Consider the following 51,229-nt stretch of genomic DNA (forward strand, 5'->3'; position numbering starts at 1 on the left):
TGCACCGTCGAAGACCCGATTGAAATGGTCGAAGGCAGCTTCAACCAGATGCAGGTCCAGCACGGCATCGACCTCTCCTTCGCCGACGGCGTGCGCGCACTGATGCGGCAGGATCCGGACATCATCATGGTCGGCGAGATCCGTGACCTCGAAACCGCCGAGATGGCCATCCAGGCCGCGCTGACCGGACATCTCGTGCTGTCGACGCTGCACACCAATGATGCCCCGTCGGCCGTGATGCGCCTGCTGGAACTCGGCGTGCCTTACTATCTGCTGGAAGCGACCCTGATCGGCATCATGGCCCAGCGGCTGGTGCGCACGCTGTGCCCGGAATGCAAGAAGCCGGACGGGGAATTGAACGATGATGTCTGGGCCAGCCTGGTCGAAGGATGGGCATTGCCGAAACCGGCAACCGTATATCGCCCGGTGGGCTGCCCGGAATGCCGGCAGACCGGATACCGCGGACGCACCGGCCTGTATGAACTCCTCGGGATTACTCAGCCCTTCTCCAGGCTGATCAAGCAGGAGACCGACATCCATGCGCTGCGCCGACAAAGCATCAGTGACGGCATGAAACCGCTGCGCATCGCCGGTGCAATGAAGATAGCCGAAGGTGTCACCACTGCGGACGAAGTGCTGAAGGTTACCTCCGCGTTGACCTGATCAGCTGCATTCCGCTTGCCTCCCGTGGTCGGTGTTGTCGTGAAGTGGCGGGTTCATACCATGCGTCGTGTTCGCCGGCTGCTCCGACTGCCCACGCAAGCCTATCTGCCCGCCGCTGCGCAAGCGCGCACTCGGTTCATACATTGTGAGTCCATTTCGATCGGGGTCTATGTCAATACGAAAGACCAAATTCACGTAACAACAAAATTAATACCCGTAACAACGAAGTACATACTCCCTGGGCGAGAGTAATACCGTTTTTACAGCCAGCACCCGGTTTATAACTATTCAATGCGAAGGCCCATCCAGTATTCACAGGCCCAAGCTGAAGATCTGTTGAGAGCAAATATGAGGTAACCGCACCGGACCAGGCTGTGTTTGCCAAGCGACGAGAGCTGTTCGGAGTTGCATTGAAGTGCGGGAGCCCATGCGCTCGGACAGTGCGACAAGGCTGGCGTCATACAGGCACCTTGGACTTGGAATGGGCTCGATTCCTGTCTTTACTGGACCAACAAGTCTAGCAAGTCCAACAAGGTTTCAGCTCGCCTTATAAGAGCTGTATGAAGGGATGTACCGCAATATGCCATCGAGAAAGATCACACTGCGCGGCTATTGCGATGCGTGTCCTGTGCCCTCAGCCGATGGGCATTTTCCATGGCAGAGGGGCTTGATACCAGACCAGGCAACATTCAGTGTGAATGCTCGCGAAATGGAATGTGCCCGTTCAGAAAGAGATTTTTTCTACGTACGGCTACCATTTCCGGAGATTGTTGCTATAATGCGGGCCTCGTTGGGTCGTTAGCTCAGTTGGTAGAGCAGCGGACTTTTAATCCGTTGGTCGCAGGTTCGAGTCCCGCACGGCCTACCAGAATACGAAGGGTCTAAGTGAAAGCTTAGACCCTTTTCTGTTTTCAAAGCCTGCGCTTCGTGCCTCTCTTCTCGGCATGCCACTTTCCCTTCGAGAAAGGCCACCATCTTCCGCTGGTCGTCACTCTCATTCCAGTCTCATGCCGTGAGGCCGCATCTTTTCCATCTGGCCTCGTTGCGCTAGGCTGTGTTTGATACGCGTTGCGAGCGGTTCGGAGTGGTGCCGAGGAGCGCACGCGTACGCAGGGTACGCCGAGCACCGCAGGTGCCAATCCGGATTGCGCAGCAGCTTATCAAACACAGCCTAGAGCGTCTTCGCCCTGACCGGCCTGGTCGAGGCCAAGGCAGATTGCTGCTGGAACAAGGCGTGACGACGCGACATGGCCAGCCATGGCAAGGAGTCACAACGCAGTGCCAGTAGCTATCTGTCCGGGATCAACAGGCAGGTCAGGGTGAAAACGCTCTAGCCATCCGCCGACTCGAAATCTTCTCGGCCTTGCCTTGCCTAGTCCATCAAGCCGAAGCGCTTTAGAAGTACCAAGTGTACGCCGCCACTGCGGCAGTGCCGACCGCCGCATGAAGCACATACCAAAGGATCTGGCGCGCGCGCGCAGAAGAAGATGGCTTGGGGTCTTTTGCGGTGATGCCGGTATCGGCATCCTTTTCAGGAAGATCCGCCTCGGTGTCGGCTATGGCTGCTTGAGATGACTGAGGTGGCTGCGGTGGCTGCGGTGGCTGCGGCGCCATGACGCGCGGCGAAACAGGAGCGGACTTTCTAGGCGATGCCTCCGGGGCTCGAGCCTCGGGCATGAATGCCGGACGCGGCGTGCCGGATATCGGCGCGGAGTCCTGGCGCTGATCGACGCTGATGCGCCCTCTTGTAAGCATCAGGTGCAGTTCCTGAATGGTGGGCTTGCGCTGATGCACGCGTTCCCATGCGCGAATCAGATTGACGTGCCCGTCTCCCATCAGCGCGTCGTGAAGTGCATCACCCATCTCCCGCCCTTTGACGACAGCCTGTTCCAGCTGCCTGTCGTGCATGTTTTCCGCCATCTCGATCAAGCCGCGCATGCGCGCATAGTCACGGCATGCGCGCAGGTCTTCTTCAAGATCATGAAATTCGATCTGCGCATCGATCTGTACCGGCGGATCGAAGATGATGCCGGTATTGAGCCCCCGCAGTTCAAACAGTGCCCGCACCGGGAAATCGAGTTGCAGCACTTCACTGCTGTCGATCTGGCCGGCACGCAGGCTTACCTGCTCAAGGAACAGGCGCGACTGGCAATAACCGCGGAAGAATGAAGCAAACGGCTCGATATCCGCCTTCTTCAAGGAAAGCGGCTTGCTCCAGCCATCGCCTTCGGTGGCTTCATCGAGCGGAATCAGGGCTGAACGTATGCGCGGGATGCGCAGGACCTTGTCGATCCAATAGTAGCGAAGGCGTTCGACATCGCCGATGAAGGTCTTCTGCGCCGACTCGGTCGAGGCCGCAACGTCCGTCTTTTCGGACATGCCGTCATTTCGTGATTGACCGCGCGCTGCAAGCCCGCCGCCAGCACCACCGCCGGCGAGCTTCTTCCGCTGCTCGACCGCCTCCTGATGGATGCGATTCTGGCGCTCGGTTTCCCATTGCAGCGGATTGTCGACGACGTCCAAGGCATGCATCTCAGCCTCCGTAAAGAGCGGGACCGAAACGCAAATCCGGGAGAGACCATGCACAAGCACGCGGGTGCAATACTGCACGCTTCCCATGGCACATGGAAAGAGGCAGCAAGGACATTCGGCCGCGGCGCTTGCAGATGGTCACGCCAGTTGCCTCGTCAAACCAAGGTTTCCGGCGCCTGCGAAGCCATGATGATCGAGGCATGCACAGGAGCGCTCGTTGCACCCGCCTTGTCGCGCAACAGGGTGGAGAGAATGGCGGTATCGTTGAAGCGGAAACGCGAAAGCATGACATTGCAGCTTGCCATCTTCAGCACCTGGGCATTGCTCATGCCGGCAATCAGGTCGGCGATTTCGCCGCTGATGCCAAGCCTGAAGATTGCTTCGGCACGATCGTCGCGGATCATCTGCTGAGCAATCATCAGATAGCTGAGATTGACATCGCGAATCTCCGACAGGTAATCATTGGCCATGTGAGTCGTCCTTATCTTAATAAGCGAAAACTTCTTGTAATACTTCGAGAGTCTTAGCCATGGTGTCGTCGCCGATTGCACCAAGCTTCCTTATCAACCGCACTTTTTCCAGCGTGCAGATCTGATCAAGCAGGATGAGCCCCTGCTTTCCCATGAACATCACGGGAATCCTGAACGGAGCCGGCAGATCATGGGTGCTCATCGGCGCCACGATCAGCGTGCTCAGGTACTCATCCATTTCTTCAGGTGAGACGATGACGCAGGGCCAGCGCTGCTGCGTCACGCTACCGACCGGTTTTTCGAAATCAACCAGCCATACATCGGCGCGCTTTACCATGAAAATCCAGCATCTGCTTCATTTGTGATGAGCGGCCATCCAATTGCCTGTTCCGCCGCGCTCGCCGCGATTTTCTGGCATGCCTCTGCCCATCCTTCGCGCGATTTTTTCTTCGGCTTGCGGATCACGATGGTGTCGTTTTCCACGTCGATTTCCACCTCGCCGATATCAAGACCGGTCTGCAACAAGAACGGCTTGGGAATCAATATCCCTTGCGAATTACCCATCTTGCGGATTGCAGTCTTCATAGAAATTCCTTTAACAGAATGTACGAACATAGTACAACAAACTTCCCATACGGCAAATGTTTATTTAAACAATGTTCGAACTTTTCCCGTGGAAATGCTACTTAGTATTTACCGATGTACATACCATGTACGAACGGCGCAACAACTCTTAACAGAGTGCTTAAGGTTTCCTGAAGAATGCAACAACAGACTCTTGCAAATGCATTCTCTCGCCCGGGAAAGCGACCGGCGTGACATGGAACGAGGGCACGAAGAGAGGTGGTGGGACCAGAGTGCGAAGGTTTGAGTATCGACTGCAGGGATTACTACGACGTCATTACTTTGTTCCAACTCTTGGAGCGTCAATCAACATGAGGATGGCAAGGAAGGACGACAAAGACAGCACAGACCTGCGGCATTAAGGTGCAACGCAGCAAGCGGCATGTTGATAGACGCTCTTAATTCTTAATAATTGTAGAGATTGTTCGGCTTGGCATATGACGGACAGCCGTTCTTGCCCCACATGCCGTTGCACAGTTTCCATTTGCATTGTTCGCGCCGGAAGATATTCGGCGCCGCCTCGCATTGCGCGAGCATGACCTTGTGGCTGTTGGATGAGGAGGATGACGAGTTGGCTGGCTGCGTGTTAGCCTGGCTTTTCTGTGCGACCCGCGATGCATTGCGTCCATCATCGTCGGCACGGCGGGACGCACTATTCTTCTTTTTCAATTCCTCGTCCGCCTGGCGGCGCATACGCTCGATTTCCTGATCTTTCGCATTCTTCGCCACCGTAGTGCGCTTGGACGTAGCCGGGGCGGGCGCTGCCGCCTTGTTTTCGGATTCCTTCGAACGCATCTCTCCCAAACCAGGCGCACGGTTGGCCGACGCAGCGGCTTCCTTTGGCGTAGCCGGTGATGGAGAAGACTTCCTTGCCTGCTCCGGCACCGAAACGGAGGCCGGGGGAATTGCAGGCTGCGCAGAGGCGACGCCCTCCTCTTCTCCACTGCCGCCGGAAGATATCGCCGCCGATGACAGCGGGGCCACCAGTGGCGCCGATGCGGTCTGCTCGCTCTCACCGGGCGGCTTGCCGTCATAGGGCAGCTCGCTGGAACGGATGCCGCGTGCTCCTTGGCCGTTATCGCGCCGGATCAGTTCTTCATATGGGGGCAAGGCAGGCTTGGAGGAAACGATGCCAGGCACCGGCGACGCCGCCGTTGGATGCTGGCCGGAGGAATCAGCCCACCATGCGCCACCCAGTCCCGCAGCCGCGCCAAGCGTGAAAATCAGGGCCATATGAATGGCGCGGAAACCTTTGCGCCGCCGGCTGACCACCGGTTCGCTGTAAGGGGCATACCGCGCCGCATACTCGCGCTGGAACTCTTCATAAGCGGGATTGGGAGGAAGATTGCCATAGCGATACGCCGATGTGTCGGGGCCTTCGCCATTCTGCTGCTGCGCAGGTTGCGGCGGCTGTCCTTCCTTCGGAGGGATCGCAGCACCGGCATCCCGCGGCTCCATCCGGGGCCTGTCGCCTCCGGATGCCGCGGGATCGGGTGTCGGAATCGATGAAGAAAAGCCAGTCAAGTAACGTGTCCTCCGTAGCAGCACAGCAGTGACCGTTCCTGGCAGCGAAGCCGCAGGAATTCGCCTCCTGCCCGCCAGGTCCTCATGGCAGTTCAGGCTCTTAAAGCGCGTGGTGGCTGCAGGGGGTATGTATGTCGACGCATTGCAGACGACCTGCGATTGATCGCACCGCGCGCAACCCCGGGCGGTCTTTTCCAACCCGCAATATGAGCACCGCATGTTGAACCAGCCTGAATAAACGGTAACTTATGTCAGGAAAGACAACGCGGCACTTCAGTGGTTCAACAGGATAGATGAGAGATATGCGATTGGCCATGCGCCAGCAGCAAAATCCGCCGTGTGCTTGAGCTCGCTCATGCCAGGAGGTATGTGATCAGCGTGCGGGTTCGGAGCCGTGTCGAGGAGCGCACGCGCAAGAGACAGTACACTGAGCACTTCAGGCGCGGACCCGGGTCGAACAGCAGCTTATCTGCAGAGCCTAATCCAGGCAGCCGGAAAGGCAGCGGTATCCGGCATTCGATATGCGGCTCTTGCGTTCAGAGATTGACCTCGTACAGCACCTTCCATGACGCACCTTCCTTGGTCCAGTACTGGCGCTTGCGCAAGGTGCTTTTGTTTTTCCCGACCATGGTTTCCTGAGTGAATGTACTCACGATCATGTCATCGCGCCCGGGATAGAAGAAATGCGTCATGTCCCGCAAGGTCAGCTTCAATGCCTTTACGTTGCCTAGCGACTGCTGATGCTTGCCGAGCCAGACATCGATATCCTCGCCGCGGTCGGACTTGAACTGGCGGGAATAATTCCGGGCGACCCGCAATGGGTTCAGGCTTTCGATGTCCTGGCGCCATTCCTCGAGAATGCGGGTGGCAACCGCACGGTCATTGTCCCATTTGGTCTGGTTGACGAAGTCGATGGTCTCGCTGATCACGACAGGCGTCTTGCCGATCTCGACCGAACTGGACAGCCTGTGCAGGTCCGGATTGGTCAGCACGACACAGCCATCCGAGGACAGGGGCGGCCTGCTGAAGCTGTCCGACGGCGTTCCGTGCAGCCAGATGCCCGAACCGCTGCGGCCGTTGAGCTTGTCCCATTCGTTCGGATAATTGATGGGCAGCGCCCCCGATCCGTAGAAGTCGGGCAAGCGCGTGCCGGAGAGGCGGCTGGTGATGTAATAGATCCCGATCGGGGTTTTCTGATCACCTTCCTTGAGTTTGTTGACGCCGTACTTGCCCTGGCTGATGTAGTAGTCGGTGACCAGTTTCAGCTTTCCGGCCCGATGCGCATACACATAGAGCCGCGAGCGCTTGGCATCCACCAGCAGCACATGCTTCTGGTCTTCGCGCAGCTGAAGCACCTGCCGCGGAATCAGATCCGGATCGGGCCGTTCGCGCAGCGACTTCATGCGCACCATGGCTTCCTCGCGCAGATTCTTCAGCTTGTCTTCCGGTCCGACCACGGCGCCCAGCGTCGCGACGGGCCGGTTGTGCATCAGCAGCAGGTCGCCGCGAATCAGGTGGCCGAGCCGAAAATTCGGATAGGCCTCGACCAGGCGGTCCGCCTTCTCGAGGGCGCTGCGAAGATGATTGGCGCCGAGCTCCTTGTAGACATCGATCAGCAAGGCCTCCGGATCGGGCTTGGATGCGACAGCCTGCATCGCTTCGCGGATGGCGGGGCTCGTCGCGGCAGCCGGGGCCGATACGCTCCAGGCAGCCGCAAGCGCACCGGAGAGGCTGAAGAAGAGTCCGCGCCGCAGGAGCGGCTTGATGGGTTGAACACGAAACATCAGCCGCCCGTGTTTTCCTGCTTGATCTTCCATTTCCCGCCCTGCTTGGTCAGCACCAGGGTCTTGCGGGTGTTGGCAGTCAGCTGATCAGACAGATAGACCTGCCTGAACTTGACGGTGGCCGTATTGCCGTTGACGCTCACCTGAGGCGATTCGATCTTGACACTGATGCGGCCCTTGCCGACGATGCGGCTGCGACGCTCTTCTTCCCACGCCTTGCGCGCCAGTCCGTTCGGCGCCTGGAAATCGCTGCCATAGGCGTTCAGATATCCCTTGACGTCCTGCGCGCTCCAGGCCTTTGCCCAGTCGCGCACGGCTTCGATCACGTCGTCGCGCTCGCCATTGTTTTCCGGCGCGGGTTTGGCGGCGGGCTTGGCTTCCTGCTTGGCGGATTCCTGCTTCGGAGTTTCCTGCTTGGCGGATTCCTGTTTGGGAGGGGCAGGCTTGGTGGCGGGGACCTGGTCCGCGGGCTTGGCTGCCGGCACGGGCGCGGGGGACGGCGCGGGCGCCGGCGCCGGTGATGGCGCAGGTGCCGGTGCCGGCTTCGGCGCCGACGCGATGATCTGCTCCTGCGGTTTCGGCGGAATGGAAGATGGCTTGACGTTCCCGGCCACCCCGTTGACGCTGACGAGCGAGCGCATCAGCGTCAGCTTGGACTTCGCCCCGGAATTACCGGAATCGAGCTGCAAGGCCTTGTCATATGCCTGGCTGGCGAGCTTCGCATGCACGTCGCCCAGGTTTTCGTAGGCGGTGGCATAAGTCGGGTTGGTTCGAATCGCCGCATCCAGCGCGGAGCGCGCCTTGTCATACTGGCCAGATGCCGCATAAAGCACGGCCAGGTTGTTATAGGGTTCGGGCAGGGTCGGATGATCGTCGGTCAGCTTGGCGAAGATGGCGATGGCTTCGGCGGACTTGTTCTGCTCGGCCAGGATCACGCCTTTCAGGAAACGCAGTTGCGCATCCCGGGGCGTCCGGGACAGCGAGGCGTCGACCTTGCTCAGGGCTTCGCCGTATTGACCGGCACGCATGAGCTTGTTGATATCGGCTGCGTCATCCGCGAGCGCAGGCGCGGCAGACAGCGCGGCCAGCAGTCCCGACAAAAGGATGCTTTTATTGATGGCGGGACGCAAACGGATTTTGGACATGCGGCGGGTCGAGAAAGTCATGAATCGATGGGCGTTATTTTGCAGCAAAAACCGGATGCGCGATACAGGAGTTCGCTTATCCGGCGGTCATGCGTTTGCCGCTACAACAGCCAGAATGCCAACACCCGGGAATGCTTTGCCAGAGAGGCAATCCGATTGCCCTCTCCGCAGCCCGGAACATTCCAGAGCGTTTTCGCCCGTAAAGCGCCATTGTGCAGGACAATGCCGCATCCGTGCAGCATGCCGCGGGACCCTTGAGGTATTTTGAGGGATTCAACGCTCCGCGCTTGCATCCTCGGCAAGCTGAAAAGTCATGCGCATGCCCGCTGGCATGAGCATGCCGCCGTGTTCGTCGACTGCGGGGCCTGGAGTGACGGATGAGACCTCGGTACGTTCGCCGGCGGCACCGGCGGCACCGGCGGCACCGGCGGTACCTGCATCATGGATGAACCATGCGGAAGCTGCCACGCCCACGACAAAGGCGACGCCGCTCATCAGCGCAACCACGGGGCGGCGAACAAGCAGTCCCCCTCGGGCCGGGACCGGCGAATCGGCGAGCACCGCTTCGGCACGGCGTCTCCAGTCGCCCAGCTGGCTGGCGTCGGCCGAAAGGCGATCGAGCAAGGCCTTGGCGGCCGCCTGTGCAGCGTCGCGTTCCTGATCGCAGCTGCGGCGGCGGTCGTCGGCTGCGCTTGCGGCGCTCTCGGCGCACGCCTTGCGGCTGCGGGCCGCTTCCAGCGCACGCTGTTCGGCCGCCGCCTGCAGTTCTTCGGCGGTACGCGCCTCGGCTTCCGCCTTCATGCGCTGCATGGCCAGTTCGGCGGCTTCACGTTCCGCGACGGCGCGCTGTTCCGCGTGTTCGCAGGCAATGCTGTCGGACTGCATCCGCTCCTGGATGGCAGCCAGCGCCTCCTGCTCCGCCTTGGCACGCGCACTGTCGGACCGTGCCAGTTCGATCATCCCGCGCGCTTTGGCTTCGGCGGCGTCGGCGGCCTCCTTGTTGAGGCGTACCTGTTCGACCGAAGCTTCCAGGAACCGCTTTTCCGCGGCAAGACGGGCTTCGGCGGCCAGGCGCGCCTGGCGCGCAGTTTCTTCACGGGCACGCGTGATGCTCGCCTGCTCGGCGGCAAAGCGCGCGCAATCCTGCGCATCGGCATGCGTCCGGCTTTCCGATTCCAGCCTGGCGTCGATGTCCGCGAGCGCCTGCTGTTCGGCCGCGGTGCGCTCCTGTTCCAGCTTGAGCTTCTGCCTTAGCGCAGCGAGTGTCTTTTCCTCCGCCGCTACGCGCCGGCGCGCTGCCGCTGCCAGCGTGACTGCTTCGCGCGCACGGGCAATCGCAAGCGAGGCGGCCTGGCGATGGAGTTCCGCCTGTTCCGCCGTCTTGTCGAACAATGCCTTTTCAGCCATGCATCTGGCTTCGTCGGCGGTACGCATGTCGCGCTCCGCAGCGGCCCGCTGCTGCTGCATGAGGGTCATGCCGCGTTCAGCGTCGGCGCGCTGCCGGGCCTCGCGGCTTGCCGCTTGTTCCGACGCGACTTTTTCCTGCAGCGCTTCCAGTGACTGGCGTTCTGCCTCGGCATGCTGCTGCTCGGCCATGGCGAGAGCTACCGCCTGTTCGGCCCTGGCGCGCGACAACTCCGCAGCCCTGCGCTGCGCCTCGGCGTGCTGCGCCGAATTCTCCAGGGCGATCTTTTCCGCTGCAGCCTGATCCTGCTTCGCCAGACGGGCCGAACGCTCCGCGGCTTCCCGCTCCGCCAGCAGAGTCGCCAGCTCGCGCTCCGAACGGATACGCGCCTCGCTTTCATCGCGCAGCGTCTTTTCCGCCGCCAGCTTTTCCTGGATGGCTGCAAGCGCTGCCTGTTCCGCGGCGACCCGCTCCTTTTCGACCCTGGCCAGTTCCATGGCCTCGCGCACTTTTGCCAGCGCCGCATGCGCCGCCTTGCGCTCCAGTTCGGCCCGTTCGGCAGCCTGTTGCGCCAGCTGCCTTTCGGCGGCGAGCCGGGCTTCGGCCGCCTGGCGCGCCGAGCGTTCGGATTGCTCGCGCATGCGAATGGCGTCGGCCCGCTCTTCTTCGGCGCGGGCGCGCATGTCGGCTTCGGCATGCGCCGTCCGCTCGGCGTCCAGGGTATTGCGCACCGCCTCCAGCGCCTGCTGCTCCGCTGCGGCGCGAGCCTGTTCGACGCGCGCGAGTTCGACGGCTTCGCGAGCACGGGCCTCGGCAGCATCGGCGGCTGCACGTTCGGCGGCGGCATGCAGCGCAGCCTGTTCAAGCGCCAGCTTTTCGGCTTCGCACCTGACTTCCCATGCCTCGCGCGAGATCTGTTCCCGCGCCTGCCTTTCCTGAAGCAGCTGCGTCTGCTCCTGTTCGGCATGGAGACGGGCATCCATTTCGGCGCGAAGACGATCTTCCGCCTCGCGCTTTTCCTGCGCGGCATGCAGCGCCTGCTGCTCCGCTTCGACGCGTTCGCGTTCGGCACGGGCCGCCTCGGTGGCTTCCCTGGCCTTAAGCAGCGCGGCAAGCGCCGCCTTGCGCCTGAGTTCCACGGCTGCCCTGGACTGCTGATTGGCATGATGCAGCGCCGTCGCTTGCGCAGTTGCCGCGGCCTCGGCCGCACGGTCGAGTTCTTCCTGTACCTTCAGCGCCGCGGCCTGCTGGCGATCGGCTTCGGCGCGCTGCCGGGCCTGGGCGAACGCGGCCTGCTCTGCCGCCAGCTTTTCCCGTGCCGCTTCCAGCGCCTCGCGGGCAGCAAGCGCCTTGTTCCTTTCCACTTCCGCCTTCTGGCGGAGAGCGGCAAGCGCCTGCTCTTCATCACTTGCACGCTGACGCTCCAGTTTGGCAAGCTCGACCGCTTCGCGAGCCTGCTGAACCGCCGCGGCGGCAGCCTGGCGCTGGGCATCGGCGCTTTCAATTGCCTTGGCCAGGGCCAGCTTGCCGGCGGCAATCTCCTCTTCCTTTGCGGCACGCCGGGCCTGCTCGGTCTGTTCCTGCATGCGCAGCAGGCTGGCGTGCTGCTGCTCCGCCTCAGCGCGCGCATGTGCTGCGGCGGCCGCTTCTTCCTCGGCGCGCATCCTTGCCTGCAGGGCGTCAACCGCCTGCTGCTCGGCTTCCGCGCGCTCGCGTTCGGCACGCGCATGCTGCATCGCTTCATGGGCTTTGCGGGCCGCCGTTTCAGCGGCCTGGCGCTGCAGCTCGGCATGCTCCGCCGCGCGTTCATAGGCCTGCTGCTCGGAGACCGCCTTTTCTCCTGCCATCCTGGCTGCAACGCGCTCGAGTTCCAGCCGGCGTTCGGCCAAGGCACGGGCACGCTGCTCTTCGTCGCCGCGCCGCCTGGCGGCGTCTTCCATCGCCTGTTCCAGCTGCGCCCGCTCGCCCGCCTCCTCGGCGGCGCGGCTTTCGGCCTCGGCCCGCCGCCGCGCCTGCAGGTCGGCCCGGTGTTCGGCTTCGGCGCGGCTCATTGCCAGCTGCTGCAGCTCCCGTTCCGCACGGATGCGCGATTCGGTGGCAGCCAGGATACGCTCCTCCGCCTCGCGCCTTGCCTGCGCCGCGGCCGCGGCACTGGCTTCGGCGTGCTCGCGGCGGGCCGCGGTATCGCGCATCTCGGATTCCGCCAGCAGGCGGGCCTGCATGGCTTCGGCCGCCTTGCGCTCGAATTCGATGCGGGCCTGGGCGGCGGCTTCGCTTTCCTGCTCCACCAGCGCGCGGGCGCGGGCTTCTTCGCGGGCGCGCACTTCCGCCGGCCCGCGGCTGAGCGCGGCCTGCAATGCCATGGATTCGGCCAGTTCGCGCTGGCGTGTCGCGTCCAGCGCCTCGCTGCGCGCCTGGGCCAGCGATTCGGCCGCCTGGCGGGCTTCCTTCTCGCGGCGTTCCTGCTCGCGCGCCAGCGCGACGATGCGAGCATCGGCGCGCGCACGGGCCTCGGCTTCCTGGCGCGCCGCTTCGGTGGCGGCGATGCGCTGCGCGGCCTGCCAGCGAGCGAGTTCGGTTTCCTGGGCAAGCTCTTCCGCCACCGCCGCGGTGCGGGCGGCAATCTCGGTCTGGGTAGCGACATGTTCGGCCGCGCGCTCGCGGGCGGCCTGCTCGGCGCGGGCCCGTTCATCGGCAACGCGGGCGGCTTGCGCTTCGGTTTCAGCGCGGGCGCGCAACTCTTCGGTCTCGCGCTGGATGGCTGCGACGCGTGCCTCTCCGGCTTCACGTGCCTGCTGTTCGGCTTCAAGACGGGCGCGGCTGGCTTGAATCGCTTCTTCCGCCGCCCGGGCATTGCGGTAGGCTTCGGCGGCGGCGGCGGCATCGAGGCGCGCCTTTTCTTCGGCCAGGGCGCGCACGCGGGCTTCCGCATTGGCGCGGTTTTCGGCGGCGACGGTGGCGCGGGCCTCGGCCTCGACACGGGCAATCGCCTCGCGGATGGCTTTCAGGTCGACGCCGGCATTGCGTCCGAGGCCTTCTTCCTCGGCTGCCGTGCCTGCCGCGGCTGTTTCGACTGCGCTCCCGCGGTCGGCCTCCTCCAGCCCCGCTTCCGCGGAGTGAAGTCTGTTGCGCCATGCCTGATTGTTATCCATTGGTTTGCTCCCGCACGATGGCCGATTCCGGCGCATTATTGTTCGGTTTGCCGGCCGGAATTTCATACCATGCATTATCCTTGCGCGGGAAAGAAAACAGCCGCCGAACAGGTGAAGGAAGCCGGGCCACTTCCCCAATATGTGGGACGGACAGGGACTGGAAATCGTATTACATTAGACCGCTTGCCTCGCACGGCATTTACATTCATGCAACATTTGTCCAGCATTCAACCCGAAGAAGACGCAGGAAAGGCCAGCACCCATGCAAACCGATAACAGGACATCGCCCTCCACTGCCGCAGGCGGCGATCTCACCACAATGGCGATGGGCAGCCTGCTGGCCGACATGAACCACGATATCCGCACCTCGATGAACGGCATCGTCGGCATGCTGGAACTGCTGCTGGAGACCGACCTTACCGATGCCCAGCACGAGTATGCCCGCGTTGCGCAGAACAGCGTCGACACCCTGCTGGAAGTCATCGAGCGGATCGTCGATCTGTCGCTGCTGGAGTCGAACCAGTTCAGCCTGACGCGCACTCCTTTCGATCTGCTGCCGGTATTGCACGCCGCCTGCGAGGACAAGCGGGCGGCAGCGGCCGAGCGAGGCTTGCGCCTGAGCGTGCGCTATCCGGAGACGGCTTTGCTGGTTGGCGACCCGGTTCGCCTGCGGCAGGTGGTCGGCATCCTGGTCAACACCGCCATTCGCGTCGCCGACCACGGCGATATCGCGGTCAGCCATGAAATGCGCGTGGACGGCGGTCTCGGCAAACTGCGCATGGCGGTTCATGCAAGCGGCCCTTCCGAAGCCGGCGAACAGCTGGCGACCGCGCTCAACCTGCCATTGAGCACCGGCATGGCGGCACTCAAGGTGCATGGCAAGAATGCGGTTGAACTTGCCTTGTGCGTGCGTCTCGCGCGCCTGATGGGCGGCAGCGTCAGCGTCGACAGCGCTCCCCGGCTGGGCGCGAACTTCCGCCTGCTGCTCGATCTTCCGCATGCCGCCAGCACCGTTGCCGGCCTGCGCGTCCTCGTCATGGAGGAACAGGCCGGCAGCTGGGACGCCACCCTGGCGCCTCTCGCACAGGCCGGCGTGCGCATCGATCATGCGGACGGCATCGCATCGGCGATGCATGCACTGCGCCAGGCCGCATCGGAAGGCGCACCATATGCATTCCTGCTGCTCGCTTCGTCCGTGCAAGGCATTGATGCCGATACCCTGTGCAGCGCCGTACGCAGCGAGCCGCACTACGCCCGAGCCGGTATCGGCCTGCTCTCGAACGGCGCCGGCGGCACCGACCGGCTCCGCCATGCGGGAGTCGACGCCGTCATCACGCCGGCCATGACCGCTACGATGCTGATGCAGGCGGCGCTCAAGCTTGCCGGCCTTGTACCGGCGCACGGCCCGATATCGCGCTTGAACGAATCCGGCATGCCCGCAGCGCATCCCGGCCACACTTTCGAAGGACAGCGGGTGCTGTTGGCGGACGACAACCCGGTCAACCAGCAGGTGGCAATCCGCATGCTGGAAAAGCTGGGTTGCCGCCCTGATGTCGCATGCGATGGCCAGCAAGCGGTCGGCATGCAGCGCGACAAGGCCTACGATCTGATCCTGATGGATTGCGACATGCCGCTGCTCGACGGTTTCCAGGCTACCGCCCTTATCCGCCGGCTCGACGGCTCCGCCAAGCATGTGCCTGTCATTGCGCTCACCGCATGCACGACGCAGGAAGAGCGCGACAAGTGCGCGGCGGCCGGCATGAATGATTTCCTGTCGAAGCCGATACGGCCGCAGACACTGAAGGACATGCTGGCGCGCTGGATGCCGCGCCCCCTGGCTGCGGAAGCTCCCGAGGCCGTGACAGCCGACGAACTGGAAACGGTGCGGGACATGTTCGGCGCCGACTTCGCCGAGCTTGCGGCACTCTATCGCCATGACAGTCCGCCGCGCATCGCCGCAATGCGCGATGCCCATGCGGCAGGCGACCATGCGCAACTGGCCAGGGTGGCGCATGCGCTCGGCGGCAGCAGCGCCTCGATCGGCGCGACCGCGCTGTCGGCCCTGTGCCGGGATTTGGAGAATGCGGTTAAGGGCGGCGCACCCGGCGGCTTCGGCGAGCGCATTATCGGGATAGAAGCGGAATACCAGCGTGTCGACGCAAAAATCCAGCTCTTGAAGGGATGAATGCCATGGCGCCGGTGAACGACGTGAAGATCGTCATTGCCGATGACGACAACATGACCTGCAGCGTCTTGCGGCTGCTCCTGCGCGAACAGGGCTTCAGCGTGCTCGGCGAAGCCCGCGACGGCGAAAAGGCGGTCGAACTCTGCCTGCTGCACCGGCCGGATATCGCCTTTCTCGACATCGACATGCCCAGGCTGTCGGGGCACGAGGCGGCGCGCAAGCTCAGCGAACAGGCGCCGGATACCGGCATCATCATGGTCAGCGCACTTCCGACGCTGGAGAATGTCCAAAAGTCGGTGGAAGCCGGCGCGGCGGGTTTTGTCGTCAAGCCTTTCAATGCGATGAAGGTAATGGATGCAGTCGGTCAGTGCCTGCAGCGCGGGAAGGATATGAAACGCTAAGAATGCCGGCTTCCTTGATCCTGTCATGATCTTCGGAATGGAGGCCGGCGCCATGGAGAAAAAACCCTTTGACATCAGCGTGGCTGTCACGCGTCTCCGGACTGCCGTCCGACCCTGGCCGAAAGCGGCGCTGTTTCAACTGGCCGAAGAGGGATTCACCTCCGCTTTCGAGCAGCTGTTGGCCTGCATCATTTCCATCCGGACCTTCGATGAAGTGACCCTGCCCGTCTCGCGCAAGCTGTTCGAGCGTGCCCGCACCCCTGCCGGGCTGTGCGAACTGACTTATGAAGAACTCGATGCGCTGATCAGTCCGAGCACCTTCCATGAACGCAAGGCCGCGCAAATGCTGGCCATCGCGCAGCGCGTGCGGGATGAGTTCGGCGGCAACCTGCCCTGCGAACGGGAAGTGCTGCTGTCGTTCGCCGGCGTCGGACCCAAGTGCGCCAATCTCGTCCTCGGCATCGCCTGCGGCGAACCCTTCATCAGCGTGGATGTGCATGTGCATCGCGTGACCGGGCGCTGGGGTTATGTGAAGGCCTCCACGCCGGAGAAAGCCCTGCTGGCGCTCGAAGCGCAGCTTCCACGCGAATACTGGATAGAAATCAACCGCCTGCTGGTGCCCTTCGGCAAGCATGTCTGCACCGGCAACCGGCCGCATTGCTCGACCTGTCCGGTGCTGGACATGTGTGAACAGGTCGGTGTGAAGGCGCATCGCTAGAGCGTGCTCCTGACGACCATCAGCCCCGCGCGCAAGCCGGGCCGCACATCGGGATTGGGGAACACCACATACTCCGCTTCGCTGCCGACGCGATAGATCACGTCGCCATCGTCGGCAATCAGGTCGCCGGGCTGCATCTCGGTGAAATTCCAGGTGGTCCTGTCGAAGGCCATGCGAAATGCGGGACTGTGCTTGACCAGTTGCTGCGTGACGCGGAACACAGCCGGCAGAGGGCCGGAAGGCGGCATGCCCGACATGAGGAAATGCGCAATCGCATCGGACGCCGCAGTGAAGCGGCCAAGATCGTTGCGGCCGATGGCGCCGACCTGTCCCAGTTCCACCGTCGCCGCCGCCGCGCCGAAGCGCTCGGCGGTATAGGCGCTGTAGGTGCCGGCCGATGCCGGATTGAGTATCGCGGCCTCGATCCCGGCGGCGCCGAGGCAACCGAGCAGGGAGCGCTTGGCGTCTGCAGCGATGCTGTCGGGAACGACCGCGAAGGCGGGATAATGCGATGGCCGGATCGCGGTATGCAGGTCGAGATGCCACTTTCCTTCGCTGCCTGCGCTGTCTTCTTCACCGAGAAATGCCGCCGTCGCGTGCATGATGGCGTCGGCGCGAAGCGCTTCCGCAGTGCCTTCCAGATCACCGCGCTCCGCCCTGAACATGCGGTTGAGGTCGGCATCGATGAAACGCTTGCCGGCGGCAATCGCCGCCATGTTGCCGACCACCAGCATCAAGTCCAGCGCAAGCCGGTGCGGCGCCTGTACAAGCTCCTGCAACAACCGCCCGACAATTTCTATCGGCGCCGTTTCATCGCCATGCATGCCAACCGACAGCAGCAGCCGCATGCGTGCCGGTGCCGCTGCAGGTTGAGATAGCTGCAGCATGCCGGGCCCGGGCAGCCGTACCGCGAATCCTGCGTTGACGAAGGGTCCCGCCAACGCGGACACATCGCCGGCCGCCAGCGCTTCCACCATCGCAGAGGCGCTGCACTCGTCGGGGCGGTCTGCGTAATTGTCCGTCATGGATCCGGTTCCGCCTTCAGAAAGCATACAAGCCGGGCAAACCGAGAATGCCGCTCAGTTCATCCAGCGCCGTCTGCACCTCGACGGCCAGCGCCGGATCGGCGAGATCGGCCGGGCTCAGGCGGTCGCGGTAATGCTTTTCCACCCAGTTCACCAGGCGGGCATGCAGTGCTTCCGTCATCACCACGCCCTGATGCATGGCGCCCGCCTCCTGCTCCGTCAGCGCCACCCGCAGGCGCAGGCAGGCCGGGCCGCCGCCGTTGCGCATGCTCTGGCGCAGGTCGAAGCTGATCAGTTCATCGATCGGCCCGCCGCTGTTGACCAGCGATTGAAGATAGCGCGACACGGCGGGATGCTCATGGCATTCCTGCGGCACGACCAGCGCCATGCGGCCATCGGGCTTGTCCAGCAGCTGGCTGTTGAACAGGTAGCTCGATACCGCATCCGGGACCGAGACTTCCGCCGCGTCGACACGCACCGCGCGCAGCTCGGCATGCACGCCTTCCAGCGCGCGGCGCAGCCGGTGCAGCGTTCCCTGCTCATCGAGGAAAGCGCGCTGGTGGTAGAACAGCACATCGCCGGTGCCGACCGCGATCACGTCGTTATGGAATACGCCCTGGTCGATGGTGTCCGGCGCCTGTTGCGCGAAAATCGTGCGCCGCATTTCCAGACCGTGCAGGCGGGCGACCGCCTGGCTCGCCTCCAGCGTCTGCCGGGCCGGGTAATGCCGAGGCGCGGGCGCATCGGCATCGAATTCGACGCGTCCGTAGACGAACATTTCAACGCCGCGGCTGCCATGACTTGCGCACAGCCGGGTATGGTTGGCTGCGCCTTCATCGCCGAAGGCCGGCGTCGACGGCAGCGCATCATGCACCGAGAAATGCCGCTCGTCGCCGAATATCGCGCGCAGGGTGCGCGCGGTCTGCAGATGCTCGTAGGAGCGATGCAGCTTGTTGTTCAGGTTGGCCACGGTGAAATGCGTGCGGCCGTCGGCGGTGTCGGCGGAAGGGCTGACCGTGGCGGCATTGGCGGTCCACATCGGCGATGCCGAGTAGGCACTGGCCAGGATGACGGGCGCGTCCTTGTAGGCGCGGCTGATCACGTCGGCATCGCTGCCGCCGAAGCCTATGCTGCGCAGCAGGCGGAAGTTGGGCCGCATCTGCGGCGGCAGCAAGGCTTGCGCGAAGCCGCGCGCGGCCAGCGCACGCATCTTGGCCAGCCCCTGCAGCGCCGCTTCCCTCGGGTTGGATGCGCTCTTGACATTGCTGAAGGAGGCAACGTTGCCGAAGGACAGCCCGGCATAATTGTGCGATGGACCGACCAGCCCATCGAAATTGAATTCGCGTGCATTGTTCATGTTGATCCTTGCATGGTCATGGCATGGCCCCGGTATGGTCCTGGTCAGAACAGCAGGCCGGGAGACAGCTGCTTCGGCAATTCCAGGCGGCTGTTCTCGATGGATGCCACCGGATAGGCGCAATAGTCGGCGGCGTAATAGGCGCTCGGCCGGTGATTGCCGGAATGACCGACGCCGCCGAACGGCGCCGTGCTGGCGGCGCCGGTGGTGGGCCGGTTCCAGTTGACAATGCCGGCGCGCATTCGTGCCTGGAAGCGCGGCCACAATGATGCGTTTTCGCTGAGCAGTCCGGCGGCAAGGCCGTACTGCGTCGCATTGGCGGCGCGTATCGCCTCGTCGAAGTCCTGCACGCGGATGACTTGCAGCAAGGGACCGAACCATTCCTCGTCCGGCACCTCCGCCGCTTGCGTCACATCGATGATGCCGGGGCTGAGAAATCCGGTTCCCTGCTGCAATGAACGCATCCCGAGCAGGCTCCTGCCGCCGCGAGCGGCCAGATCGGCCTGTGCCTGCAACAGGCGTTCGGCGGTGCGTGCGGATACGACCGGCCCCATGAAGGGTGCCGGCGTCGCGTCATAGCGGCCTACCGCGATCTTTCCGGCCACGTCCACCAGCCGCTCAAGCATGGCCTGGCCGCGCGCCGAGTCCTCGATGACCAGGCGGCGCGCGCAGGTGCAGCGCTGGCCGGCGCTGACGAATGCGGAAAAGATCGCATGATGGACGGCGGCATCGATCTGTTCGACATCCCACGCAACGAGAGGATTGTTGCCTCCCATCTCCAGCGCCAGCATCTTGCCCGGCCGGCCGGCGAACTGGCGATGCAGCAGCGCGCCGGTCTGGTAGCTGCCGGTAAAGAGGATGCCGTCGAGTTCCTCGTTGCGCGAGAGCGCCGCGCCGGTGTCGCGGCCGCCGTTGACCAGGTTCAGCCCCCCCGGCGGCAGACCGGCCTCGTTCCATAGCCGCACGGTCAGCATTGCGGTCTGCGGCGCATATTCGCTCGGCTTGAAGACCACCGTGTTGCCGGCGATCAGCGCCGGCACGATATGGCCGTTGGGCAAATGGCAGGGAAAGTTGTAGGGCCCGAACACGCCGAATACACCGTGCGGCCGATGCCGCAATACCGCCGTGCCGTCAGCCACCGCGTTCATGCTTTCGCCGGTGCGCTCGCCGTGGGCCTGCACCGAGATATCGATCTTGCCGGCCATGCTCGCGACTTCCGTGCGCGCCTCCCACAACGGCTTGCCGACTTCCCGCGAAATCAGGACTGCCAGCGCTTCCGCCTGCTCCTTCAGCAGGTCGCGGAAACGCCGGCAGACGGCAATACGCTCATCCAGCGGAGTCGATGCCCAGTGTTCGAAGGCGGCGCGCGCCGCGCGGCAGGCGGCATCGACCTCTTCGGCCGCGGCTTCGGCGCCGGTCCAGATCACTTCGCCGGTGGCGGGGTCGGTCACCTTCAGCGGCGGCCCTCCTCCGGCCATCCATTGGCCGTTCAGATAATGACTATGCATGAGACACCTTCTTCGGGTTGAGCGCCATCGTGCGCACGGCATCGCCTTCGCCAATGGCAAGCAGATGCCGATGCTCCCCGGACAGGCCGATGCGGCCCTGTTCCGGTTCGACGTTCGCAACAATTACGCGGAAATTCGCCATCGACGTGCCCGCCAGCAGGAAGGGCTGGTCGCTTGCGCCCGCATTGCCGGCGCCGGCATCGCCAATCGCATCGACGCTTGCCAGCTCGCTTTCGCGCAAGGCGCGAAGTTCGATCACGCGCGCCTGCAGCACCGGGCCGGCATCGAAGATATCGACATAGCCTTCGTAGTGCATGCCCTCCTGTTCCAGCAGGCGCCGCGCCGGCGCGGTATCGACATGGGTCTTGCCGATCACTTCCTGCGCTTCCGGCGGCAGGTAGGCCACATACAGCGGATGCTTGGGCATGAGCTCGGCGATGAAGGATTTCTGGCCGAGGCTGGTGAGGTCGTCGGCGCGGTTGAAATCCATTTTGAAGAAATGCCGGCCGAGACTGTCCCAGAAGGGCGAGGTGCCGTCGGCGCGCTGGAAGCCGCGCATTTCGGCGATCAGCTTTTCCGTGAAGAGATGCGGGAACTGGGCGATGAACAGGAAACGCGATTTCGACAGCAGCTTGCCGTTGCTGCCGCTGCGGTAATCCGGATGCAGGAACAGCGAGCACAGTTCGGCGCAGCCGGTCAGGTCGTTCGACAGGTACAGCGTCTGCATGCGCGAAAAGACCTTGAGTTCATTGCTGGAGTGGACCAGCGTGCCGAGCCGGTAGTTGTAGAACGGTTCATCCAGGCCGACCGCGCCCTTGATGGCGCAGACGCCGACCAGGCGGTTCGATCCGGCCTCCTCCATCACGAACACATAATCGCGCTGCGGCGGCGGGATCTGTTCGGCGAAGGAGGCGCAGGCGATCTCGACCCGCCGGCCCAGCGACTTGCGGTCCGGCTTGAGCGTCGTCATGCCGGGGCCGACCTGCATGGCCAATGCCAGCAAGCCGTCCAGATCCTGTTCCCTGATGGCGCGTACGACTAGCATGGGCGGCCTCATAAAGTCACGCACAGGATGGGATCGCCGTCGATGATGTCGAGGCGGCGCATGGCGTCGGCGGGCAGCGCGACGGGACCGGGCGCGGCCGGCAGGCTGCAGCGGGCGAGAACGGCGCGGAACCGCTCGTCGCGCCGCGTCGCCACCAGGCAGATCCCGGCATCCGCACCGGCATTGCCGGCGGCGGCGGTGCATTCGACGGACTCGGAGAAGGAGCGCAGCGCAAGCTTGTGCGCACGCAGCACCGGCGCGCCGTCGAAGATGTCGATATATTCATCCTGCGCGAAGCCCTCCTTCGACAGGATGCGGAACGGCAGCGCACCCTCCGGATGCACCTCTCCCATCGCCGCCTGCGCCTCGGCCGGCAGCAAAGGCACATAGACCGGGTAATGCGGCATCAGTTCGACGATCAGGGTGCGGTTGCGCGCGCCTTCGATCAGGCGCTCGGCTTCCAGGAAATCCATCTGGAAGAACTTGCGCCCCAGCGCTTCCCAGAACGGCGACCGGCCCTCGGCATCGGTGATGCCGGACATGGACGCAAAGAACTTGTCGCTGAAGCGCTGCGGCGCGGCGGCCGCAAACAGCAGGCGCGAGCGCGACAGCAAGGCGGCTTCGTCGCCGGCATTGCCTCGGTTGCGCAGATAGAAGCTGGAGAGCTGCGAATGGCTGGTGAGGTCCGAACAGAGGGTAAGCGCATGCACGCTGTGGCTGATGTTGAGGTCTCGCGAGACCTGGTTCAGCACGTCGTTGCGGAAGGCGAAGAAGTTGCCGCTGGCGCCGGCCGTGGCCGAGATCGATGCGGTGCCGGCGAGCGATCCGTCGTCGGCTTCGAGCACGAAATAATAGGATTCATCGGTCGGCATCTCGGGCTGGCGGGCGAATGACGCAAGCGAGCGCTCAACCGCCTTTTCGATGGACTTGCGCGTGCGCGGCAGGGTGTGCACGCCGGGGGTGGTTGCCGTGGCGAGGGTTTCCAGTGCCGGGATGTCCGATGTCTGTACGGGCCTGACGATGAACATGAGGGTCTCCGGGAGGGGCCGTTGGAGATAGTGTACTTGTTCGGCGGTGATGTGTCGTCGGCGCATTTCCGGGTGTTGACCGGGAACATGTTTGTGAACGTTCCCGAGCTTCCCGAGCGTTCCCCATCGTGATAGTGCAGGCCTCCGTGCTTGCACAAAGGACAGTTGTCCAGAGATATCCCGGATCTTGCTTTCTCCGTGGCGGCTTGCCGGGTCTGGCTCCGGCAAGCCGCCTGCTTTTGCTTCGCCGGAAACGAAGTAAAAATGCCGTCGGCAGAAAGGATTTTCAACAGCCTCCTTGCGATGCCTCGGGAAGTTTTCAACAAGCTTGCCGGTGCGGATGGCTTGCTCCTTCAAATATCAAAGCTGATTCCCTGCGCCAGCGGCAAGGCGTGGCTGTAGTTCACCGTATTGGTCGCGCGCCGCATGTAGGCCCTCCATGCATCCGACCCCGATTCGCGCCCGCCGCCGGTTTCCTTTTCGCCACCGAAAGCGCCGCCGATCTCGGCGCCGCTGGGGCCGATGTTGACATTGGCGATGCCGCAGTCGCTGCCGGAGGCGGACATGAAGATTTCGGCTTCGCGGATGTCGGTGGTGAAGATGCTCGACGACAGGCCCTGCGGCACCGCATTGTTCCAGGCGATGGCCTGTTCCAGCGACTGGTAGCGGGCGACGTAGAGAATCGGCGCGAAGGTTTCATGATGCATCACGCTGGTCTGTTCCGGCATTTCCACCAGTGCCGGCATCACGTAATGGCCGCCCTCGCAGCCGGCCACCTGCACCCGGTTCCCGCCATGCACCTTTCCGCCTTCGGCGCGCGCCGCGTCCAGCGCCTGACGCATTGCCTCATGCGCCGCCGCGTCGATCAGCGGGCCGACCAGCGTGCCCTTTTCCAGCGGATTGCCGATGGCCAGGGTTTCATACACTTTCTTCAGGCGCGGCACCAGGGTGTCGTAGGCGCTGTCGTGCACGAACAGCCGGCGCAGCGTGGTGCAGCGTTGCCCCGCCGTGCCCACCGCCGAAAACACGATGGCGCGCGTCGCCAGTTCCAGGTCGGCGCTGGGAGCGACGATCATGGCATTGTTGCCGCCGAGTTCGAGCAGCGAGCGGGCCATGCGGCGCGCGCAGCGCTCGGCCACCGCGCGCCCCATGCGGGTGCTGCCGGTGGCGCTGACGAGCGGCACGCGGCTGTCGTCCGCCAGCATCTCTCCGGCGTCCCGCCCGCCGATGATCAGCGCCGACAGGCCGGCCGGCGCGTCGCTACCGAAACGCGCCGCCGCTCTTTCAAACAGGGCCTGCACCGCGATGGCGGTGAGCGGCGTTTTTTCTGATGGCTTCCACACCACGCTGTTGCCGCAGACGAAGGCCAGCGCCGCATTCCACGACCATACCGCCACCGGAAAGTTGAATGCCGAGATCACGCCCACCACGCCGAGCGGATGCCAGGTTTCCATCATCCTGTGGCCCGGACGCTCGGATGCGATGGTGAGGCCGTACAGCTGCCGCGACAGCCCGACGGCGAAGTCGCAGATGTCGATCATTTCCTGCACCTCGCCCAGGCCTTCCTGCAGGATCTTGCCGGCTTCCATCGTCACCAGCCGGCCCAGCGCTTCCTTGTTCGCGCGCAGTTCCTCGCCAAGCAGGCGCACCAGTTCGCCGCGGCGCGGCGCCGGAACGTTGCGCCATTGCAGAAAGGCGGCATGCGCACGCGCGATCTTGTCTTCGGTTTCCCGCGGCATGTCGGCACGCAGGCTGGCCATCATGGCGCCGTCGATCGGCGACCTGCCGTGCAGATCCTCGCCCTGGTAGCTTTCCAGTCCGACGCCCAGGCTGGCGAGCACATCCTTGATTGTCTCCATCGCTGTTCTCCTCATGCCGCGTAAAAGCGGCCGAAACGGTTGTCCACGAAGTCTTGCAGTCTAGCCTGTTCCTGCCGCACCAGGCCGCGCTTCGGCAGCCGGCCCTGCAGCATCAGGTCGACCATGGTGCAGATGCCGGCCGCGGTGGTGATCTGGATGGCCGACAGCAGATGGCGGTTGACTTCCTGGCTGTAGATTTTCCTTGCATAGGTTTCCTGCTCCAGCCGGCCCTCGCGCATGCCGCAGACGCTGGCAAACACCAGCACCACATCCTGCCTGGTGATGGGAATGGCGGTTTCCAGCACTTCCTTGAGGATGGGCCGGCGCTCCAGCAGCCCGAGCTGCAGATCGCGCACCAGCATTTTGACGATGTCGCGATGCCCCGGATAGCGCACCGTCTTGTAGTTCAGGTTCCGCACCCGGCCGGCCAGGCTCTCGCACAGCGTGCCGAGTCCGCCGGAGGTGTTGAAGGCTTCATAGTCGATGCCGTCGAGCGAGAAATGCTCGACTTCCTCCAGCGGCGAGACTTCGCGCAGATGGCCGTCGACAATGGCTTCGCAGGGATTGCAGTATTCATTGATGAGGCCGTCGGTGCTCCATGTCAGGTTGTATTTCAGCGCATTGCTGGGAAAGGTCGGCAAGGCGCCGACGCGCATGTTGACATCGCGCAGGGTGTCGAAGCGGCTGGCGACGTCGTTGGCGACGATGGAAATGAAGCCCGGCGCCAGGCCGCACTGCGGCACGAAGGCAGTGGCCGCATCTTCCGCCAGCTGCTTGACGACGCGGGTGCTTTCCACGTCTTCGGTCAGGTCGAAATAATGGGCGCCCGCCTTCTTCGCCGCGCCGGCGATCACCGGCGTCAGGAAATAGGGGCAGGCGGAGAGCGCCACCTCATGGCCGTCGATCAGCTTCGCCACCGCGCCGCCGTCCGCGATGTCGGCCTGCACCGTCGTCACGTCGGGAAACTGCATCGCCTGCACATGGGCCAGGCGCTCCGGGTCGCGGTCGGCCACGGTGAGGCGGTAATCGCCGCTATGGGACAGGAGGTTGAGGATGGCGTCGCCGATCTTGCCGGCGCCGAGGAGAATGACTTTGGTTTTCATGTTGCCCTCTTTTCTTTCTGGTCTTGTCGATGCCTCTTGTCCGTCCATCGCAGCATGGCTGCCGCGATGACGATGCAAAAAGTGTAAGTCCCTTGACTGTCAGAAAATAGAGAGCAAAGCGTCGTCACATTGTATGATTGCGCGACAGAATGACGAAACGGCGAGACAAAACGACATGAAGCCCGTGCTGGACGACATCGACAACAGGATTCTTGCGCTGCTGATGGATGATGCGCGCATGCCGGTGGCAACCATTGCGAAGAAGGTCGATATCGCGCGCACCACCGCGATCGCCCGCATCGCCGGCCTGGAAAAACGCGGCGTGATCGCCGGCTACGGCGTGCGCCTGAATCAGGAGCTGTACCAGCCGGCGGTGCGCGCCTATGTCGGCATCGCGGTCGATCCGGGCAAGGCGGCCAACCTAGTCAAACTGCTGCAGAAGATGCCGGAGGTGGAAACCCTGTGCGCCGTCAGCGGCCCGGTCGATTACATGCTTACCCTGCGCTGCCAGTCCACCGGCGAACTCGACCGCCTGCTCGACCAGGTGGGCGCGATCGACGGCGTGCGGCAGACATCGACCTCCATCATCCTGACCAAGAGAATTGACAGAAGTCCGGTCTGAACCGGCTGAAAACCATTAAGCTTCGCTACGCAGTTACGCGCGTGTTCGCGGGATGACGCGCCAGAAGCGGCTGAAGGGAGAAACCCATGCACACCATTCCGGAATCAAAGAAAAATCATTTGTGGCGCAAGGTGGTCTGGCACACCGATCCGGACGAGCACCCGCTCGGCCCCTATCATTCCGCCGAGGTTTATTGCAGCGAAGAGTCCAACGGCTATGCGGTGTGGTACGTGCGCAAGCTGGCCAGGGATGACACGCGCGGCGTGCCGGGCGTGGAAAATGCCGATTACCTGCTGAACTACTTCGCCAAAAGCGCGCGCGACGATGCGATCGAGCGCGCGGTGCTGATCGCCAACAGCGATCCGTCCATGGACAGGATCATCGAGAACCTCGACCGGCTGGCGGCCGCCGGCCAGAAGGTCTGATCCGGCGCCTGCAGCCTGCAGCCTACAGCGGCCAGAGCGGCGGTTCCTGCATCAGCGCAACCTGTTCGCGCAATTCCAGCACGCGGTCCTGCCAGTAGCGCTGGGTATTGAACCAGGGGAAGGCGGCCGGAAATGCCGGATCATGCCAGCGGCTGGCCAGCCACGCGGAATAATGGATCAGCCGCAGGGTGCGCAGGGCTTCGATCAGATGCAGTTCGCGCTCGTTGAATTCGCAGAAGTCTTCATAGCCGGCAAGCAGATCCGACAATTGCCGCACCATGTCCTGGCGCTCGCCCGAAAGCAGCATCCACAGATCCTGGATCGCCGGTCCGGTGCGGCTGTCGTCGAAGTCGACGAAATGCGGACCGGCATCGGTCCAGAGCACATTGCCCACGTGGCAGTCCCCGTGCAGGCGCAGCATGCCGACCTCCCCGGCACGCTCATAGCAGCGCTGCACGCCTTCCAGCGCCTGGCGGACGACGCTTCGATACGCTTCCACGAGATCGTTCGGAATGAAGCCCTGCTCCAGCAGATACCGGTACGGCGTTTCGCCGAAGGAAGCCGGATCGAGCACAGGCCGGTGGGCGTAGGCCTGCGCGGCGCCGACCGCATGGATGCGGCCGATGAAACGGCCCAGCCATTCCAGGGTCCGGCTGTCGTCCAGTTCCGGCGCCCGGCCGCCGTGCCGGGGAAATACCGCGTAGCGAAAGCCCGCATGTTCGCGCAGCGTGCCCTGCGTCCCCAGACTGAGTGCCGGCACCACCGGAATCTCCTGCCCGGCCAGCGCATCGACGAAGCCATGCTCCTCGAGGATCGCCTCATCGCTCCAGCGGCGCGGGCGATAGAACTTCACGACCAGCGGCGGCCCCTCTTCCATGCCGACCTGGTAGACCCGGTTCTCATAGCTGTTGAGCGCCAGCAGGCGGCCATCGGAATAAAAGCCGCATTCTTCCAGCGCGGCAATGACGATGTCGGGAGTCAAGCCGGCAAAGGACTCGGGTTGGAAGGAATGCATGATGGGCCGCGAAGAAGGGTCGATAAAAGATGGATGGCATGCAGCAAGACTGCAGCTTCCGGTACCGGCGTACCGTGCACCAGGGTCCTGCAGCCGCCAGTATAGTGGCCCGGCCTGCATTGTGCCCGCGCCGGCGCGCTGCCTCGGGTTACACTGTCGGCTTTCCAAGCCTTTACCAATCATTCCGATGCATCTCGACGAACCGCTTTCCGACAAGGAATTCCAGGAACTGGACCAGTTCCTCCTCTCCGACCGCTGTGCCGAAGACGGCATGACCATGGATTCCCTCCATGGCTACCTTACCGCATTGGCCATCGGCCCGGAAGAAGTGCCGATGGCGGAATGGCTGCCCAAGGTATGGGGCTCGCATGGCGTCAAGGGACCGGAATTCAAGAACCAGAAGGAGGCCGACCGCATTACCGGCCTGATCGCCCGCTTCATGAATGAAGTGGCAATCACCTTCGAAGTCGCGCCCAAGGAATTCGAGCCGCTGTACTGCGAACATGAAGTCGACGGCCGCACGCTCATTGACGGCGAAGCCTGGGCCTGGGGTTTCTGGGAAGGCATGGAACTGCGCGCCGAAGCCTGGGAGCCGATCTGGTCATCCGAGGTGGCCGACTTCGTGGAAAAAATCTATCTGCTCGGCGCGGAAGAAATCGAGGAAGAGGAAATGACGCTGGTCGACGACCCGGTCAAGCGCCACAAGATGGCCATCGAAGTCGAGGCCGCGATTCCGCATATCCATCGCTACTGGAAGCCGCACCGCAAATCCGGGGTGCAGCAGGTGCAGCGCGATGCGCCCAAGGTAGGCCGCAATGATCCCTGCCCCTGCGGCAGCGGCAAGAAATACAAGAAGTGCTGCGGCGCCGAGCAGGATGATTAACCTGGCGGCCTGAATGATCGTTCGCGGAGCGGCTGCGCCTCGCCTCCGCTCTCTTGCTGTTCACCGCAGTCCCGGCGCCCCGTCATGCCCCGCGCGCCGGGACTGCGGTTCATATCGCCCCTGAAGTCCGGTTGCCAATGACTCTCACATGTGGCTCCGCAACCACCGCCGCCGAACGGTTCTACCCCAGTACGGAGTGGGCAATCGCCGTGTAAGCAGGAATCCCTATCACGATATTCAGCGGAAAGGTCACCCCGAGCGACATGCCGAAATACACCGATGGATTGGCCTCGGGAATGGAGTAACGCACGACCGCCGGCACTGCTATGTAGGAGGCGCTCGCAGCGAGCACCATCAGCAGCGCCGCATTGCCGGCAGCGATACCGCACACGATGGAAAGGCCCAGTGCGAAGGCGGCATGCGCGACCGGCGCCAGCACTGCATAGAGAATCAGCCATGGTGACCGGCCGCGAAGCTGGCCGAGGTTGCGTGCGGTAAGCAGTCCCATGTCCAGGAGGAAGAAGGCCAGCATGCCCTTGAACAGGTCAATCGTGAATGGTGCCATGGCAGCCTTGCCGGCGTCGCCCGTGAGCAGGCCAACCAGCATGGCGCCGATCAGTAGCAGCTGAGTGCCGTCGGTGAATGATTCATGGAGAATCTTGCCGATCCGGGTGGGCTCGACCGGCCCGCCCGTCCCTCCCAATACGGCCGTGCCGCCGGCCGACAGCACCGGCTGCGCTCGGGCGGACTGGCGCAGGGAATTGGCGAGCAGCACGGCAATAATGATGGCCGGCGATTCCATCAGCGCCATGGCGGCCGCCATATGGCCGCCATAGGCCAGTTGCTGTCCGTCCAGGTACTGGGTTGCGGTAATGAAGGTGACGGCGCTGACGGAGCCGTAGGTGGCTGCCACCGCCGCCGCGTCGAAGGACGGCAGGATGCGTTTCAGGAACTGATACCCGGCCAGCGGGATGACGACCGCCAGCAGGATGGCGCAACCGAGACTGACTGCGATTTCCGAAGTCAAGCCGGATTTCGCGAGGGCGAATCCGCCCTTCAGGCCAAGCGCCATCAGGAGATACAGGGAAAGAAAGCGTGAAATCGGCTGCGGGATTTCGAGGTTCGATTTCAGGCAACCGGCTAAAACACCAACCGCAAAGAAGAGGATGGCGGGATCGAGGAAATTTTGCATGTTTTGTTTGCTGTCAATAAAGGCAGTGCATGCTACCCCGCGCCAGCAATAATTGAAAATCGATTATCATGATGGCTAGAATAGATAAATCTCTATGAATGCCACTTTTCGCCAGCTCCGCCTGTTTCTCTCGTTCACTGAACACCTGAGCATTACCGCTGCGGCGCAGGCCTGCCATGTCACTCAGCCGACCGTTTCCATGCAGTTGAAGGAATTGGCCGAGGCCGTCGGCATGCCGCTTTATGAACAGATCGGCAAGCGGCTTTACCTCACGCCGGCGGGCGAAGCCCTCGCAAGGACCGCTCGCGCCATGGAAGATGAATGGAGCGCCTTCGAACAACACATCGATGCGATGAAAGGCATGACGCGCGGCCGGTTGCGCGTGGCGGTGGTCAGTACCGCAAAGTATTTCGTGCCGCGTCTGCTTGGCGCGTTCTGCGCCAGCCATCCGGATATCGATATCGCGCTCGAAGTCCTGAACCGGGACGGCGTCGTCGCCCGCCTGCGCGAGAACCGCGATGACCTGTACATCATGTCGATGCCGCCGGAAGACATGGAGCTGGAACGCCATGCCTTCCTGTCGAATCCGCTGGAAGTCATTGCTCCGCAGGCGCACCCCCTTGCACACGGCAAGTCGATCACGCTTTCCGAGCTGGCGCAACTGCGATTCATTCTTCGCGAAAAGGGCTCCGGGACCCGGCTGGCGTGCGACAACCATTTCCGGAAACTGCAGTTCCAGCCGGACGTGCGACTGGAACTGGGCAGCAATGAAGCGATCAAGCAGGCTGTGGCCGCGGGCATGGGGCTGGCCGTGGTGTCGCGCCATGCGCTTGCCGACCACCCTTCGGATGAACAGCTTGCGATCCTGGACGTGCAGGGTTTCCCGGTATTGTCCAACTGGTGGACGCTCTACCCGAAGGGCAAGCGGCTGTCGCCGATCGCCGCCGTGTTTCTGGAACATCTCGAGCGCAATGCCCGGGAATGGCAGAAAGCGAAATAGGTCTTCCGCGATTGATTCCGGCATCAGTGATGACGCAGGACGCAGCGCTGCAGCGGACCGCCCCCGCCAACACTTTCCTGACGAGGGTCGTGCACCTTCACTGCGGGCCCGGTCTCAAACCCCGTATTGCGCCTTGGCATTCGGCTTGACATTGCGCGTTGCCGCGTAGATGTCGGCCAGCGGCAGTTTCGGCGAGCGGTCGGCGCGCAGCAAACCGTTGGCTTCCTGGAAGGTGTCGGCGAACTGCGTGTAGCAGAAGCCGCTGAACATTGGGGTTTCATTGACGACTTCCAGCAGGCGACGATAGCTGTTGAAGAATTCCTGGTCGCTGTCGGCCATGGAATAACCCCACACATTCTTGACGCCGGGCTCCGGCTCCTTCGCATAGGTGATGCCGCCGAACTCGGTCAGGATGATGGGCTGGCCGCGATGCGGATAGCCGTCCAGGGTCAGGATGCGGCCGCCGGGACGCCGCCGGTCGAACAGTTCCTGCGACGCGGCCGACGAATAACGCGCCGCCAGACGCTCCGGGTCGCCGTCGTAATCATGGATGCCGAGCAGATCGGTCGCCGACGCCTCCCAGCCGTCATTGCCGATCACCGGGCGGGTTGAATCGAGCGTCCGGGTCAGGTGATACAGCGCCTCGACCGCATTGCGATGGGCCTGCATCGATGTCAGGTTGGGCACCCCCCACGACTCGTTGAAGGCCACCCAGACGATGATGCAGGGATGGCTGTAATCGCGGTCGATCACCTCGCTCCACTCCTTCACCATGCGCTGGATCGCCTGCGGCGTGAAGCGGTAGGACGACGGCATCTCTTCCCATACCAGCAGGCCGAGGCGGTCGGCCCAGTACAGGTAGCGCGGGTCTTCGATCTTCTGATGCTTGCGCACGCCGTTGAAGCCCATCGCCTTGGCCAGTTCCACATCGCGCCGCAACGCGTCGTCGGACGGCGCCGACAGCAGCGTATCGGGCCAGTAACCCTGGTCGAGCACCAGCCTCAGATGATAGGGACGGCCGTTGAGCATGAAGCGGTCGCGGTTGATGTTGACCGAGCGCAGCGCGGTATACGACTTGACCTTGTCGATCACCTTGTCCTTGTGCCACAGCGTGATATCCACGTCGAGCAGGGTCGGATGCTCCGGGCTCCACAGCAGCTCGTTGCGCGAATCGTCAATGCCCGGATCGGACAGCGCGATCTTGCGGTGCGCTTCGCCGCCGATGATCTTGTAGTGGTCGTCGGCCAGCATCTTGCTGCCATGGCTGATTTTCACCTCGACCGACAGATCCTCTTCCACCTCGCCGGTGACGAAGGTTTCGCAACCGATCTCGAAGCCTTCGAAATGCGGCGTCCAGCGCAGCTTGCGGATGTAGGTGTGCGGCACTTTTTCCAGCCACACCGCCTGCCAGATGCCGGTGGTGCGGGGATACCAGATCGAATGCGGCTCGAGCTGCCAGTCCTGCTTGCCACGCGGCTTGGACAGATCCTGCGGGTCGTCCTGCACATGCACGGTGACAACATGGCGGCTTTGCTCGCCGAGCGCGTTGGTAATATCGGCATAGAAAGAGCTGTGCCCGCCTTCGTGCTCGGTCACGCGATGGCCGTTCACCCAGACCGTGGCCTGGTAATCAACCGCGCCGAAATGCAGCAACACGCGGCCGTCGTCCGGCGTGATGTCGAACTCGCGCTGGTACCAGCAGCCGCGGTGAAAGCCGCGATCGCCTACGCCGCTGGCCTGCGATTCCGGCGGGAAAGGAACCTTGATGTCATGCGTCCATTGAATTGGATCCGAGGGGTGTTCGTACTTCCTGTCGTTATCGAATGTAAATTTCCACTGGCCGTTCAGCGATTGCCAATGCTCGCGCACCAGCTGCGGGCGCGGGTATGCAGTATCAGACATTCTTTTTCCTTTAGTTGGTCGGCGTTACCCCGCTTGGAGTAGATCCGAACGAGGCTGTTCCCGAAGCACAAAGAAGATGCCCTGCCACCACCGGCCCGCCGCCTCAGGCCATACTGGTTGTCGCTGAAGTCAGGCCGCTTCCCGGTCCGCCGGACCGTCGTTCCATGCCATCGTGTTCTCATGCATGTAGCGTTCGATCGCACTGGTGAAGCTGGGCAAGATCAGCCCGCGTTCGCTGGTCAGCGCGGTGATGCCGCGGCCGCTGTCGTCGGTCTTCACCAGCGAAGAAGCATCGACCCCCGCCTGATGCGCGGCACGCTCGGCAAATTCATACCAGGAGACCACGCCCTGGTTGGCCAGATGCCAGATGCCGCCGGCGCGGTCGATCAGCAGGTCGACGGTGGCATTGGCGAGATCGGGCACGTAAGTCGGCGAGACATGCAGCGCATCGCTGGCATGCACCGCCCGCCCGGCGCTCAGGTCGCGCAGTACCGCATGCACGAAGTTGTAGCGGTCCCAGGGGCCGAAGAAGGCGCTGGTGCGCACCACCAGGGCGTCCGGAAACACCTCCAGCACGCGTTTCTCTGCCTCGGCCTTGCTGCTGCCGTAGACGCACAGCGGCGACACCGTATCGCTTTCGACATAGGCGCGGCCCAGGCTGCCGTCGAACACCAGATCGGAGGAAAAGGTGACGTAAGGAATGCCGAGATGGGCGCAGGCGCGCGCCAGCATTTCCGCGCCGGCGGCGTTTTCGCGGAAGCAACGGTCGGGTTCCCGCGCCGCATCCGCCACCCGCACATAGCCGGCGGCATTGATGACGGCCCAGGGACGATGGCGGGCGAGCGCCGCCTCCACCGATGCCTGGTCGGCGATATCCATCTCGTCGCGCGTCAGCAGATCGTGCGCCAGGCCGCGCTGCTCGCAGACGCGGGCCAGCGCCCGGCCAAGGGTGCCCCTGCCGCCCGTGATGACCAGCTTGCGCGGCGACTCCACCAGCGCCGGCATGACGATGGGCGTAGACGGCGCACTGAAGAAACGATCGGGCCGATGCCACCATCCATGTTCGTCCAGCACCGGATGATCGAAGCGGCCTTCCCTGGCAAGGTCCGCCACCGCCTTCGCCAGTGCGGTCGGCCGTATCGACTTGCCGCGCACGTCGAACACCCCGCTTTCATAGAAACCGTGCTCCTGCGTGAGCAGCGTATTCCAGTCGACGCAGCCGAACAGCGACCACACCGTGACCGCGCGGATATCGGCGCCCTCGGCGCGCAGGTTCTGCGCGGCCTGCCACATCTGGTTCAGCCAGCGCAGCTGATCGTCGCGCGTGCCGCCGAGGTGGGCTTCGGTAATGGCCATCGGCAGCCGGTATCGTTCCCAGACCTCGCGCAGGCGCGCCTCCGGGCCCAGCAGGCCATGCGCCTGCGGCACGCGTGTCGCATGCACGTCCACGTAAGGCACTTCGCTGGTATGAAACGCCGGCGGATAATCGCGCGCACGGTGGTCGAGGAAGCGTTCGCTGGTGACATAGTGGTTGATGCCGATGATGTCGGGCACGCAGGGATCGTCGCTGAACCGGGCGAGTGTTTCCTTGCTGATGCCGGCATCGAGGAAGTGCTGGTACCAGGAGTGGCCTGGCACGATGCGGCCGCACAGCAGATCGAATGACAGCCAGCGACGTTCATTCTCGAAATCGGCCTGATGCTTCAGCCGCGGCAGGCTGAAGGTCTTGCCCATGTCTTCGGTCTGCACCAGCTTCGCATCCGGAATGACGCGGCGGATGGCGCGCATGGACAGCAGCACCCCGAGACATTCGATGGTGAGGGCCTTGAGCATCGTGTCCTGGCTGCGGCCATGCGGAAACCAGTGTCCGTACAAGCCGGAAAAGCGCGCCGTCGTGAGCGGCTCGTTGACCGGCGTAAACAGCTTGATCCACGGATAGCGCTGTGCGACGCGCTCCGCATGCCGGGCGAGCATCTCGGGAAATTCGGGATCGAGCAGGCTGGTGTAGCCCGGGCCGCTGCCGTGATGAACCAGGCCCGCGATCGGAGCGATGCCGAGTTCGCGCAAGCGCTCCAGCCTTTCATCATGCCAGGCCCAGTCGCATTGGTCGGGATGCTCAGGGGAAATGGTTTCCCAAAGCACCGGATAGCGCAGCGTGCGTATGCCGAGACTGGCAATCGCGTCGAGGTCGTCGAGGCGCCGCGCATGCCCCGTTTCTTCACTCTGGTTGCGGAATTTGTCCTCGATGCGCACTACCGTGCATTCGATGCCACCCCATAATTCGAGGGGGGCCTGGGCGGAAGGTGTGGAAATGTTGTTGCTCGTAGTAGATGGAATCATCGTTGGAAATCGCAGGAATGAAATCGATGAAATGATCCAGTCTCGTTTGTTGAACGTTGTGACAACGATCAACTCTACGGAGTTACTCAGCTCCGCACGCGAAATTGGTCAATAGCGGATGAACGATGGAAACGTTATTCCATCAGGTTGCGAGACAAGCCTGGAGCGTTTTGCGGATTGACTTATTACCCTGACCGGGCGACAAAAGAAAACGTTCCCTTAATATTTCGACAAGGAGCGTTGATTGAAGCACTTCTTGCGCACTTCTTGATATCGGCCTAGCCGGGAACACGCATCTGCCAGGCAAGAAGGAGAGAAGGAAGGAAAAAGAGAATGGGCATGGCCAGCCGCCTAGGGTTGGCGCTTGCGGATGGTAAAACGGGAAAGACGGTTCGGCCGCCGGTCGCCCGCATGGTCATGCGGCAGGCACAGCGGCTGAATCGTGATGGGCAAACAGGGTGTTACGGACGCGGCGTGACGGATACCCGTACCCGCATGCGATCGCCGGGGTCGTAGGGCATCATGCTGGTATAGGTATGACCATGGTACTCGTAAGTCACGGCATAGCCGTTGGTGCGGGTCTGCCAATTGTCGATCGTGCGGCACTGGCGTACTGGCTGCTGCTCCACGACATTGCCGGCCCCGGCGGTATTGTTCTCCATCCTGTCGCCGACGATGGCACCGGCGATGGCGCCGGCTGCCGTGGCCACGGTACGGCCGCTGCCGCCGCCGACCTGGTTTCCGAGAATGCCGCCGGCGATCCCGCCGACGATCGAGCCGCCCATCCCGCGCTGCGGCTGAACCTGTCGCTGCACCGGCACATATTCGGTCCGGCATTCCTGCTGGGGATAGTTGACCTGCTCCATTTGGGGCGTCACGTTGACAACGCGCGCAAAGTCATCGAAGTCAGCCGCCTGCACGGCAGTTGCCGCCGTTACGGTGAGAAGAATAAGGGATAAACGGTTACGAAGCACCACGCAAGTAGACATGTATTTCCTCCAAACAAAACGACAACAGATGTTACGTCGTTCAACGGTTGAAGCAAGTAAATGTTATACAGGTGAATGTATCGGCGTGTATCAGCGGCAACATGGATCTTGCAGGCTTTGCCCTTGGCAAGCGCTCACTTTGGGCACTCAAGCCGTCCTGTGTTAGCGCCAGTGTTTTTCCTGCTTGCGAAGATGCTACAGCTCCCCAATATCGGGGCGCGCTCCGGTGGAGCGCGCAAGCTGCACGGCAATCGCGCCCTGAATCATGGACAACGCGGTATTGCTGCCCATCTTGAAACCACGCATCGCTGCGGAATCCATCAGTGCCAGCACCTGCTCAGGCGTCAGGTGCCGGTAATCTTCCATGCCATAGAGAATCTCGCGATTGCTGGTATTGATGCTGTTGATGATTTCATCCGGTGTCATACAGTCTCCTGGGCCATGGCGGCGAAAGTCGAATGCTTCTTGGCCAGTTTCAGAGACTGTGGCGGCAGCGACATGCGCAATTTCGTATAGGCGCGGTCACCAGATTGCGGCCTGTCAATTCAATAACAGATGCAGTTGTCCTATTGCATTGCTGCATTGTTGCGCCGTTGCAGCGTGCGGCAGGCAGCATGCTGCGACTTGCGTCGCAGTCGATTCCGGAAAACCAGGCTTGATCCCTGCCTTCGGGACGATGCGCCCGCGCCGCTTCGTCATTGCGGAATTCAGGAGGAAGGATTGCTGAACGCCTCTTCCTCGATCCTGTAATCATCGGCGCAAGTCTTTCCGCAGAAGCGCCGCACGTTGTCCAGCGGCTGATTGCAATACCAGCACGCCCCCTTGGGCTTGAGCGCCGCCATGGCGGTTCTCCCTACAAGCTCAAGCCTCCCGGGAGCCTCATCCTGCTCGTCACTGTGGTTCGCATCATGCATGATTCCGCCGCCCTTCTTCATACAACGGTTGCCGTGGTGCCAATCTCAAGCCAGTATAGTCGTATAAGAAAACCCCGTTCACACCGCGTGAAAATTTCTTTTTGACCTCTGCCGAAAAGGAAGCGAACAGGAAAAAGCTTTCCGCCACGACCACCGGCACGGGCGAAAAACTTAATGTTTCCCTGATGAACTTTCCACGAGCCGGCTGCGTCAAACCGACCTGTTTGTTTAAGGGGTCAGCCCCGTTTTCGACGCCCGGGAGGTAGTGTGTCAGCGGTACTCGAATCAAGTGAAGAAGCATCATCCAAGGACGGTGCAGCGCCAGGCGCAATTCAGATACGCGAAGGCGACTGGAAGGCTTATCTCAACTGCATTGGCCAATGCAAGGAGAACAAGACGAGGATCATCGAGCAGTACGGCAGCATCACGGCCTATCAGCGCGCCTGCGCGCTCGCCTATCTCGGCCGCCGCGCGCAGCTGCATGGCGGCGTATGCAGCAATCGTCATCCACACATCATGACACCGCAGTTCATCGCGGATCTGGAATCGAGCAACCGCACTACACGCTATGCTCGCTATCCATGGCTGCGTACGCTGATGAACCTGCTTGCCGAGATCGAACAGATTCAGGATCAGATTTCCACGACCAACGTCATCACGCTGGTGCCGGCGGCCAAATAGCCTTGACCCCGCGCCTTGACGAAGAGCTTTGCCCCGGACCCCGACGCGGGCAGTGCAATCATTCCAGGCTGCGCCACCTGCAGCCACGGTGCCTGGCCATGACGTTGAACGCGCCGGACAATTCAATGCCCAAGCTGACATGTATGCCGTACTGTCGCGGTATCCGATTGAAGCGATCACATTTGCCGGTATTGGACAAGGTGACATGGAACTGCAGGTAGAAAGCGCTCCCGGACCTCACGGCGATATCGAACCGCGTGCATTCATGCTGGGTGCGCGCAGGATAGAAGTCATCGAGATCGTGGATCGGTGGCTGGCCCTGGAATACAGCTATTTCAAAATCGCCGCGTCCGACGGCGCGACTTACATACTCCGCTACACCGGGGCATCAAGCGACTGGCAGATGACCCTCTTCAAATCCTCGAATCTTCCCTGAAGTCCGGCACTGCTCCGTTAGCACGCGTGTCCTTGCAGGCATGTCTGCATTGCCTGCGCCATCTCGATAGCGCGCATCGCAACCATTGAGTGCTGTCAAGACATTGACAGATTGACTCATTACCATCAAGCACACCAATGTTCGATTCCTGCAAACTATCTATCGGAGACAATCATGCAGAAAACCATGTCGGAACCGCGCGTGGCAGAAGACGGAGTGACATTTACCGTGGAAGTGGGTTTCGTTGACCGCGAATGCCTGGTATCGAAAAACGCGCTCGCCCATCTGCGTCGCCTGAAAGGCGGCCAGCAGGATTTCATGGAAATCTATCGCGCATTCGAGGACCAGATTCACAGCGTGGCACGCCGCCTCGTTGTCGCCGGAGTCAGTGGCACACCCCTTGTGCTTGGCGCGGCGTATTTCGTCTGACGATTCTCACAAGCCGCGTCTCGCATGCATGCGATGATGAATGCGCAGCCATCCTGTTGCGCATTCATCATGGCGCGCATGTCTCAAGCAAGCGTCGTCAAGAGCATTCATCACGCATCACCGCAGCAGTTGTTCAATGAAGGTCCATCGCAGAACTCAGAACTAAGCACCTCTGAGAATTATCAAAAAGACATCTGGGCGATTGGTCAGAATAAAACCCAGATTGAACCAATGACGGGGATAAATCCACATGAACCAAACTAAAGAAACGAACGCGACCGAGCAGTTTCAATACGACCCGAACAATCTGTTGGAGTCCTTGATCGAGAAGCTGAACCTGAAGAATGACGCAGCTCTTTCACGCGCGCTGGAAGTCGCCCCGCCGCTGATCAGCAAGATCCGCCATCGCCGTCTTCCTGTCGGCGCATCGCTGCTGATTCGCATGCATGAGGTCTCCGATCTCAGCATTCGCGACCTGCGCCAGCTGATGGGCGATCGCCGCAACAAGTTCAGGATCAGCGACAAGCAGTTCAAGCCGAAAGCGAACAATACCGCAGCCTGAAGCCGTATTTTTCGGCAGCGGCACTTACCCACATCTTCTGTGGTCAAGTATGTGGATAAGCCTGTGAATGACGACGGAAGCCGTTGATTCGCAAGGCAAAAGCCCTGCTGCTTCAGAAGCCGCATTGTGCGTGGCACCTGGTCCAGCCGCTTCATGCCGGTGACGGGGATGCCACAACAAGCCGGTTTGTTGATTGTGCAGCTGCAATCCTGAGGTTTCCTCACTTTTCATTGGACGAAAAAAAGCCCGCACACCTTTCGGCAGCGGGCGAATCCAATTCAAGGAGAGTTGGAGGAGACGGAATCACTATAACCAAAGCCGCTTTATCAGTCTGCTTTATTTTTCTTATGACTGATATGCCATTGAGTTATATGCGCCCTCCCATTCCATTCCAGCCCCCTTCCACGTGAACGGTTTCATTAGTCGATGACCTCGCTCAAACCAGGCAGTGCGGTGCAGTGTAGGATCTGCTGCATATTCGCATGGGAGCTCAACCGACATGTCACTGTTAGACGACCATCAAGCACCCTCTGATCCGGTACCCGGAGATGAGCCGACGCCGGATCAAAACCCTACGCCGGACCAGAACCCTGTGCCGGACCATAATCCGATCAGCGCTTCGGGCAAAAAGAAGGATTAATCCGGCAGTCGTGGATGACGCAGCGAAATTGGCGTGCGGCGCCTGAGCCTTCTTCCATCCTCAATTCCGGACCCTCCCTGTTTGGGCGGTCAGGCTGCGGCCGAGTTTGCCGCATACCCGCTTGCGAAGCGCGACCGGCGTTATCGACCCAACTGTTTGTGCGAGGCCGACACCGCACTAGGCGGTGTTTGACAAGCGTCGCGAGCGGTTCGGAGTCGGGTTGCATTGAGGTGCGGGAGAGCACGCGCACGGACATGCGCCGAGCACCGCAGACGCGGATCCGGACCGCGCAACAGCTTGCCAAACATAGCCCAGAGCGGATTGCAGGCAGGTGTACCGAAGAATCGATCCGCCTTGGGATGCAGGGCAAGGCGGGAAGAGCCTCGTGGGCGGGCCACACCAGCGACGAACAACGCTGCCAGGCGCCCAAGGCAGGCCGAGGCGGCCGACCATCCACCTGCAATCCGCTCGATGCTCGGCGCTCAATCATGGATAACGCCAGCGCAGCAACAACACGCCTCACGCAAACGCTTCACTTCAAAAACAAGTAATGAACAATGCTTTTTCCGGCGGGCTGGAAGCATTGGCGCTCGCGCTGATGCCCTGGTTTCTGCTTGTGACTCATCTGCCGTGGATCGGCCTGGTCGTGCAGCTCGTGATCCTGCTGATCGCGGTTCTGCTCACGCATCATTTCGCGACCCACTTCCTGCTTGGGATCAGCGCGTCGCTGCCCTATTCCCGGCGCATCGTCCAATATGGACATCGTGCCGCCGCCGGCGTGCTTTATCTGCTGCTAGCCCAGGTCCTGCTGCGCAACGCGCCTGATAGCCTGCCCGGCATTGCATCGGCCCGCCATGCCGGCGCTCTGGCATTGATAGCAGCATTGACATGGCTCGGCGTACGTTGCGTGCGCGCCATCGCGCACACCATCCTTGCCAACAACCCGGCGGATGCGCCGGACAATCTTGAGGCGCGCCGCATACAGACGCAAACCAAGGTACTGGCTCGTTCCGTCATGGTCGTGATCATCCTCATCGGAACCGGCGCGGCATTCTCCACCCTGCCCGTGCTTCGCCAGATCGGCACCAGCCTGCTTGCATCCGCAGGAGTCGCGGGCCTGGTGGTCGGCTTCGCCGCCAAGCCGGTATTGGGGAATCTGCTGGCGGGAATGCAGATCGCGCTAACACAGCCGATCCGACTTGAAGATGTGGTCATCGTACAGAATGAATGGGGGCAGGTCGAGGAAATCACCGGCACCTACGTGGTCGTACGCATCTGGGACCAGCGCCGCATGATCGTTCCACTGCAGTGGTTCATCGAAAACCCCTTCCAGAACTGGACACGGAACAATTCCGACATCCTTGGCACGGTCAGTATCTGGGTCGATTACAGAATGCCGGTCAACCTGCTGCGAAGCGAAGCACAGCGCTTGTGCGAATCCGCGCCGGAATGGGATGGACGCTTGTGCCTTACCCAGGTCGTCGAGGCCGGCGAACGGTCGATGCAGGCAAGGATACTGGTGAGCGCGGGGGACGCAGGCCGTTTATGGGACCTTCGCTGCCGTCTCCGGGAAGGTTTGATCGATTATGTACAGAGGCAGCATGCGGAGTATCTACCGAAACTGCGCGCAGAAGTCATGACGGATACCGCAGTGCGGGAAAAACAGGCGGATGAGACGCCATCCTTCACCAAGCCGCAGGCTTGAGATAACGCAAACCTCGGCGAATCGAGAGTTGCTACAGTGCATATCCGATCTGGGAGGAGACACCTTATGCCGAACTATATTGACAACTATCAGACTGCCCTGTCCTTCAACGAGTATCTCATCAAGACTACCGTTGATTACTGGACTGCCGTCACATTCCCGGCAATCTACTTTGCCAAATATCTCTGAAGAGATAAAAGCGCATTTCAGGACGAGAGTGTTCGGCAAGTTCCGGACTGCGGTCCTGAAGTAACGGCAGGCTGACGGCAATCCCCATGCCGTCAGCCTGCCTCATTTTTTACCATCGCAAATTTATCCTGTTAAATCAAAAGGATGCCGCTTCATATCTCCGGTTATCCACAGGTTTGGTCACAGGAGATGTGGGAAAGTCCTTAAGGCGTGTTATTCATCCCGTCAGAGCTTTGGCGGCGGCCATAACAGGCTCTCGCGTTCTCCGGTATTCCGCATCGACCACAGCTTGAAACGCGGCTCACTTCAAGTCAACGCAAGCCCGGCATGAAGTTGGACATGCCGGAATAACGCGATCCGTTTCCCCCAGCCGCCTCCACGCTCTGACCGCCTTTCGTATCCGGCACGGCAGGCTTGCCAGACTTGCGATTGCTCTCCAGTGCCGCCAGCAGCACCATGCGAATCAGCTCACGATTGATGGAAACATCTTCCCGGCGTGCGTGCCTGGGAAGCAATCCCGCTTCGGTCGCCTTTCTCATCGCGGCATCAATCATTTCGGTCGTAATCTTCATCCCAAACCTCCTGTTTGAGTAGCGCTGCCGAGCCTCCCTGGCAACGACATCTCAGCGAGTGCAGCGGCGAGGGCCATGCATGCCGGCACCGGAAAGACAGTCTGTATCGGGATTGTGACCCCTTGATGAATCACGTCCTGCGAAACTGTGCGATTTCCAGCAACACGCTGGCCGAGAACACTACCTGTGCAAGAGCCGTGCCGCATCAAAACGGCGCTTCAGGGCCTGTCCACGCTTCATTTGGAAGTGCGAAGGCACCTTAGGCGTTGCAGGGCCAGGCACGACGACGCGTCTTAGCGGTGCTACGGCAAGAAGGACTCGGCGTCCCCTCGTGACGCCGCCACGCCGCGCCTACGGCTCCGTCCCCGAGGGTTCGCACCAGAACCAGGTGTGAACAGACCCTAGAACGCTTTTCCTCAACTTCCCGGTGTTTAGCGCCCATATCTCCCATATATATGGCTATGCGCGGCTCCCGGCTGCGTGTTTAATGAGGCCACTTTTATCGTATAGATTCTCCATACGAACCAGACGAATAACAGGTATAACAATGTCGCGGATTTTATGCAGCGAGTGCCAGGCGGCTCTTTCCACGCATGCGGAAGCATGCCGTGAGTGCGGCTATCCGGTCATGGCCCGGGGCCAGCCAGCCTCGCCGACCGATAAGGAGACCGTCCCGGCATCCCTGAAGGAGTACAGGCTCATGCAGCTGGCTGGAATTGGCCTCAGTTGCGCCGGATTCCTTGCGGTGCTGGCCGACGCCCTTGTATTTGCGGGAGTCTCGGTTACGGTGGGTATTGGCACTTACATGACAGGTTTGCTGGGCGCCTGGTGGAATTCCACCGAATAGGCGTTCGTTCAGGCTTGGGCCGCTTCCGCGGCACGCGCACGGTTAAGGGCATGCAGGGCGGCAGCCAACAGATCGAGTTGGCGCTGACCCGACACCATCATGGTGGGAAGACCGCAGGCGAGTACCGCCTTTTCCAGTTCCAGCAGTGCGGCGAGCTCATTGCTTTGTCGCTCAGACGTTGTCATCTTTATTCCTTGTGGAAAAAATGGTGTGCAGCACCTAGACTGATGCTCTCCAGCTTTGTTCCGGCCCCTAAACATTCCTATCAAAAATAGGCATATGAAGTTGCGCACTTGCTCCAGCCTTGTCGCTCTGCATGACCACGGTCAAAAAAGCCTGGGCCACCCCTGCTAGGATGAAAGCCGGCTTATACCTTCCGGAGCGGCAATGCAGATAGAAACGATAGGAAAATACCAGTTGCACCTGGTAGCGCATGAGTTGCCTGGAGGAAGAGAATGGGATCCCTTTGTGACCATTCTCAAATTTGACGATAGCGCCGGCGATTTCCGCTGTGTGGTCGAGAAGCGCAGAGCCTCGGAAACACCGGCTCTCAGCTATGAGGAAGCCCTAGAAGTGGCGAGACGCGCCGGCACCGAGTTATTGAAGCATCAACAACTTTAAGTCCACTTGGCTTTCGTATAAGGCTTTTACTGAAAGACCATAACGCTCAACGAATGACTTGATAAAATGCAATGAGGCCTCTGTGCAGTGCAATAACATGGTGAAAATATCCGGCAAAGCCTGCACCGATGCCCTTCGTTTAAAACTTTTTTCGGATTGCCCAGGATGGGACAGCTCCATACGCATTATGACAACCTGAAAGTCGCTCGCAATGCGCCGCCGGAGGTAATTCGCGCGGCGTATAAGACGCTTTCGCAAAAATACCATCCCGACCGAAACAGTGACAATCCGGATGCGATCCGCGTCATTCAAATCATCAATTCAGCGTATGCGGTGCTGTCGGACCCGGCAAAGCGCCGGGAACATGATGAATGGATCGCCCGCATGGAGTCGCAGGATTCTCAGGGAGGAAGCCGTATTGACAATGTCGATATGGCCATTCGGCACCGATCGCGCAGGCGTTCACGCCATGGACGGCATCACTCATCCTCGCTTGAAGCGTTTCTGGCAAAGCATCAGCATTCCAGTCCGTTGCTGAAGACTCTGCAGAAAGCCTGGCTGGCATTCGATCAGCTCTCGCGCAAATTGTTCAGGAAGACCTGAACGGGCTAGTATGGTCTGGTTGTGCGCTGGATAAGCCTGAGCGCGCTCTTCTAACTGCCCCTTCGCCGGCGCCTCCCGCGCCCGGGAAATACCATAGCCTCATTCCGAGTCGATACCGCGGTTTGAACGCTCCACGCGCGCCAGCAAGGCGGCGATCGAAGCGGTATTGACAAGCCGGGCATCGGCGTCATCAAGCTCGCGCCCGTTCTGCATCTCATGAATCGCGGACAACAGCTCGAGCACCAGGCCATAGTGACAGGCGGCTTCCACGAGTATTTCAAGTTGTCGAGCGGTATGTTCGGCGGCGGGCATCTCAAACCTCAATCGTCGTCGGAATCAACGGTATTGTGCTTCGTACGGAATTTTCCATGGAAGTTCCGACCAATTTACAATGTCGTGGCGAACAATGAAGCGACGAAGGTGAAATCTGCAAAATAAAAGCCGGCTTGTGGCCGGCTTGCAGATTCCCTTGTATGGGATTGGGGATAGACAATATTACACCAGTGCCCGCGCCGCTCCAACAAGCTTTCAACAGCGACCAAAGAAATGAACATTACCACCCCTCCCCCTCGTCATCTCGGGCCGACCTCTTTGAGTGTGAAGGCGCTCACCTGTGTGGCGATGCTATTGCTGTCGCATGCAGTTTCGGCGGCACCTCAAGATCCTCAGCGGGGCATCGATGAACTGTACACGCAGGGACAGGGCGAAATGTCTTCCGCATGGCGCGGCGCAGGAAAGTCGCATGACGCAGCCGTATTCGTGCACACCGATCGGCGCCGGGAAAGTGATGGGCGCATCGCCGTCTGGATGCACCGGGAGCTGGCGTCGGTGGAGTATTTCGAAAAGGAGAAGCCTTACCATTCCATTCGCGAGCGTTTGCTGGTCGATTGCAAGGCAAGCCGTCTGGGCGTGGCGGATGTGGCCTACTATGGCGAGCGATTTGCCAAAGGCGCGGTGGTCGGCACCGTGAAATCCACATCGCCCGACATGACGAATCCCGTACCCGATACGATAGAAGACCAGGTCCTGCGCAATATCTGCGCGCCGAAAGCACGTCAGGTCCCGCCCCAGCGACAGAAGCAGGTGCCGCAGTAACTGTGCAGTTACCGTAGTGTTTCGCTCCATCGTCAAGCGTCATCAGGCTTCGCGGTGCGGCAGTATCGCAGGCCGCCTTGCCTGATCAGCGATGCTTCGCGCACAGGGCGGCATGGCTTGCCGCACATTGTCCCTCTTGCTCGCCGGGCGGATGAACGCAATGCGCTGGAACGCATTGGCGCCTGAGCTGCTGCAGATCGCGGTCCGGGCTGCAGTCATGCTGCAGTCATGCTGCAGTAATTGCATACATTGGCTTAAGTTAGCTCAAGATGCCATTGCTGGCCGTCGCCAATATAGAGGCTGGCACGGAACGCTGCGTTGAAGCGTTCAAGAGTTTGAGGGACACATAATGAAAGAGGGTTCAACAGTACTTCTCGTCAGGGTGATATGCGTGATCATGTACGTCTACACCATGGCAGCAATCATGTCCTGCTTTCCGCGGCTGGAATGGATCGGCACCAAGAAAATGAAGGCGCACTTGAGCTCAGTGCATTCCGGCCATTCATCGGACGATTCCACGCCGGGAATGTCCGCATAAGTTTTGCGGCAGCGGTAGGAGCCCACACCGAACGCAACTGGAAACGCCGCGAGCGCTTGGACTTGCTCGTTCACGAAAGTAAGCGGGATGGTTTTGTCGGGAACGCGTCCTGGCCGGAATGACGCGGATTTACAGGGCAAAGGGGGAAAAGCTGGAAGATGGTTTGACTCTGGCTCCCCGACCTGGACTCGAACCAGGGACCTGCGGATTAACAGTCCGTCGCTCTACCGACTGAGCTATCAGGGAACAGAGGCCGCATTATATCGGCAGCCCGATCGGAATGTCAAAAATTTGTTCTGCTGGAAAGTGCTGACATTGCAAGCACCCGGGCAATAACGCTACCTTCCCGCGGGATGCTCCTTCAACCCGAGAGAAGAAGGATGTCGAATTCCCGGCTTGCGGCTTACCGGAATTTTTTCATCGCAAGCACCAGCAGCGCGATGGATGCCGATACGCCAAGTGCTGCGCTACGCATTGCCGGCAGTTTCAAATAGGAGGCGCGGGACTTCAGGCGGATTCTGTTATGCAGTGACTTACCCATGCTGTCTCTCCAATGAGCACACTCGATACCTGTATTATAAAAACCCCTTGATGACCCGGATGTGACAGACAATGCGCATTATTGAAGTTGAGCAAAATACCTCGACTTTTTGTCACTTGCGGCAACGCTTGATCGCCGCTGCCGTCGATCTTCACTTGCGCGATCACAAGCCATCCCGCCGCGCAAGCCCGGACAGACCGACTCTGGCGTAGCATAATCGCCACCTTCCACGGCAGGCATCTCATGCAGATCACCGACCGCAAAGTCCTATTCATGATCGAGCGACCGGGCACCTTCGCGTTAAGAGCGCTCAAGGGCTTCCGCGCAAACCAGGGGCTGCTGCTGGCCGGCGCAGTTGCCTACTACGCACTGCTTTCCATTGTGCCGCTGCTGATCATTACGGTTATCGCGCTGTCGCATTTCATCGATCAGGGCGAGCTGCTGGAAACGATAGGCCGTTATCTCGAATGGCTGATTCCCGGACAGTCCAAGGAAGTCGTCACGGAGCTTGCCAATTTCCTTGGTCATCGTGAAGTCATCAGCTGGCTGCTAGGCGCAACGCTGATCTTCTTCAGCTCGCTGGCATTTACCGTTCTGGAAAATGCGATGTCGGTCATCTTCTTCCACCGCGTTGCCATCCGCCGCCGGCATTTCCTTGTCTCCGCCCTTCTGCCCTATTGCTACATCCTTTTCCTCGGCCTCGGCCTGCTGATCGTGACGCTGGTGGCCGGCAGCCTGCAATCCATCGGGCAGGAGCATGTGGACCTGTTCGGGACCACATGGTCGCTGAGCGGGCTGTCCGGCGTATTGCTCTACCTGCTGGGCTTTGCCGGCGAAGTGCTGTTGCTGTCCTCCGTCTACATGGTGATGCCGGTCGGACGCCTGTCATGGCGGCACGCGCTGCTGGGCGGCGTCACCGCAGCCGTGCTGTGGGAGGTGACGCGCCATGTGCTGGTCTGGTACTTCGTCACGCTCTCGCAAGTGAATGTCGTCTATGGTTCGATGACCACGGCCATTGTCGTGTTGCTGAGCCTCGAAATCGCTGCGACCTTGCTGCTGTTCGGCGCTCAGGTCATCGCGGAATATGAACGCATTGAGGAAGACGTCCGTCAGGAAGATGCATCATTTCACACGTAGGAAGCGCAATGAGGAATGGCAGTAATGCCGCTGCGTTTCATGATGGATGGGGAATGTGAAGCAGGCGGGTCGGGGAATGAACATGCCTTTCACTCGCATGAGGAAAGACATGTTCGACTGCCGTCATGCATATCGGTTGCATGTACCGCAGATGAGTGAATCATACCTTGCACATGTTGCCGCACCATGATGGCCATCAAAGAACAGGCTACATGCCTGCTATCTGCGTTAATCCCCTGCACGGCGCAACTTGTGTAAGTTGCAGATGACTGCATCGAGCCATCGCATGAACCGGGTGGAGCGGCATGCGTCGCCCTACTCGATTCGTGCGGCCACACATATCACAAGCAATTACTGTTTGCTGCTCTGACTGCCGCCGCTCTTGGCCTTGCCCGAGTCGCCCGCGCCCGATGCGGCCTGGCTGCCGCCATCCTTTCCTCCCGAGCTTGTGGTGGTCGTTGCGGAAGCAGCAGATGACGTCGTTTCATCAACACACGACGTGCTGACACTGGGCGCACTGTTCTTCGCCATTGAAGGACCGATCTGGCGTGCGGTCCCGGTATCGGCATTGCCGTTGCTGCCTGGGCGCATGGTCGATTCGGGGCACTTCACCGCGGCACCGGATGCCGATGTGCCGGGAGTGCGCGAGCCGCCGGTGGAACCTGAAGTGCCCGAAGCAGGACTGCCAAGCCCGGGAGTTACCTCACCCGCATTCGGATGGCCGGATTGCGGGTTCTGGGTGTTCTGCGTGGCATCGGCGTGCGCGAGGCCAGTGGCGGCAAGCAAGGCGCTCAGCAATAGGGATGAGGTCAATGTTTTCATGAGGAAGCTCCATCATTGGAATTGAATCCATGGAGTGCTGCAAGACATATGCCATTTTCCCTGAAGAACAAAAGCAGCCGGCCGCGCAGCCCTCCATCCTTCATTGCGAAGGCAATCAAGCAAACAAGCATGCATCGTGAAAACATGGGGTGACACACCTGCATCGCGAGGAATGGCAAGTTATGGAATGAAATACTTTCAAAACATCTGCAAGAATGACTTCGCGAAATCAAAAGCCGTGACGCGCGACATTCGTAATTCACAGCAGAAGAAGGCTGCCATATCCATCACGCTCCGGATATTGTGCAACTTCGCTCTTGAACGGGCGCATCAGGATCAGGCGAGTCGCAAGCTAGGCGAGCCCAAAACGGAAAAGGCTCACCGTTGAAGATAAATGCTTTAAACCTGATGTTCATCTTGACCGCGCCGTCCGGATGTAAAGCCGATCAGACCGCACCGCGCGTCCGGATCAGGTGCATCGCAGATGGCGGCCACGCGAACCGGAGCCTCGGCACTTGAGTCTCTTCCGGCGCATTCCAGGTATCGGAAGCAAATCACTTGCATGAATTCACAGAGGGCTTTGCTTATACATACAGTAACTGCAGATGCGGTAAATACTGCAGTCTTGATTGTGGGTACCCAGCAAGTAAGCGGAGTGCCACTAAGTAATAGAGTCAATCTGGCGGACAGCCTCCATATCTTATTAAAAAAACGACATGAAAACTTACCAATGGCCGGCGTGCCGAATGTAAAGGAGAGGATGCAGGCTGTCTGCAATTAGAAAGAAGAAAACGAACCGAAGCGGGACTTCGAACCACTCATATTACAGTTCGTGAATTGCTAGGTATTGAGAACATTAACAGCACAAGAGCACCTCATGGTTATCGGATTCCGATTTACAGGTCCGCCCTCATCTCCTTTACAGTCACCAGCGGATCGTAAAGATTCTGCTCAAACAGCACGCTCGCCTGCAGTTGCGAATCCTGTGGAGCAGCCATCCAAAACAGGATTCCTCCCATCGTCAATTCAGAGCGGCGTTGCCAATTTAAAGAGATTCTCGACGCGCGTGAGCCGGACCAGCAGTACGGCCGCCGCACCCCCTCTTGGATCGGCCTCCAGAATATCCAGGTCCACACTGCATATCGGCATGCCGGTTATCAGGGACGATCCCACCTTTCGCAAAATAAAGGAACCGGAAAACCGTGAGCTTCATCCGGAAATCGAGAAATTTCGGAATGACAGCATGAAGAACTCCGGGAATGAGATTAATTGGATGAACTACCTGCTTGAAGGGCAGGATGAAGAAGCGAAGAAATGTATTTTGGAATTGAAAAGGGACTTGGCGCTAATCGACGACAAGGTAAATCGAAGCATAGAAGAGCTCAGGTTAACGGCATATGAAGATATCCGGAGCGCAAAGAAAGCACCTTCGTCCAATGACGAGCAAGCAGCCAGGAGTAAAACGAAGCGGACCATGAAGGAGCGTCTATCGATCGGGGCTAGTCGCTCGGAGTTGAAGGCGCAACGTTTGTCAGAACGGCAAAAACTATTGAGGGACAGTGAAGGCTCACGAGCGAATGAGGAAGCCTTGGTTGCTGCCCAGGCCTTGGGTCGCTTCAAGCAACGTGTCACCATGGAGTTCGAACCCGCCCGGAGGAAAGACATGCGTGACGTCTGCGTAAAACAGCTTGCCAAGCATTTCGGAGAACGCCTCCCTACCGGGCCGCTTTACCAGTTGGTAAGTGAGTTTAGTCCAGAGGCTGCGGAAGAATTTATCGTGAAATACTCGAAGCTCAAAGAGTATCCTCCATTGTTCAAATCATTTGTTGCCGGCATCAAGTCCGATGACATAAGGGGATTAATGGGACGCACATCTTTAGAAGAACTACAGAAAGCAACGTCCTTAGCCAAGCCGGTTCATGTTGAACGGCACACTTCGTCACCCTCGGCATCTTCAGAGAGGCAAGGGAAGAACGATGCGTAATCCTCGGATATTCGCGCATGCTGTCGGAAAGACAGTTTTTCCAGTTTGGCGAATTCTTGCGAACTGAAGATTGCGGAGGTACGCAACCGCGGATGAATGTGGCAACAAAAAAGCCCCTGATATCAGGGGCTTTTTCTTGTGCTTGGCGGAGAGGGGGGGATTCGAACCCCCGATAGGCTATGAACCTATACACGCTTTCCAGGCGTGCGACTTAAACCACTCATCCACCTCTCCTGGATTCGGTTTTCGCCTTTGCGAAGCCGCAGATTATAGCAAAGGTTTGGAATTTTGCCGCAATTTTTTCTAAGGCAACAATCAAACTCTGAATGCAGAAATAATAATGCCGGCGAAGCTTGTGGCTCCGCCGGCTTTGTCTCCAGGGGTGTTATTGGTTACAGCAGCTTTTGTTTTCCCTGTTTTACTGCGTTACTGCGCTTGTTTCAGTTGATCCAGGATGGCCGGATTTTCCAGCGTGGAGACATCCTGGGTGATCTGTTCGCCCTTGGCCAATACACGCAGCAGGCGCCGCATGATCTTGCCCGAGCGCGTCTTCGGCAGGTTGTCGCCGAACCGGATTTCCTTCGGCTTGGCGATCGGACCGATCTCCTTGCCCACCCAGTCGCGCAACTCCTTGGCAATCCGCTTCGCTTCGTCGCCACTCGGCCTGGCCTGCTTCAGCACCACGAACGCGCAGATCGACTCGCCCGTCGTCTCGTCCGGCTTGCCCACCACCGCCGCTTCCGCCACCAGCGGATTGGCCACCAGCGCCGATTCGATTTCCATCGTGCCCATGCGGTGGCCCGACACGTTCAGCACGTCATCGATGCGGCCGGTAATCGTGAAGTAACCGGTCTGCTCGTTGCGCACCGCGCCGTCGCCGGCCAGGTAGATCTTGCCCCCCAGTTCTTCCGGGAAGTAGCTCTTCTTGAAGCGCTCCGGGTCGTTCCAGATGGTGCGGATCATCGACGGCCATGGCCGCTTGACCACCAGGATGCCGCCCTGCCCGTTCGGCAGGTC

50 protein-coding genes and 3 tRNA genes (1 of these 53 only partly in view) are annotated in these 51,229 nt (G+C 61.0%); 23 read left to right on the plus strand and 30 right to left on the minus strand.

Annotation, left to right across the window (positions count from 1 at the left end; translation table 11 throughout):
* Together FH061_RS07410 and FH061_RS07415 are read left to right on the plus strand one after the other, a co-directional pair.
* Window positions 1-663 carry the 3' portion of a GspE/PulE family protein gene (locus tag FH061_RS07410; protein ID WP_151634524.1) on the plus strand. It extends 1,152 nt beyond the left edge of the window, so only the last 663 of its 1,815 coding nucleotides appear in the window; its start codon lies off the left edge, out of view; its stop codon occupies window positions 661-663.
* Window positions 664-1,455: 792 nt separating this feature from the next.
* Window positions 1,456-1,531: transfer RNA gene (locus tag FH061_RS07415), tRNA-Lys, on the plus strand.
* A 527-nt stretch (window positions 1,532-2,058) separates the two neighbouring features.
* On the opposite strand, the gene FH061_RS07420 is transcribed toward FH061_RS07415, so the two are convergent.
* The 8 genes from FH061_RS07420 to FH061_RS07455 form a co-directional block, all read right to left on the minus strand.
* Window positions 2,059-3,195: a hypothetical protein gene (locus FH061_RS07420; protein WP_151634526.1), complete on the minus strand. Its 1,137-nt coding sequence runs from the start codon at window positions 3,193-3,195 to the stop codon at window positions 2,059-2,061.
* A gap of 155 nt (window positions 3,196-3,350) precedes the next feature.
* Entirely contained in the window at window positions 3,351-3,665 is a 315-nt protein-coding gene (flhD, locus tag FH061_RS07425; protein WP_151634528.1) for a flagellar transcriptional regulator FlhD, read from the minus strand.
* Between the two features lie 16 nt (window positions 3,666-3,681).
* A complete protein-coding gene (locus tag FH061_RS07430; protein ID WP_151634530.1) occupies window positions 3,682-4,002 on the minus strand; it encodes a type II toxin-antitoxin system PemK/MazF family toxin in 321 nt (106 codons plus the stop codon).
* Window positions 3,996-4,250 carry an AbrB/MazE/SpoVT family DNA-binding domain-containing protein gene (locus tag FH061_RS07435; RefSeq protein WP_151634532.1) on the minus strand — a complete coding sequence of 85 codons (255 nt, stop codon included), beginning with the start codon at window positions 4,248-4,250 and terminating at the stop codon, window positions 3,996-3,998. Before FH061_RS07435 ends, FH061_RS07430 begins: the two co-directional genes overlap by 7 nt.
* A 444-nt stretch (window positions 4,251-4,694) precedes the next feature.
* Window positions 4,695-5,813: a hypothetical protein gene (locus tag FH061_RS07440; RefSeq protein WP_151634534.1), complete on the minus strand. Its 1,119-nt coding sequence runs from the start codon at window positions 5,811-5,813 to the stop codon at window positions 4,695-4,697.
* Between the two features lie 536 nt (window positions 5,814-6,349).
* Window positions 6,350-7,597, minus strand: a complete 1,248-nt coding sequence (locus FH061_RS07445) for a L,D-transpeptidase family protein (RefSeq protein ID WP_151634536.1) — start codon at window positions 7,595-7,597, stop codon at window positions 6,350-6,352.
* Window positions 7,597-8,742 carry a YybH family protein gene (locus tag FH061_RS07450; protein WP_225984521.1) on the minus strand — a complete coding sequence of 382 codons (1,146 nt, stop codon included), beginning with the start codon at window positions 8,740-8,742 and terminating at the stop codon, window positions 7,597-7,599. The genes FH061_RS07445 and FH061_RS07450 overlap by 1 nt, the downstream gene beginning before the upstream one ends.
* A gap of 273 nt (window positions 8,743-9,015) precedes the next feature.
* The gene (locus FH061_RS07455) at window positions 9,016-13,299 is read right to left on the minus strand and encodes a hypothetical protein (protein ID WP_151634540.1); all 4,284 of its coding nucleotides are present in this window, start codon (window positions 13,297-13,299) and stop codon (window positions 9,016-9,018) included.
* A 262-nt stretch (window positions 13,300-13,561) separates the two neighbouring features.
* Here FH061_RS07455 and FH061_RS07460 point away from each other — a divergent pair, with 262 nt between their 5' ends.
* Genes FH061_RS07460 through FH061_RS07470 form a run of 3 tightly spaced genes read left to right on the plus strand, consistent with a single transcriptional unit; the run spans window position 13,562 to window position 16,603 of the window.
* Window positions 13,562-15,484 (plus strand): response regulator, encoded by a 1,923-nt coding sequence (locus FH061_RS07460; protein WP_151634542.1) that lies wholly within the window; start codon window positions 13,562-13,564, stop codon window positions 15,482-15,484.
* A 5-nt stretch (window positions 15,485-15,489) separates the two neighbouring features.
* Complete coding sequence (locus FH061_RS07465) at window positions 15,490-15,885, plus strand: response regulator transcription factor (protein ID WP_192804953.1); 396 nt, start codon at window positions 15,490-15,492, stop codon at window positions 15,883-15,885.
* Between the two features lie 52 nt (window positions 15,886-15,937).
* Window positions 15,938-16,603, plus strand: coding sequence for an endonuclease III domain-containing protein (locus FH061_RS07470; protein WP_151634546.1), 666 nt, complete (start codon window positions 15,938-15,940; stop codon window positions 16,601-16,603).
* Here FH061_RS07470 and FH061_RS07475 read toward each other — a convergent pair.
* From FH061_RS07475 to FH061_RS07505, 7 genes are all read right to left on the minus strand, one after another.
* Window positions 16,600-17,628 carry a succinylglutamate desuccinylase gene (locus FH061_RS07475; RefSeq protein WP_225984522.1) on the minus strand — a complete coding sequence of 343 codons (1,029 nt, stop codon included), beginning with the start codon at window positions 17,626-17,628 and terminating at the stop codon, window positions 16,600-16,602. The genes FH061_RS07470 and FH061_RS07475 overlap by 4 nt on opposite strands.
* 16 nt (window positions 17,629-17,644) lie before the next feature.
* Window positions 17,645-18,985, minus strand: coding sequence for an N-succinylarginine dihydrolase (gene astB / locus FH061_RS07480; protein WP_151634548.1), 1,341 nt, complete (start codon window positions 18,983-18,985; stop codon window positions 17,645-17,647).
* Between the two features lie 44 nt (window positions 18,986-19,029).
* A complete protein-coding gene (gene astD / locus FH061_RS07485) occupies window positions 19,030-20,493 on the minus strand; it encodes a succinylglutamate-semialdehyde dehydrogenase (protein ID WP_151634550.1) in 1,464 nt (487 codons plus the stop codon).
* On the minus strand, window positions 20,486-21,538 hold the full coding sequence (astA, locus tag FH061_RS07490; protein ID WP_151634552.1) for an arginine N-succinyltransferase: 1,053 nt from the start codon (window positions 21,536-21,538) through the stop codon (window positions 20,486-20,488). The genes astD and astA overlap by 8 nt, the downstream gene beginning before the upstream one ends.
* A gap of 8 nt (window positions 21,539-21,546) precedes the next feature.
* Complete coding sequence (locus FH061_RS07495; RefSeq protein WP_151634553.1) at window positions 21,547-22,566, minus strand: arginine N-succinyltransferase; 1,020 nt, start codon at window positions 22,564-22,566, stop codon at window positions 21,547-21,549.
* Window positions 22,567-22,919: 353 nt separating this feature from the next.
* Window positions 22,920-24,425 (minus strand): L-piperidine-6-carboxylate dehydrogenase, encoded by a 1,506-nt coding sequence (amaB, locus tag FH061_RS07500; RefSeq protein ID WP_151634555.1) that lies wholly within the window; start codon window positions 24,423-24,425, stop codon window positions 22,920-22,922.
* Window positions 24,426-24,436: 11 nt separating this feature from the next.
* Window positions 24,437-25,528 carry a saccharopine dehydrogenase family protein gene (locus tag FH061_RS07505; protein ID WP_151634557.1) on the minus strand — a complete coding sequence of 364 codons (1,092 nt, stop codon included), beginning with the start codon at window positions 25,526-25,528 and terminating at the stop codon, window positions 24,437-24,439.
* Window positions 25,529-25,703: 175 nt separating this feature from the next.
* Between FH061_RS07505 and FH061_RS07510 the strand changes: the two genes are divergently transcribed.
* Window positions 25,704-26,150 (plus strand): Lrp/AsnC family transcriptional regulator, encoded by a 447-nt coding sequence (locus FH061_RS07510; RefSeq protein ID WP_151634559.1) that lies wholly within the window; start codon window positions 25,704-25,706, stop codon window positions 26,148-26,150.
* An 86-nt stretch (window positions 26,151-26,236) separates the two neighbouring features.
* Window positions 26,237-26,575 carry a hypothetical protein gene (locus tag FH061_RS07515; RefSeq protein ID WP_151634561.1) on the plus strand — a complete coding sequence of 113 codons (339 nt, stop codon included), beginning with the start codon at window positions 26,237-26,239 and terminating at the stop codon, window positions 26,573-26,575.
* 22 nt (window positions 26,576-26,597) lie between these two features.
* On the opposite strand, the gene FH061_RS07520 is transcribed toward FH061_RS07515, so the two are convergent.
* Window positions 26,598-27,590, minus strand: a complete 993-nt coding sequence (locus FH061_RS07520; protein ID WP_151634563.1) for a serine/threonine protein kinase — start codon at window positions 27,588-27,590, stop codon at window positions 26,598-26,600.
* Window positions 27,591-27,777: 187 nt separating this feature from the next.
* On the opposite strand from FH061_RS07520, the gene FH061_RS07525 reads away from it, so the two are divergent.
* On the plus strand, window positions 27,778-28,473 hold the full coding sequence (locus FH061_RS07525; RefSeq protein ID WP_151634565.1) for a UPF0149 family protein: 696 nt from the start codon (window positions 27,778-27,780) through the stop codon (window positions 28,471-28,473).
* 181 nt (window positions 28,474-28,654) lie between these two features.
* Here FH061_RS07525 and FH061_RS07530 read toward each other — a convergent pair whose 3' ends face one another.
* Window positions 28,655-29,665: a sodium-dependent bicarbonate transport family permease gene (locus tag FH061_RS07530; RefSeq protein WP_151634567.1), complete on the minus strand. Its 1,011-nt coding sequence runs from the start codon at window positions 29,663-29,665 to the stop codon at window positions 28,655-28,657.
* A gap of 94 nt (window positions 29,666-29,759) precedes the next feature.
* On the opposite strand from FH061_RS07530, the gene FH061_RS07535 reads away from it, so the two are divergent.
* Complete coding sequence (locus FH061_RS07535) at window positions 29,760-30,665, plus strand: LysR family transcriptional regulator (RefSeq protein ID WP_151634569.1); 906 nt, start codon at window positions 29,760-29,762, stop codon at window positions 30,663-30,665.
* A gap of 114 nt (window positions 30,666-30,779) precedes the next feature.
* On the opposite strand, the gene FH061_RS07540 is transcribed toward FH061_RS07535, so the two are convergent.
* The 5 genes from FH061_RS07540 to FH061_RS07560 form a co-directional block, all read right to left on the minus strand.
* Entirely contained in the window at window positions 30,780-32,567 is a 1,788-nt protein-coding gene (locus FH061_RS07540) for a glycoside hydrolase family 2 protein (RefSeq protein ID WP_151634571.1), read from the minus strand.
* 129 nt (window positions 32,568-32,696) lie between these two features.
* Window positions 32,697-34,907, minus strand: a complete 2,211-nt coding sequence (locus FH061_RS07545; protein WP_151634573.1) for a family 1 glycosylhydrolase — start codon at window positions 34,905-34,907, stop codon at window positions 32,697-32,699.
* Between the two features lie 461 nt (window positions 34,908-35,368).
* Entirely contained in the window at window positions 35,369-35,896 is a 528-nt protein-coding gene (locus tag FH061_RS07550; protein ID WP_151634575.1) for a glycine zipper 2TM domain-containing protein, read from the minus strand.
* Between the two features lie 195 nt (window positions 35,897-36,091).
* Window positions 36,092-36,322 (minus strand): hypothetical protein, encoded by a 231-nt coding sequence (locus FH061_RS07555; RefSeq protein ID WP_151634577.1) that lies wholly within the window; start codon window positions 36,320-36,322, stop codon window positions 36,092-36,094.
* A gap of 281 nt (window positions 36,323-36,603) precedes the next feature.
* On the minus strand, window positions 36,604-36,810 hold the full coding sequence (locus FH061_RS07560) for a hypothetical protein (RefSeq protein ID WP_151634579.1): 207 nt from the start codon (window positions 36,808-36,810) through the stop codon (window positions 36,604-36,606).
* A gap of 267 nt (window positions 36,811-37,077) precedes the next feature.
* Between FH061_RS07560 and FH061_RS07565 the strand changes: the two genes are divergently transcribed.
* The 7 genes from FH061_RS07565 to FH061_RS31465 all read left to right on the plus strand — a co-directional run bounded on the left by FH061_RS07565 (window position 37,078) and on the right by FH061_RS31465 (window position 41,452).
* Window positions 37,078-37,491, plus strand: a complete 414-nt coding sequence (locus tag FH061_RS07565; RefSeq protein WP_151634581.1) for a hypothetical protein — start codon at window positions 37,078-37,080, stop codon at window positions 37,489-37,491.
* Window positions 37,492-37,630: 139 nt separating this feature from the next.
* Entirely contained in the window at window positions 37,631-37,927 is a 297-nt protein-coding gene (locus FH061_RS07570) for a hypothetical protein (protein ID WP_225984523.1), read from the plus strand.
* 174 nt (window positions 37,928-38,101) lie between these two features.
* Window positions 38,102-38,356 (plus strand): DUF1488 family protein, encoded by a 255-nt coding sequence (locus FH061_RS07575; protein ID WP_151634583.1) that lies wholly within the window; start codon window positions 38,102-38,104, stop codon window positions 38,354-38,356.
* A gap of 24 nt (window positions 38,357-38,380) precedes the next feature.
* Window positions 38,381-38,620, plus strand: a complete 240-nt coding sequence (locus FH061_RS07580) for a hypothetical protein (RefSeq protein ID WP_151634585.1) — start codon at window positions 38,381-38,383, stop codon at window positions 38,618-38,620.
* Entirely contained in the window at window positions 38,607-38,918 is a 312-nt protein-coding gene (locus FH061_RS07585) for a hypothetical protein (protein ID WP_151634587.1), read from the plus strand. Before FH061_RS07580 ends, FH061_RS07585 begins: the two co-directional genes overlap by 14 nt.
* A gap of 1,190 nt (window positions 38,919-40,108) precedes the next feature.
* Window positions 40,109-41,263, plus strand: coding sequence for a mechanosensitive ion channel family protein (locus tag FH061_RS07590; RefSeq protein WP_225984524.1), 1,155 nt, complete (start codon window positions 40,109-40,111; stop codon window positions 41,261-41,263).
* A gap of 66 nt (window positions 41,264-41,329) precedes the next feature.
* Window positions 41,330-41,452, plus strand: a complete 123-nt coding sequence (locus FH061_RS31465; RefSeq protein WP_264158730.1) for a hypothetical protein — start codon at window positions 41,330-41,332, stop codon at window positions 41,450-41,452.
* 311 nt (window positions 41,453-41,763) lie between these two features.
* Here the strand turns inward: FH061_RS31465 and FH061_RS07595 are convergent, their stop codons facing one another.
* Window positions 41,764-42,024 (minus strand): hypothetical protein, encoded by a 261-nt coding sequence (locus FH061_RS07595; RefSeq protein ID WP_151634589.1) that lies wholly within the window; start codon window positions 42,022-42,024, stop codon window positions 41,764-41,766.
* Window positions 42,025-42,571: 547 nt separating this feature from the next.
* On the opposite strand from FH061_RS07595, the gene FH061_RS07600 reads away from it, so the two are divergent.
* Window positions 42,572-42,871, plus strand: coding sequence for a hypothetical protein (locus FH061_RS07600; protein ID WP_151634591.1), 300 nt, complete (start codon window positions 42,572-42,574; stop codon window positions 42,869-42,871).
* A gap of 8 nt (window positions 42,872-42,879) precedes the next feature.
* Here FH061_RS07600 and FH061_RS30340 read toward each other — a convergent pair whose 3' ends face one another.
* Window positions 42,880-43,056 carry a hypothetical protein gene (locus FH061_RS30340; protein WP_192804954.1) on the minus strand — a complete coding sequence of 59 codons (177 nt, stop codon included), beginning with the start codon at window positions 43,054-43,056 and terminating at the stop codon, window positions 42,880-42,882.
* A gap of 202 nt (window positions 43,057-43,258) precedes the next feature.
* Between FH061_RS30340 and FH061_RS07605 the strand changes: the two genes are divergently transcribed.
* Together FH061_RS07605 and FH061_RS31750 are read left to right on the plus strand one after the other, a co-directional pair.
* Window positions 43,259-43,492, plus strand: a complete 234-nt coding sequence (locus tag FH061_RS07605; RefSeq protein WP_151634593.1) for a hypothetical protein — start codon at window positions 43,259-43,261, stop codon at window positions 43,490-43,492.
* Window positions 43,493-43,657: 165 nt separating this feature from the next.
* Entirely contained in the window at window positions 43,658-44,095 is a 438-nt protein-coding gene (locus FH061_RS31750) for a J domain-containing protein (protein WP_151634595.1), read from the plus strand.
* A 99-nt stretch (window positions 44,096-44,194) separates the two neighbouring features.
* On the opposite strand, the gene FH061_RS07615 is transcribed toward FH061_RS31750, so the two are convergent.
* A complete protein-coding gene (locus tag FH061_RS07615) occupies window positions 44,195-44,407 on the minus strand; it encodes a hypothetical protein (protein WP_151634597.1) in 213 nt (70 codons plus the stop codon).
* A gap of 234 nt (window positions 44,408-44,641) precedes the next feature.
* Between FH061_RS07615 and FH061_RS07620 the strand changes: the two genes are divergently transcribed.
* Entirely contained in the window at window positions 44,642-45,190 is a 549-nt protein-coding gene (locus tag FH061_RS07620) for a surface-adhesin E family protein (RefSeq protein WP_151634599.1), read from the plus strand.
* Window positions 45,191-45,898: 708 nt separating this feature from the next.
* Here FH061_RS07620 and FH061_RS07625 read toward each other — a convergent pair.
* A tRNA-Asn gene (locus tag FH061_RS07625) sits at window positions 45,899-45,974 on the minus strand.
* Window positions 45,975-46,131: 157 nt separating this feature from the next.
* The gene (locus FH061_RS30345; RefSeq protein WP_192804955.1) at window positions 46,132-46,269 is read right to left on the minus strand and encodes a hypothetical protein; all 138 of its coding nucleotides are present in this window, start codon (window positions 46,267-46,269) and stop codon (window positions 46,132-46,134) included.
* 243 nt (window positions 46,270-46,512) lie between these two features.
* Between FH061_RS30345 and FH061_RS07630 the strand changes: the two genes are divergently transcribed.
* Entirely contained in the window at window positions 46,513-47,406 is an 894-nt protein-coding gene (locus FH061_RS07630; protein ID WP_151634601.1) for a YihY/virulence factor BrkB family protein, read from the plus strand.
* A 351-nt stretch (window positions 47,407-47,757) separates the two neighbouring features.
* On the opposite strand, the gene FH061_RS07635 is transcribed toward FH061_RS07630, so the two are convergent.
* The gene (locus tag FH061_RS07635) at window positions 47,758-48,228 is read right to left on the minus strand and encodes a hypothetical protein (RefSeq protein ID WP_151634603.1); all 471 of its coding nucleotides are present in this window, start codon (window positions 48,226-48,228) and stop codon (window positions 47,758-47,760) included.
* Between the two features lie 187 nt (window positions 48,229-48,415).
* On the opposite strand from FH061_RS07635, the gene FH061_RS07640 reads away from it, so the two are divergent.
* Together FH061_RS07640 and FH061_RS07645 are read left to right on the plus strand one after the other, a co-directional pair.
* A complete protein-coding gene (locus tag FH061_RS07640) occupies window positions 48,416-48,616 on the plus strand; it encodes a hypothetical protein (protein WP_151634605.1) in 201 nt (66 codons plus the stop codon).
* 759 nt (window positions 48,617-49,375) lie between these two features.
* Entirely contained in the window at window positions 49,376-50,212 is an 837-nt protein-coding gene (locus FH061_RS07645) for a hypothetical protein (RefSeq protein ID WP_151634607.1), read from the plus strand.
* Between the two features lie 143 nt (window positions 50,213-50,355).
* Here the strand turns inward: FH061_RS07645 and FH061_RS07650 are convergent.
* Window positions 50,356-50,446: transfer RNA gene (locus tag FH061_RS07650), tRNA-Ser, on the minus strand.
* A 192-nt stretch (window positions 50,447-50,638) separates the two neighbouring features.
* A partial coding sequence (locus FH061_RS07655) for an AMP-binding enzyme (RefSeq protein ID WP_151634609.1) occupies window positions 50,639-51,229 on the minus strand: 591 nt, incomplete at its 5' end.

Origin of the sequence: Noviherbaspirillum aerium, assembly GCF_008929045.1 — a bacterium.
Taxonomy (GTDB): domain Bacteria; phylum Pseudomonadota; class Gammaproteobacteria; order Burkholderiales; family Burkholderiaceae_D; genus Noviherbaspirillum; species Noviherbaspirillum aerium.

Excerpts from the sequence above, each read along its gene's own strand:
- FH061_RS07420 (WP_151634526.1), bottom strand. The coding sequence starts at position 3,195 with ATGCATGCCTTGGACGTCGTCGACAATCCGCTGCAATGGGAAACCGAG.
- flhD (WP_151634528.1), bottom strand. The coding sequence starts at position 3,665 with ATGGCCAATGATTACCTGTCGGAGATTCGCGATGTCAATCTCAGCTAT.
- FH061_RS07430 (WP_151634530.1), bottom strand. The coding sequence starts at position 4,002 with ATGGTAAAGCGCGCCGATGTATGGCTGGTTGATTTCGAAAAACCGGTC.
- FH061_RS07435 (WP_151634532.1), bottom strand. The coding sequence starts at position 4,250 with ATGAAGACTGCAATCCGCAAGATGGGTAATTCGCAAGGGATATTGATT.
- FH061_RS07445 (WP_151634536.1), bottom strand. The coding sequence starts at position 7,597 with ATGTTTCGTGTTCAACCCATCAAGCCGCTCCTGCGGCGCGGACTCTTC.
- FH061_RS07450 (WP_225984521.1), bottom strand. The coding sequence starts at position 8,742 with ATGTCCAAAATCCGTTTGCGTCCCGCCATCAATAAAAGCATCCTTTTG.
- FH061_RS07455 (WP_151634540.1), bottom strand. The coding sequence starts at position 13,299 with ATGGATAACAATCAGGCATGGCGCAACAGACTTCACTCCGCGGAAGCG.
- FH061_RS07460 (WP_151634542.1), top strand. The coding sequence starts at position 13,562 with ATGCAAACCGATAACAGGACATCGCCCTCCACTGCCGCAGGCGGCGAT.
- FH061_RS07465 (WP_192804953.1), top strand. The coding sequence starts at position 15,490 with ATGGCGCCGGTGAACGACGTGAAGATCGTCATTGCCGATGACGACAAC.
- FH061_RS07470 (WP_151634546.1), top strand. The coding sequence starts at position 15,938 with ATGGAGAAAAAACCCTTTGACATCAGCGTGGCTGTCACGCGTCTCCGG.
- FH061_RS07475 (WP_225984522.1), bottom strand. The coding sequence starts at position 17,628 with ATGACGGACAATTACGCAGACCGCCCCGACGAGTGCAGCGCCTCTGCG.
- astB (WP_151634548.1), bottom strand. The coding sequence starts at position 18,985 with ATGAACAATGCACGCGAATTCAATTTCGATGGGCTGGTCGGTCCATCG.
- astD (WP_151634550.1), bottom strand. The coding sequence starts at position 20,493 with ATGCATAGTCATTATCTGAACGGCCAATGGATGGCCGGAGGAGGGCCG.
- astA (WP_151634552.1), bottom strand. The coding sequence starts at position 21,538 with ATGCTAGTCGTACGCGCCATCAGGGAACAGGATCTGGACGGCTTGCTG.
- FH061_RS07495 (WP_151634553.1), bottom strand. The coding sequence starts at position 22,566 with ATGTTCATCGTCAGGCCCGTACAGACATCGGACATCCCGGCACTGGAA.
- amaB (WP_151634555.1), bottom strand. The coding sequence starts at position 24,425 with ATGGAGACAATCAAGGATGTGCTCGCCAGCCTGGGCGTCGGACTGGAA.
- FH061_RS07505 (WP_151634557.1), bottom strand. The coding sequence starts at position 25,528 with ATGAAAACCAAAGTCATTCTCCTCGGCGCCGGCAAGATCGGCGACGCC.
- FH061_RS07510 (WP_151634559.1), top strand. The coding sequence starts at position 25,704 with ATGAAGCCCGTGCTGGACGACATCGACAACAGGATTCTTGCGCTGCTG.
- FH061_RS07515 (WP_151634561.1), top strand. The coding sequence starts at position 26,237 with ATGCACACCATTCCGGAATCAAAGAAAAATCATTTGTGGCGCAAGGTG.
- FH061_RS07520 (WP_151634563.1), bottom strand. The coding sequence starts at position 27,590 with ATGCATTCCTTCCAACCCGAGTCCTTTGCCGGCTTGACTCCCGACATC.
- FH061_RS07525 (WP_151634565.1), top strand. The coding sequence starts at position 27,778 with ATGCATCTCGACGAACCGCTTTCCGACAAGGAATTCCAGGAACTGGAC.
- FH061_RS07530 (WP_151634567.1), bottom strand. The coding sequence starts at position 29,665 with ATGCAAAATTTCCTCGATCCCGCCATCCTCTTCTTTGCGGTTGGTGTT.
- FH061_RS07535 (WP_151634569.1), top strand. The coding sequence starts at position 29,760 with ATGAATGCCACTTTTCGCCAGCTCCGCCTGTTTCTCTCGTTCACTGAA.
- FH061_RS07540 (WP_151634571.1), bottom strand. The coding sequence starts at position 32,567 with ATGTCTGATACTGCATACCCGCGCCCGCAGCTGGTGCGCGAGCATTGG.
- FH061_RS07545 (WP_151634573.1), bottom strand. The coding sequence starts at position 34,907 with ATGATTCCATCTACTACGAGCAACAACATTTCCACACCTTCCGCCCAG.
- FH061_RS07550 (WP_151634575.1), bottom strand. The coding sequence starts at position 35,896 with ATGTCTACTTGCGTGGTGCTTCGTAACCGTTTATCCCTTATTCTTCTC.
- FH061_RS07555 (WP_151634577.1), bottom strand. The coding sequence starts at position 36,322 with ATGACACCGGATGAAATCATCAACAGCATCAATACCAGCAATCGCGAG.
- FH061_RS07560 (WP_151634579.1), bottom strand. The coding sequence starts at position 36,810 with ATGCATGATGCGAACCACAGTGACGAGCAGGATGAGGCTCCCGGGAGG.
- FH061_RS07570 (WP_225984523.1), top strand. The coding sequence starts at position 37,631 with ATGTATGCCGTACTGTCGCGGTATCCGATTGAAGCGATCACATTTGCC.
- FH061_RS07575 (WP_151634583.1), top strand. The coding sequence starts at position 38,102 with ATGCAGAAAACCATGTCGGAACCGCGCGTGGCAGAAGACGGAGTGACA.
- FH061_RS07580 (WP_151634585.1), top strand. The coding sequence starts at position 38,381 with ATGCATGCGATGATGAATGCGCAGCCATCCTGTTGCGCATTCATCATG.
- FH061_RS07585 (WP_151634587.1), top strand. The coding sequence starts at position 38,607 with ATGAACCAAACTAAAGAAACGAACGCGACCGAGCAGTTTCAATACGAC.
- FH061_RS07590 (WP_225984524.1), top strand. The coding sequence starts at position 40,109 with ATGAACAATGCTTTTTCCGGCGGGCTGGAAGCATTGGCGCTCGCGCTG.
- FH061_RS31465 (WP_264158730.1), top strand. The coding sequence starts at position 41,330 with ATGCCGAACTATATTGACAACTATCAGACTGCCCTGTCCTTCAACGAG.
- FH061_RS07595 (WP_151634589.1), bottom strand. The coding sequence starts at position 42,024 with ATGAAGATTACGACCGAAATGATTGATGCCGCGATGAGAAAGGCGACC.
- FH061_RS07600 (WP_151634591.1), top strand. The coding sequence starts at position 42,572 with ATGTCGCGGATTTTATGCAGCGAGTGCCAGGCGGCTCTTTCCACGCAT.
- FH061_RS30340 (WP_192804954.1), bottom strand. The coding sequence starts at position 43,056 with ATGACAACGTCTGAGCGACAAAGCAATGAGCTCGCCGCACTGCTGGAA.
- FH061_RS07605 (WP_151634593.1), top strand. The coding sequence starts at position 43,259 with ATGCAGATAGAAACGATAGGAAAATACCAGTTGCACCTGGTAGCGCAT.
- FH061_RS31750 (WP_151634595.1), top strand. The coding sequence starts at position 43,658 with ATGGGACAGCTCCATACGCATTATGACAACCTGAAAGTCGCTCGCAAT.
- FH061_RS07615 (WP_151634597.1), bottom strand. The coding sequence starts at position 44,407 with ATGCCCGCCGCCGAACATACCGCTCGACAACTTGAAATACTCGTGGAA.
- FH061_RS07620 (WP_151634599.1), top strand. The coding sequence starts at position 44,642 with ATGAACATTACCACCCCTCCCCCTCGTCATCTCGGGCCGACCTCTTTG.
- FH061_RS30345 (WP_192804955.1), bottom strand. The coding sequence starts at position 46,269 with ATGGGTAAGTCACTGCATAACAGAATCCGCCTGAAGTCCCGCGCCTCC.
- FH061_RS07630 (WP_151634601.1), top strand. The coding sequence starts at position 46,513 with ATGCAGATCACCGACCGCAAAGTCCTATTCATGATCGAGCGACCGGGC.
- FH061_RS07635 (WP_151634603.1), bottom strand. The coding sequence starts at position 48,228 with ATGAAAACATTGACCTCATCCCTATTGCTGAGCGCCTTGCTTGCCGCC.
- FH061_RS07640 (WP_151634605.1), top strand. The coding sequence starts at position 48,416 with ATGAAATACTTTCAAAACATCTGCAAGAATGACTTCGCGAAATCAAAA.
- FH061_RS07645 (WP_151634607.1), top strand. The coding sequence starts at position 49,376 with ATGCCGGTTATCAGGGACGATCCCACCTTTCGCAAAATAAAGGAACCG.